Annotated in this window: 49 protein-coding genes and 3 pseudogenes; 25 read left to right on the top strand and 27 right to left on the bottom strand. The window is 69.3% G+C overall.

The annotated features are described in order from the left end of the window. Positions 1-448 precede the first annotated feature (448 nt). Together QMO56_RS22080 and QMO56_RS22075 are read left to right on the top strand one after the other, a co-directional pair. Entirely contained in the window at positions 449-1,249 is an 801-nt protein-coding gene (locus tag QMO56_RS22080; RefSeq protein ID WP_283529399.1) for a DUF4396 domain-containing protein, read from the top strand. 2 nt (positions 1,250-1,251) lie between these two features. Then, a complete protein-coding gene (locus QMO56_RS22075) occupies positions 1,252-1,917 on the top strand; it encodes a hypothetical protein (protein WP_283529398.1) in 666 nt (221 codons plus the stop codon). Between the two features lie 480 nt (positions 1,918-2,397). Here the strand turns inward: QMO56_RS22075 and QMO56_RS22070 are convergent, their stop codons facing one another. The 4 genes from QMO56_RS22070 to QMO56_RS22055 all read right to left on the bottom strand — a co-directional run bounded on the left by QMO56_RS22070 (position 2,398) and on the right by QMO56_RS22055 (position 7,518). Further along, the gene (locus QMO56_RS22070; protein ID WP_283529397.1) at positions 2,398-2,802 is read right to left on the bottom strand and encodes a four-helix bundle copper-binding protein; all 405 of its coding nucleotides are present in this window, start codon (positions 2,800-2,802) and stop codon (positions 2,398-2,400) included. Between the two features lie 500 nt (positions 2,803-3,302). Next, entirely contained in the window at positions 3,303-4,271 is a 969-nt protein-coding gene (locus tag QMO56_RS22065; RefSeq protein ID WP_283529396.1) for a tripartite tricarboxylate transporter substrate binding protein, read from the bottom strand. Positions 4,272-4,306: 35 nt separating this feature from the next. Then, on the bottom strand, positions 4,307-6,730 hold the full coding sequence (locus QMO56_RS22060) for a CoA transferase (RefSeq protein WP_283529395.1): 2,424 nt from the start codon (positions 6,728-6,730) through the stop codon (positions 4,307-4,309). Positions 6,731-6,792: 62 nt separating this feature from the next. Then, positions 6,793-7,518 (bottom strand): GntR family transcriptional regulator, encoded by a 726-nt coding sequence (locus tag QMO56_RS22055; protein ID WP_283529394.1) that lies wholly within the window; start codon positions 7,516-7,518, stop codon positions 6,793-6,795. Positions 7,519-7,614: 96 nt separating this feature from the next. Here QMO56_RS22055 and QMO56_RS22050 point away from each other — a divergent pair, with 96 nt between their 5' ends. The 7 genes from QMO56_RS22050 to QMO56_RS22020 all read left to right on the top strand — a co-directional run bounded on the left by QMO56_RS22050 (position 7,615) and on the right by QMO56_RS22020 (position 15,868). Beyond that, complete coding sequence (locus QMO56_RS22050) at positions 7,615-7,836, top strand: biotin/lipoyl-binding carrier protein (RefSeq protein WP_283529393.1); 222 nt, start codon at positions 7,615-7,617, stop codon at positions 7,834-7,836. Positions 7,837-7,838: 2 nt separating this feature from the next. After that, entirely contained in the window at positions 7,839-9,218 is a 1,380-nt protein-coding gene (locus QMO56_RS22045; RefSeq protein ID WP_283529391.1) for an acetyl/propionyl/methylcrotonyl-CoA carboxylase subunit alpha, read from the top strand. A 23-nt stretch (positions 9,219-9,241) separates the two neighbouring features. Next, on the top strand, positions 9,242-10,828 hold the full coding sequence (locus QMO56_RS22040; protein ID WP_283529390.1) for an acyl-CoA carboxylase subunit beta: 1,587 nt from the start codon (positions 9,242-9,244) through the stop codon (positions 10,826-10,828). Between the two features lie 78 nt (positions 10,829-10,906). Further along, positions 10,907-11,869, top strand: a complete 963-nt coding sequence (locus QMO56_RS22035) for a tripartite tricarboxylate transporter substrate binding protein (RefSeq protein ID WP_283529389.1) — start codon at positions 10,907-10,909, stop codon at positions 11,867-11,869. A 30-nt stretch (positions 11,870-11,899) separates the two neighbouring features. Next, positions 11,900-12,865, top strand: coding sequence for a tripartite tricarboxylate transporter substrate binding protein (locus tag QMO56_RS22030; protein ID WP_283529388.1), 966 nt, complete (start codon positions 11,900-11,902; stop codon positions 12,863-12,865). 146 nt (positions 12,866-13,011) lie between these two features. After that, complete coding sequence (locus QMO56_RS22025) at positions 13,012-14,124, top strand: tripartite tricarboxylate transporter substrate binding protein (protein WP_283529387.1); 1,113 nt, start codon at positions 13,012-13,014, stop codon at positions 14,122-14,124. 58 nt (positions 14,125-14,182) lie between these two features. Continuing rightward, complete coding sequence (locus tag QMO56_RS22020) at positions 14,183-15,868, top strand: thiamine pyrophosphate-binding protein (RefSeq protein ID WP_283529386.1); 1,686 nt, start codon at positions 14,183-14,185, stop codon at positions 15,866-15,868. Between the two features lie 208 nt (positions 15,869-16,076). Here QMO56_RS22020 and QMO56_RS27020 read toward each other — a convergent pair. Beyond that, positions 16,077-16,247 (bottom strand): annotated as a pseudogene (locus QMO56_RS27020) (FCD domain-containing protein); the annotation flags it as partial. Between QMO56_RS27020 and QMO56_RS22015 the strand changes: the two are divergent. Then, positions 16,164-16,691, top strand: a complete 528-nt coding sequence (locus QMO56_RS22015) for an aldehyde dehydrogenase family protein (RefSeq protein WP_408906544.1) — start codon at positions 16,164-16,166, stop codon at positions 16,689-16,691. The pseudogene QMO56_RS27020 and the gene QMO56_RS22015 sit on opposite strands and share 84 nt — an antisense overlap. A 5-nt stretch (positions 16,692-16,696) precedes the next feature. Then, entirely contained in the window at positions 16,697-17,728 is a 1,032-nt protein-coding gene (locus QMO56_RS22010) for an NAD(P)-dependent oxidoreductase (protein ID WP_283529383.1), read from the top strand. Between the two features lie 20 nt (positions 17,729-17,748). On the opposite strand, the gene QMO56_RS22005 is transcribed toward QMO56_RS22010, so the two are convergent. The 8 genes from QMO56_RS22005 to QMO56_RS21970 all read right to left on the bottom strand — a co-directional run bounded on the left by QMO56_RS22005 (position 17,749) and on the right by QMO56_RS21970 (position 26,137). Beyond that, positions 17,749-18,534: an SDR family NAD(P)-dependent oxidoreductase gene (locus QMO56_RS22005; protein ID WP_283529382.1), complete on the bottom strand. Its 786-nt coding sequence runs from the start codon at positions 18,532-18,534 to the stop codon at positions 17,749-17,751. 13 nt (positions 18,535-18,547) lie between these two features. Then, positions 18,548-19,261: an ABC transporter ATP-binding protein gene (locus QMO56_RS22000; protein WP_283529381.1), complete on the bottom strand. Its 714-nt coding sequence runs from the start codon at positions 19,259-19,261 to the stop codon at positions 18,548-18,550. A 2-nt stretch (positions 19,262-19,263) separates the two neighbouring features. Beyond that, complete coding sequence (locus QMO56_RS21995; RefSeq protein ID WP_283529380.1) at positions 19,264-20,028, bottom strand: ABC transporter ATP-binding protein; 765 nt, start codon at positions 20,026-20,028, stop codon at positions 19,264-19,266. A gap of 4 nt (positions 20,029-20,032) precedes the next feature. Next, on the bottom strand, positions 20,033-21,022 hold the full coding sequence (locus QMO56_RS21990) for a branched-chain amino acid ABC transporter permease (protein ID WP_283529379.1): 990 nt from the start codon (positions 21,020-21,022) through the stop codon (positions 20,033-20,035). A 16-nt stretch (positions 21,023-21,038) separates the two neighbouring features. Beyond that, positions 21,039-21,941 (bottom strand): branched-chain amino acid ABC transporter permease, encoded by a 903-nt coding sequence (locus QMO56_RS21985; RefSeq protein WP_283529378.1) that lies wholly within the window; start codon positions 21,939-21,941, stop codon positions 21,039-21,041. Positions 21,942-21,968: 27 nt separating this feature from the next. Continuing rightward, entirely contained in the window at positions 21,969-23,243 is a 1,275-nt protein-coding gene (locus QMO56_RS21980) for an ABC transporter substrate-binding protein (RefSeq protein ID WP_283529377.1), read from the bottom strand. 233 nt (positions 23,244-23,476) lie between these two features. Further along, the gene (locus QMO56_RS21975; RefSeq protein ID WP_283529375.1) at positions 23,477-24,415 is read right to left on the bottom strand and encodes an alpha/beta hydrolase; all 939 of its coding nucleotides are present in this window, start codon (positions 24,413-24,415) and stop codon (positions 23,477-23,479) included. Between the two features lie 75 nt (positions 24,416-24,490). Further along, entirely contained in the window at positions 24,491-26,137 is a 1,647-nt protein-coding gene (locus QMO56_RS21970) for an NAD(P)/FAD-dependent oxidoreductase (RefSeq protein WP_283529374.1), read from the bottom strand. A 184-nt stretch (positions 26,138-26,321) separates the two neighbouring features. Here QMO56_RS21970 and QMO56_RS21965 point away from each other — a divergent pair, with 184 nt between their 5' ends. Further along, a complete protein-coding gene (locus tag QMO56_RS21965) occupies positions 26,322-27,200 on the top strand; it encodes a LysR family transcriptional regulator (RefSeq protein WP_283529373.1) in 879 nt (292 codons plus the stop codon). Between the two features lie 98 nt (positions 27,201-27,298). On the opposite strand, the gene QMO56_RS21960 is transcribed toward QMO56_RS21965, so the two are convergent. The 3 genes from QMO56_RS21960 to QMO56_RS21950 all read right to left on the bottom strand — a co-directional run bounded on the left by QMO56_RS21960 (position 27,299) and on the right by QMO56_RS21950 (position 30,069). After that, positions 27,299-28,171 (bottom strand): oxaloacetate decarboxylase, encoded by an 873-nt coding sequence (locus QMO56_RS21960; RefSeq protein ID WP_283529372.1) that lies wholly within the window; start codon positions 28,169-28,171, stop codon positions 27,299-27,301. A 33-nt stretch (positions 28,172-28,204) separates the two neighbouring features. Continuing rightward, the gene (locus tag QMO56_RS21955) at positions 28,205-29,305 is read right to left on the bottom strand and encodes an alpha-hydroxy acid oxidase (RefSeq protein ID WP_283529371.1); all 1,101 of its coding nucleotides are present in this window, start codon (positions 29,303-29,305) and stop codon (positions 28,205-28,207) included. A gap of 617 nt (positions 29,306-29,922) precedes the next feature. Further along, positions 29,923-30,069, bottom strand: coding sequence for a hypothetical protein (locus QMO56_RS21950; protein WP_283529370.1), 147 nt, complete (start codon positions 30,067-30,069; stop codon positions 29,923-29,925). A gap of 116 nt (positions 30,070-30,185) precedes the next feature. On the opposite strand from QMO56_RS21950, the gene QMO56_RS21945 reads away from it, so the two are divergent. The 3 genes from QMO56_RS21945 to QMO56_RS21935 all read left to right on the top strand — a co-directional run bounded on the left by QMO56_RS21945 (position 30,186) and on the right by QMO56_RS21935 (position 33,313). Beyond that, the gene (locus QMO56_RS21945; protein WP_283529369.1) at positions 30,186-31,205 is read left to right on the top strand and encodes an alpha/beta fold hydrolase; all 1,020 of its coding nucleotides are present in this window, start codon (positions 30,186-30,188) and stop codon (positions 31,203-31,205) included. Between the two features lie 487 nt (positions 31,206-31,692). Then, positions 31,693-32,061: a DUF6481 family protein gene (locus tag QMO56_RS21940; protein ID WP_283529367.1), complete on the top strand. Its 369-nt coding sequence runs from the start codon at positions 31,693-31,695 to the stop codon at positions 32,059-32,061. A gap of 787 nt (positions 32,062-32,848) precedes the next feature. After that, positions 32,849-33,313 carry an aldo/keto reductase gene (locus QMO56_RS21935; protein WP_283529366.1) on the top strand — a complete coding sequence of 155 codons (465 nt, stop codon included), beginning with the start codon at positions 32,849-32,851 and terminating at the stop codon, positions 33,311-33,313. Positions 33,314-33,426: 113 nt separating this feature from the next. Here QMO56_RS21935 and QMO56_RS21930 read toward each other — a convergent pair whose 3' ends face one another. The 3 genes from QMO56_RS21930 to QMO56_RS21920 all read right to left on the bottom strand — a co-directional run bounded on the left by QMO56_RS21930 (position 33,427) and on the right by QMO56_RS21920 (position 37,157). Continuing rightward, positions 33,427-34,449 (bottom strand): LLM class flavin-dependent oxidoreductase, encoded by a 1,023-nt coding sequence (locus QMO56_RS21930; protein WP_283529365.1) that lies wholly within the window; start codon positions 34,447-34,449, stop codon positions 33,427-33,429. Between the two features lie 341 nt (positions 34,450-34,790). Continuing rightward, positions 34,791-35,945 carry a hypothetical protein gene (locus tag QMO56_RS21925; protein ID WP_283529364.1) on the bottom strand — a complete coding sequence of 385 codons (1,155 nt, stop codon included), beginning with the start codon at positions 35,943-35,945 and terminating at the stop codon, positions 34,791-34,793. Positions 35,946-36,182: 237 nt separating this feature from the next. Next, positions 36,183-37,157 (bottom strand): AraC family transcriptional regulator, encoded by a 975-nt coding sequence (locus tag QMO56_RS21920; protein WP_283529363.1) that lies wholly within the window; start codon positions 37,155-37,157, stop codon positions 36,183-36,185. A 43-nt stretch (positions 37,158-37,200) separates the two neighbouring features. Here QMO56_RS21920 and QMO56_RS21915 point away from each other — a divergent pair, with 43 nt between their 5' ends. Both QMO56_RS21915 and QMO56_RS21910 read left to right on the top strand, forming a co-directional pair. After that, positions 37,201-37,932, top strand: coding sequence for an SDR family oxidoreductase (locus QMO56_RS21915; protein WP_283529362.1), 732 nt, complete (start codon positions 37,201-37,203; stop codon positions 37,930-37,932). Positions 37,933-38,167: 235 nt separating this feature from the next. Further along, positions 38,168-38,833 carry an MBL fold metallo-hydrolase gene (locus QMO56_RS21910; RefSeq protein WP_283529361.1) on the top strand — a complete coding sequence of 222 codons (666 nt, stop codon included), beginning with the start codon at positions 38,168-38,170 and terminating at the stop codon, positions 38,831-38,833. Positions 38,834-39,048: 215 nt separating this feature from the next. Here the strand turns inward: QMO56_RS21910 and QMO56_RS21905 are convergent, their stop codons facing one another. The 7 genes from QMO56_RS21905 to QMO56_RS21875 form a co-directional block, all read right to left on the bottom strand. Further along, positions 39,049-40,008 (bottom strand): alpha/beta fold hydrolase, encoded by a 960-nt coding sequence (locus QMO56_RS21905; protein ID WP_283529360.1) that lies wholly within the window; start codon positions 40,006-40,008, stop codon positions 39,049-39,051. 447 nt (positions 40,009-40,455) lie between these two features. Beyond that, positions 40,456-41,181, bottom strand: coding sequence for a DUF2270 domain-containing protein (locus QMO56_RS21900; RefSeq protein ID WP_283529358.1), 726 nt, complete (start codon positions 41,179-41,181; stop codon positions 40,456-40,458). 304 nt (positions 41,182-41,485) lie between these two features. Beyond that, entirely contained in the window at positions 41,486-42,418 is a 933-nt protein-coding gene (locus QMO56_RS21895) for a cation diffusion facilitator family transporter (RefSeq protein WP_283529357.1), read from the bottom strand. A 742-nt stretch (positions 42,419-43,160) separates the two neighbouring features. Continuing rightward, positions 43,161-44,297: a c-type cytochrome gene (locus QMO56_RS21890; RefSeq protein WP_283529356.1), complete on the bottom strand. Its 1,137-nt coding sequence runs from the start codon at positions 44,295-44,297 to the stop codon at positions 43,161-43,163. A gap of 51 nt (positions 44,298-44,348) precedes the next feature. Beyond that, a complete protein-coding gene (locus QMO56_RS21885; RefSeq protein ID WP_283529355.1) occupies positions 44,349-45,152 on the bottom strand; it encodes a sulfite exporter TauE/SafE family protein in 804 nt (267 codons plus the stop codon). A gap of 127 nt (positions 45,153-45,279) precedes the next feature. Further along, positions 45,280-45,654 carry a helix-turn-helix transcriptional regulator gene (locus tag QMO56_RS21880; protein WP_283529354.1) on the bottom strand — a complete coding sequence of 125 codons (375 nt, stop codon included), beginning with the start codon at positions 45,652-45,654 and terminating at the stop codon, positions 45,280-45,282. Continuing rightward, positions 45,651-46,319 carry a peroxiredoxin gene (locus tag QMO56_RS21875; protein WP_283529353.1) on the bottom strand — a complete coding sequence of 223 codons (669 nt, stop codon included), beginning with the start codon at positions 46,317-46,319 and terminating at the stop codon, positions 45,651-45,653. Before QMO56_RS21875 ends, QMO56_RS21880 begins: the two co-directional genes overlap by 4 nt. Before the next feature lie 242 nt (positions 46,320-46,561). Here QMO56_RS21875 and QMO56_RS21870 point away from each other — a divergent pair, with 242 nt between their 5' ends. After that, positions 46,562-47,866: an FAD/NAD(P)-binding oxidoreductase gene (locus tag QMO56_RS21870; RefSeq protein ID WP_283529352.1), complete on the top strand. Its 1,305-nt coding sequence runs from the start codon at positions 46,562-46,564 to the stop codon at positions 47,864-47,866. Positions 47,867-47,941: 75 nt separating this feature from the next. Here QMO56_RS21870 and QMO56_RS21865 read toward each other — a convergent pair whose 3' ends face one another. Continuing rightward, positions 47,942-48,424: a beta-lactamase hydrolase domain-containing protein gene (locus QMO56_RS21865; protein ID WP_283529350.1), complete on the bottom strand. Its 483-nt coding sequence runs from the start codon at positions 48,422-48,424 to the stop codon at positions 47,942-47,944. On the opposite strand from QMO56_RS21865, the pseudogene QMO56_RS21860 reads away from it, so the two are divergent. The 7 genes and pseudogenes from QMO56_RS21860 to QMO56_RS21830 all read left to right on the top strand — a co-directional run. Further along, positions 48,390-50,052, top strand: a pseudogene (locus tag QMO56_RS21860) (ISL3 family transposase). The gene QMO56_RS21865 and the pseudogene QMO56_RS21860 sit on opposite strands and share 35 nt — an antisense overlap. A gap of 99 nt (positions 50,053-50,151) precedes the next feature. Further along, complete coding sequence (phnE, locus tag QMO56_RS21855) at positions 50,152-50,889, top strand: phosphonate ABC transporter, permease protein PhnE (protein WP_283529349.1); 738 nt, start codon at positions 50,152-50,154, stop codon at positions 50,887-50,889. A 49-nt stretch (positions 50,890-50,938) separates the two neighbouring features. Next, positions 50,939-51,799 (top strand): metalloregulator ArsR/SmtB family transcription factor, encoded by an 861-nt coding sequence (locus QMO56_RS21850; protein ID WP_283529348.1) that lies wholly within the window; start codon positions 50,939-50,941, stop codon positions 51,797-51,799. A gap of 1 nt (position 51,800) precedes the next feature. Then, on the top strand, positions 51,801-52,850 hold the full coding sequence (locus QMO56_RS21845; protein ID WP_283529347.1) for an ArsJ-associated glyceraldehyde-3-phosphate dehydrogenase: 1,050 nt from the start codon (positions 51,801-51,803) through the stop codon (positions 52,848-52,850). Further along, positions 52,850-54,076, top strand: coding sequence for an organoarsenical effux MFS transporter ArsJ (gene arsJ / locus QMO56_RS21840; protein ID WP_283529346.1), 1,227 nt, complete (start codon positions 52,850-52,852; stop codon positions 54,074-54,076). The genes QMO56_RS21845 and arsJ overlap by 1 nt, the downstream gene beginning before the upstream one ends. 214 nt (positions 54,077-54,290) lie before the next feature. After that, on the top strand, positions 54,291-54,716 hold the full coding sequence (locus QMO56_RS21835; protein ID WP_283529344.1) for an OsmC family protein: 426 nt from the start codon (positions 54,291-54,293) through the stop codon (positions 54,714-54,716). 381 nt (positions 54,717-55,097) lie between these two features. Continuing rightward, positions 55,098-55,790, top strand: a pseudogene (locus tag QMO56_RS21830) (ISL3 family transposase); the annotation flags it as partial. Positions 55,791-55,870 lie beyond the last annotated feature (80 nt).

Raw genomic sequence — 55,870 nt, 5'->3', positions numbered from 1 at the left:
CCGTCTCCCGTGGTGGTCCGCCTCGGCGGATTGGCTCTGGCCCGAAGCGACCAAATGGGGGGCTTCCATGGTGGGAAGGTCAAGCAGGGCGCTCGCCCGCGGCGCACTGACATAATTTGCCGCAAATACGAACGAAACCCCACTTGCTGGAGCAGGTTTAGCCAAAGGCGGGAGTGCTGACGCGGCTGCACGGAAGCTTGGCGGCCATTCGACAGACGCCAGGCGGGCATCCGACCCGCCGAAGCAGTCACAGGCACGGAAAGCACCAAGTTGTAGAAGCGCCACCGCGCAGACGGCGGGGATAGCAAGTGAGCAGCAAGCGGGAGCAGCTCGAAGGCTGCGGGGCCCACATCGCCTGCCTGCGGAAATGGTTGCGGGAGGATGTGCCGGCGGAGGTCAGCCCAGTGCAACCACACGACAACGGAGGCGGCGACCGCCGGATCCAGGCATGAGCATCCTCGACGTCATCGCGAACGCGCTCCCCTTCATGGCGGAGCCCTGGTTCGCCCTTACTTGGTACGCCATCGGCGCGCTGGGCGCCGCCTGGATGATCTACGATTCCTTCACGGCGAACACTGCCCTGAACCCGCCGCTGAAGGCCTGCTGGCCCATCATCATCATCTTCTTCTCGGTCGTCGGCATCGCGCTCTATTTCCTTACCTCGCGCCCGCCTGGCATCGGCAGGGTGCAGGGCCGCATGGAGAAGATGCGCCGCTTCACCGAGTTCTCGCAGCCACGCTGGCGCAAGGTGATGGCCTCGGCCACCCATTGCGTCGCGGGCGACGGCCTTGGCATCATGACGGCAATGGTGGGCGCCCGCCTGATGGGCTTCTTCTTCTGGGAAGAGTTCTGGTTCGAGTACGCGGTCGGCTACGCCTTCGGCTGGTTCATCTTCCAGACCTGGGCGATGCGCCTGCACGGCAATGGCTGGCTGGCCGCGATCTGGAAGGGTGGCCGTGCCGAGTTCTTCTCCATGATCACCGTCATGGTCGGCATGGGCCTGATCATGCGCCTTGTCACTCCGGCGGTGGTCGGCATGCAGCCGATGCCCACCACCTATGCCTTCTGGACCTTCGGGGCGCTCGGCCTGATGGTCGGCTTCGTCTTCACCTACCCGATGAACTGGTGGCTGGTCTCGATGGGCTGGAAGCACGGACAGGGGATGGAGCACATGCTGAAGCAGATGCAGGGCAACGAGGGCAAGGGCCGGAAGGCCCAGCAGGGCCAAGCGGCGCCGCAGGGGGCGTGATGATGAGGCCGCCGCGGACTTTGCATGCCCTGCTGGGTGCAGCCTGGATCGCGGCTGCCCTGCCGTTGGGCCCTGCCGCGATGGCGCAGGCGCCCAGTGCCCCGACCCCGCCCAAGGCGGAAGCGCCTGCGAGGTTCGACGCCGCCCGGCAGGCCCTCGCCACCGCCATGTCCCAGAGCGCCGGTGCCCTGCGCGCAGGGCACCGGCACGAGGCGACCCGCGCGCTGGACCGGGCGCGCCGCCTGGCGCGCTTCGGAGATACCGCCTGGATGCTGGGCGAGCCCGGGCGGAAGGCTTTCCGGGATGCCCGCCACGGCGTCGAGGAAGGGCGCAAGGCGCTGCAAAACGGCGCCCCTCATAAGGCCGCGGACATCTTGCAGTCGGCCTCCCAGGCGCTGGCCCAGACGCCGCTGGGCGAGGCGGAGCCGCGCAGGCTGGACGCGCAGGCAGTGTCCGAGGCGGAGGGTCGCACCGTCCTCAACGCCCAGGGCGAGGAAGCCGGAACGCTGGAAGGCTACGCGGCTGAGGGGGATGCGATCCTCGTCTCCCAAGGCGGTTTCCTGGGCATCGGCGCACGCACGATCCGGCTGCCCGCCGACCAGGTACTGCTGGGCCAGGACTACGCCCTGACGCTGGCGGAGCCCGCCGGGGCCGGTGGCGACGGGTGAACGCCAGGCCTCCGGCCGGGAATCCCGGCGCTTTACGGCTGGAGACCCGCTTTGCTGGCGCCGGAGCGGCAGCACCGAAGTGGAGGCCAGGCTTGCGGGTCAGGCCGTCAGGCGCTCGCTTATCCAGTCTGTGCTGCGGAGGGCGCGGTCCAAGTGCCGGTAGTGGCTACCTTGCTCTCCATGGCGGCTTCGCGCTGCAAGGCTGATCCTGAGCTGCGGGGCGCGGGTCCACCCTGCGCAGTCGGCGGTCACGTCCCTGGTGCCGCCGCCGCAGGCCCTGTCCGGGGCTTGAAGCGCGGCATGGATGCCTCCTTCGCATGACCTTTGCAGAGGTGGAGCCCCCCGCTGCGGGAAGGTCAAGCCCATTGCTGAAGGGGCTGGGCGGAGGCAACCAGGGCCGTATCCGCCGGCAATATCCTTTGCGGCTGAAACAGCCGGAAGCGCCGGCAGGCTTGAGCGCTACCGGCGCGGCGCCATTTCTCAGGCGGTGATGCTGGCCGCCGCCTCCTGGCAGGCCTTCTCGCAACCGCGGCAGGCGTCGGCGCAGATGCGGCAGTGCTCGTGCATGCTGGCATGGCGGTCGCACTCTTCGGCACAGGTGCGGCAGGCCGTCTCGCAGACGGTCAGCATCTGCCGGAGGAGGGCCTCGTTCGAGCCGGTCCTCCGGCTGGCAAGCGCCCCTGTGGCGAGGCAGACATCGGCGCAGTCCAGGTCGAGGCGAATGCACTGCGCAAGCTGCTGGACCATTTGCTCACCGAGGCAGGCGTCGGCGCAGGCGATGCATGTCTGGGCGCAGGAGTAGCATTCCTCGATGCACCGGATCAGCGCGTCGTTGACATCGCCCTTCACCTGCGGGTGCGTGCGGATCATCTCTTGTGCGCGCATGGAATGCCTTTCAGATCTGGAGGAACGGCGGAGGCCCATCCGTGGAACGCGGGAAGCCGCGGCAGGGCGAGCCGGTGTGTTCTCAACAAGCGCTGCGAGGAAGCGGTTTCCTGTCACATGACGACAAAACAGCTCTGGTCGCCGGCCTCAGCTTCCAAACCCACCCGACGCCCGCGCCCTCGTGCGGAACCCGGTAGCGCCTGCTTGCAAGGTCGGGCAACGGGCCTCTCACCGCCACTCCTCTGCACCGCGGCAGATAACATCTGGCTGATCGACGCCCGTGTTGTCCTGGGCAGCCAGGCGGCCGGCTGTCTCGTCTCTACCGTGGCAGCGGGATTTATCGCGACGCTCATGGCGCAGCGCTTCGGCGGCATGCCGCCGGGCTGAAGCGGGCTTCGCTCAAATCCAGGGCTACTTCCCGGCTCGTTGCCGGACGGAGGGCAGCAGTGTGGAGCGGTCACCGAGGTTCGCTTCGGGCTTCGCCCCTGCTCGTCCCCGGGTCAGGTTATACTGATATGCCGTTCCCGGATCAGGCGTCCGTAGAAGTCGTTGTCCTGCGTGATCACGGCGGCGAAGTCGCCGAGGCTCACCGGATCCAGCGCCATGTCCGGCGTGGCGCGGGCCTGCACGAGCTTGCTACGCACCGCCTTCTCCAGTGCTCCTGCCAGAATGCGTTGCACTCCGGGCGGCGTGCCGGCCGGGGCGCAGATTCCGTGCCAATAGCGCACCACCAGGTCGGGATGGCCCAGTTCAGCGAAGGTCGGCACCTCCGGCGCTGCGCCAAGCCGCTCTGGCGCCGAAAGCGCCAGTACGCGGAAACGCCGTCCCTCCCTATGCGGCAGCAAGGTGTTCAGCGAACCGGCATAGAAAGGGATGCGCCCGGTGATCAGGTCTGACAGCGCCGCCTGCTCGCCGCGATAGGCCACGTTGACCATCCGCACCTCTGTGCGGCTTTGCAGCAGTTCCATCACCAGGTGTGGCGTACTGCCGTTGCCGACACTGCCGAAGGGCTGGCCAGGATGGGCTCGCAGGTAGTCCAGTACGCCGGCGAAGCCCTCGCCCGGCACGTCGGCGGCTGCGGCGAAGGCCACGGGGGCGCGATAGACCAGGGTGAGCGGCGCGAAGTCTCTCGGCTGGTAGGGAATGTCGGGATAGAAATGCGGGTTCAGGGCCAGGGTGCTGGTGGCCACCCAGCCCAGGGTATAGCCGTCCTTCGGCGCGCGCGCGGCGGCCTCGGCACCGATCATCGTGTTGGCGCCGGGCTTGTTCTCGACCACGATGGGCTGCCCAAGCCATTCGCGCGCGGCCTCGGCGACGCTGCGCGCCAGCCCGTCCCCCACGCCGGGCGCAAAGGGATAGATCAGCCGGATCGGCCGGGCGGGAAACGAGGCTTCCTCGGCGGCGGCGGCGCCGGCGAGGAGGCCAAGGGCCGAGGCGAGCGCGGTCCGCCGCGGCAGCATGATGGACATGGTTCCTCCTCCTGCGGCCCTCTGCGGGGCCGTGCTCAGATGATCGGCGTGCGGGCCTTGCGCTGCGCGACCGGCACCGCATCGCAGCCGATGATGCCGTCGGCCTCCAGCCGTCGCAGTTCGTCCTCCCTCAGGTCCAGCAGGCCCCCCAGCACCGCGGTGTTGTCCTGCCCCAGGGTCGGCGCCGGGCGGCGCACCGCATAGGGGCCCTTGCCCGCCTCGCGGAACGGGGCCGACGGCTGGTCGTGCCGGCCGATGAAGGGCCGCTCGACGCGTTGCCAGAACCCGCGTGCGGCGAGATGGGGGTCGCGCTTCAGGGCGCTCGGCCAGAGCACGGCGCCGGCCGCGACGCCCAGCGCCTGCAGCGCTACCATCGCGACCTCCGCCTCACGCTCCCCTGTCCAGGCGGCCACCGCCGCCTCCAGCGCCGCCTCGCGAGCGCGGCGGCCGGCGGCGGTGGTCAGCGCGGGGTCCTCCGCCAGGTCCGGCCGGTTGATGCCGCGCGCCAGCCTTGCCCAGGCCGCGTCGTCCTGCGCCGCGACCACCACCCAGCCCGCATCCCGGCAGGGGAAGGCGCCATGCGGCACCATCTCCGGATGACGGTTGCCGAGGCGCGGCCCGGGGTCGCCCGTGGCGGAGGCCGCGATGATCCAGGGCGCCGCCAGCGGGAACATGCATTCCACCTGCGCCAGGTCGATCTGCTGCCCCTCGCCGGTAAAGCGGCGGTGTAGCAGGGCCACCATCAGCGCGGCGGCGGCGTTCAGCCCGCCGATCGGGTCGCCATAGGCGAGCTGGTTGGTGGTGGGCGGCCAGTCCGCCGCGCCGGAGACGGTGGGCAGGCCGGAGGCGTGCTCCAGCGTCGAGCCATAGGCGCGCGCGTCGCGCCAGGGTCCTTCCAGCCCGAAGGCCGGCATGGAGAGCATGACCAGGTCCGGCCGCTCGGCGGCCAGGGCGGCGTAGTCGAGACCGAGCTTCGGCAGCACCTCGCGGGCATAGTTCTCGACCACCGCATCGGCGTCGCGCACCAGCCGCTTCAGCAGCGCCTTGCCTTCCGGCGTGGTGAGGTCGAGCGTGATGCCGACCTTGTTGCGATTGAGCACGGCGAAGCGGACATCCTGCTCGTAGCGCCGCTCGGCGAAGAAGGCGGGGCGCGGATCGACGCCACGCCACCAGTCCGGGTACTGGCAGGCCTCCACCTTGATCACCTCGGCGCCGAGATCGGCAAGCTGACGGGTGCAGAGCGGTCCGGCCCAACCCATCGAGAGGTCCACGATGCGCAGCCCCGCCAGCGGCAGCGGCACCGGGCGCGGGGCGGCGGGCTCGCGGGCCGGTGGCACCGCCATCCCGTCATGCTCGCCGGCGCGCGGCGCCCGGCCGCCCGGCAAGGGCGGCGTGCGGGTCAGCCGTTGCGGCAGGGCCGGCCCCTCGAAGCGCGCCCCACCCCGCTCCACCGTCGCGAAGGCATCGCGGGCGCGGTGGGTCGGTGTCCGCAGCAGCGTCGCCATGTCCGGCACCACGGCGAAGGGAAGGCGGCGGCGGATCGCCTCGAGGAACCATTCCTCGGCGCTGCGCTCGGCCAGGCGCGGGACGAACAGCGCCTCAAGCTCCTCCACATGGCGCAGCCGGTCCAGCCCGACGACGAAGCGCGGATCATGCCCGACCTCGGGAATGCCGATCATCTCGCAGAAGCCGCGGAACTGCGCCGGCGTCACCACCGAGACGCCGAGCCATCCCTCCCTGCAGCGATAGACGCCGAGCGGACAGGTGGGGGCGAAGCGGTTGACGCCGTAGCGCCGCTCCACCTCCGGGTTGGTGACGCTCTGCGCCGCCTGGTACTCGGCCACGGCGACATTGGCCTCATGCAGGCTGATCTCCAGCCGGCGCCCGGCACCCGACCAGAGCGCGGCGGCCACGGCGTTGAACGCGGCGAGCGCCGCCGTCACCGCCCCGGCGATGCCGCCGAGCAGCGAGGGCGGCCCCTCCGCCGGACCGGTGCAGGCGAAGACCCCCGCCAGGGCGCGCAGCACCGTGTCGGTCGCGGTGAAGTCGCGATAGGGGCCGCTGTCGCCGAAATCCGACAGCTCGGCGGCCACCAGATGCGGCAGTTCCATCCCGAGCGGCCTTGCCTGGCGCTCGGCGCGTGGCCGCGCATCGAGCAGCACGTCACAGCCGGGGAGCAGTTGCCGTGCGCGCTCAAGCCCGGGCGCGGCGGCGATATCGGCGGTGAGGCTGCGCTTGCTGGTGCTGAGCCAGGCGAAAAGGGCGGATTCCCGGCCTTCGCCCGTCTCGACCAGCGGCGGCTGGCGGCGCAGCGGATCGCCGCCCGGCGGCTCCAGCTTCAGCACCTCGGCGCCGAAATCGGCGAACAGCTTGCCGATGTAGGAGAGGGCAACGCCGCCGCCCACCTCCAGCACGCGGAGGGCGGTAAGCGGCAGGGCGGCATGGGGCGGCCGGGGCATGGGCATCCTCCCTCTGACCGCGGGCGCGGCCTATTTTGTGATTTGTGACAACTAAACCGCCCTCATTCCGCCGCGTCAACCATCAGGCGCCGCCGCCCGGTCAATGCGCCGATGTTGATCTCCGGCAGGCGCCGCAGCAGCACCTCGGCATAGACGCTGATGTCACGCTGGACCGCCAGCCGCGCCAGGGCACCATCCTGCTCCCGCAAGGCTCGGATGACCTCGTGATGCGGATGCGCGTCCGGATGGTGCAGGAAGCGCACCTGGCGCAGCCCGGCATGCAAGGGGCCGCATTGCAGCCACAGCCCCTCGATGATCCGCGTCAGCACCGGCATCCCGGAAAGGGCGCAGATCTCCATGTGGAAGCGCTCATTCTCCTCCAGCATGGGAATGCCGTCGCCGGCCAGCCGCGCCGCCGTCATGCGCGCGTGGATCTCGGCCAGCCGGTCCGCGTCGGCCGGCCGGGCGCGCTCGGCGGCACGCGCGGCGGCCTTGCCCTCCAGTTCGGCACGGAGTTCGACGATCTCGCGGAAGCGCTCGTCGGAGAGCACGGGCACCCGCACCGAGCGGTGGTCGAACTGCTCCAGCGCGCCTTCGCTGACCAGCCGGGCGAGCGCGTCCCGCACCGGCGTCGAGCTGACCCCAAGCTCCTGCGCCAGGTCGCGCAGTTTCAGCTTCTCGCCCGGGCGGAAGCGGCTGCGCATCAGGTCGAGGCGCAACCGCTGGTACACTTTCGCGCCGACGCTCTCGGTGGTGATCGGCGGCGATGCTGCCGCAGGTCCACTCATGCTCCCCTCCGTTTCGGATTCCACACGGTCGCTTGACACTCCCGTCCGCCTGCTATGATCTGTGACAACAAATTACAACGCCGGGGGGAGACTATCATGGCCGAGGTGAAAATCGCCGCAGAGATCACCGCATCCGTCTGGCAGATTCAGGCCCGTCCCGGCGACCAGCTCGCCGAGGGCGATACGGTGATGCTGCTGGAGTCCATGAAGATGGAAATCCCCGTCACCGCCCCGCAAGCCGGCCGCATCGCCGCCGTGCTGGTGGCCGAGGGCGACCAGGTCGAGGAAGGCCAGGCTGTCGCTCTGCTGGAGGCCTGAGGGTGCGGGGCCCGGTCCTTATCGCCAATCGCGGCGAGATCGCCTGCCGCATCGCCGCCACCTGCCGCCGCATGGGCCTGCCCAGCATCGCCGTCTTTTCCGAGGCCGATGCCGAAGCCCTGCATGTGGCGGCGGCCGACAGGGCCGAACCGATCGGCCCTGCCCATCCCAGCCAGTCCTATCTCTCCGTCCCCGCACTGCTGGAGGCTGCGCGCCGCAGCGGCGCCCGCATGGTGCATCCCGGCTACGGCTTCCTCAGCGAGAATGCCGAATTCGCCGAAGCCTGCGCCGATGCGGGTCTGACCTTCATCGGTCCACCGCCGGCGGCAATCCGTGCCATGGGGAGCAAGGCCGCGGCCAAGGCGGTGGCACGCCGCGCCGGCGTGGCGGCGGTGCCGGGCTATGACGGCGAGGACCAGTCGGACACGCGCCTGCTTGCGGCGGCGCAGGAGATCGGCTTCCCCATGCTGATCAAGGCCGTCGCGGGTGGTGGCGGGCGCGGCATGCGCAGCGTCGCCAGCGCGGAGGAATTCCCCGCATCTCTCGCCGCCGCCCGGCGGGAGGCGATGAGCTTCGGCGACAGCCGCGTGCTGGTGGAAAAGCTGATTCCACGGGCGCGGCATATCGAGGTGCAGATCCTGGCCGATACGGGGGGCAAGGTGCTGCATCTGGGCGAGCGCGACTGCACCCTGCAGCGCCGCCACCAGAAGCTGGTCGAGGAATCCCCCGCCCCGGGCCTGGATGCGGCGCTGCGGGCGGAACTCGGCCGCCGCGCCATCGCCCTCGCGGAGGCGGTTGGCTATGTCGGTGCCGGCACGGTGGAGTTCGTAGCGGAGGCCGGGGATGCGCCAACGGCGGAGCGCATCTGGTTCATCGAGATGAACACCCGCCTGCAGGTCGAGCACCCCGTCACCGAGATGGTCACGGGGCTGGACCTGGTGGAGTGGCAGATCCGCGTTGCCGGCGGCGAGGCGCTCCCCTGGGCGCAGGACGCGGTTCGGCTGGAGGGGCATGCCGTCGAGGCGCGGCTCTGCGCCGAGGACCCGGCCCGCAACTTCCTGCCCTCGCCGGGGCGGCTGCAGGCCCTGGCCCTTCCCGAGGCGAGGCCGGGCCTGCGCATCGATACCGGCGTGCGCGAGGGCGACACGCTGACCCCCTTCTACGACCCGATGATCGCCAAGGTCATCGCCCATGCCCCCACCCGCGCCGAGGCCCTGACGAAGCTGGCGGCGGCGCTCGACCGCTGCTCGGCCAGTGGGGTGCGGCTGAACGCCGGCTTCCTCGCCGCTGCCCTGCGCAGCCCCGAAATGGCGGCGGGGCAGGTGGACACGCATTTCCTCGACCGCGCCCGCGCCGGGCTGCTGGCCGCGACCGCCGCCTGAGCCCGATGGACAGGAAGGTTCCGATGCCCGACACGATCCCCAACCCCGTCACCGACTGGCAGCCGGAGCTCGACGAACTGCGCCGGCGCGAGGCAATGGCGCAGGAAATGGGCGGCCCCGACAAGGTGCGCCGCCAGCACGACGCCGGCCGGCTCACCGTGCGCGAGCGAGTGGCCAAGCTGGCCGATCCCGGCAGCTTCCACGAGATCGGCGCCATTGCCGGCAGGGCCGAGTATGACGAAACAGCCAATCTGAGGCGGCTGACCCCCTCCAACTGTGTCTTCGGCCGGGCCACGCTCGGTGGGCGGCCGGTGGTGCTGGTGGGCGACGACTTCACCGTTCGCGGCGGCTCGGCCGATGCCACCATCCGCGAGAAGCCGCTGATGGCGGAGCGCATGGCCAACGAGTTCCGCCTGCCGATCATCCGCATCATCGAGGGCTCGGGCGGCGGCGGCTCGGTCAAGACCATCGAGACGACGGGACGTGCCAACCTGCCGGGCGGCGTCGGCGGCACCGGCCTGTTCAACTACACGACGCTCAACCTCAGCGCGGTGCCGGTGGTGGGGCTGGGGCTCGGCTCGGTGGCCGGGCTGGGCGCGGCGCGCCTCGCCTCGACCCACTACTCGGTGATGACCAAGGAGACCGCCGCGATGTTCGTCGCCGGGCCGCCCGTCGTCGCCCGGCTCGGCCAGAACCTCGACAAGAAGGCGCTGGGCGGCTGGGAAATCCAGACCAGGAGCGGCGCCGTTGATCACGCGGTGGACAGCGAGGATGAGGCCTTCGAATGCGCCCGCCGCTTTCTCTCCTATCTGCCCGCCTCGGTCCATGACCTGCCGCCGGACCTGCCTTGCGATGACGATCCCGGGCGACGCGAGGACTCCCTCTTCTCCATCGTCCCGCGCGACCGGCGCCGGGTCTACCAGATGCGGCGGATCATCGAGGCGGTGGTCGACCGCGGCAGCTTCTTCGAGCAGGGCCGGATGTTCGGCCGTTCGCTGATCACCGGCTTCGCCCGTTTCGGCGGCCGCGCCGTGGCGCTGATGGCCAGCGACCCGTATTTCTACGGTGGCTCCTGGACCGCCGACACCTGCCAGAAGGTGGTGCGCTTCCTCGACATGGCCGAGACCTTCCATCTGCCGGTCGTCTATCTGGTGGATTGCCCGGGCTTCATGATCGGGCTGGAGGCGGAGCGCGCCGCCACCATCCGCCACGGCGTGCGCGCCATGGCGGCGATGAACCAGACCACCATGCCCTGGTGCAGCATCATCATCCGCAATGCCTTCGGGGTCGCAGGCGCCGCGCACCAGCCGGCGGGGCGGCTCTCCCTGCGCTATGCCTGGCTTTCCGCGCGCTGGGGCTCGCTGCCGCTCGAAGGCGGCATCGAGGCCGCCTACCGGGCCGAGATCGAGGCGGCGCCCGATCCGGCGCAGAAGCTGCGCGAGATCGAGGACCTGCTGAACCAGCTCCGCTCGCCCTTCCGCACCGCCGAAACCTTCTGGGTGGAGGAGATCATCGATCCGCGCGAGACGCGGCGGCTGCTCTGCGACTTCGCGCAGCTCGCCGCGCCGTTGCGGATGCCGCAGCCGGGGCGCCTGCAAATGCGGCCCTGATCCGCCGGCCCGTCGCGCCGGGCCGGCCGCACAAGAAACAGGGGACCGCCCACGGAAGGGCGGCCCGGGGAGGATATCATGAGGAAGATCCTGGCTGCCGCGGCCGTGCTGGCCGCGGCGCTCTGCCCGCCCGCAGCGCATGCCTTTCCGGACCACCCGCCGCGCATCATCGGCGGCTTCGCGCCGGGCGGCACCAGCGACATCGTCGCGCGGCTGATCGCCGAGGCGGTCGCGCCCGCCTTCGGCCAGCGGCCGGTGGTGGAGAACCGCACCGGCGCCAACGGCGCCATTGCGGCCGAGGCCGTGGCCCGTTCCGCCCCCGATGGCTACACCGTGCTGCAATGCGCGACCGGGCTGCTGACCATCAGCCCGCAACTCCCCGGCGCGCATCTGCCGCTCGATCCGCGGCAGGAGCTGATCCCGATCGTGAATGTGGCGCATTCCACCCAGGCCATGGTGGTGGCCGCCAACGCACCCTACCGCGACGTGGCGGGCTTTGTCGCCGCGGCGCGCGAGAAGCCGGAACGGCTGACCTATGCCAGCGCCGGCATCGGCTCGGTGTCGCATCTCTCCGGTGCGCGGCTCGCCCAGCAGGCGGGATTGAAGCTGGTGCACGTGCCCTATCGTGGGGCGGCGCTCGGGGTCCTGGACGTGGTGGCCGGGCGCACCGACACCATCATCACCAATCTCGGCGACGTGGTCTCGCAGGTGCAGGGCGGGCAGCTGCGGCTGCTTGCCTTCGCGGACGGCATCGGTTCGCCCGTCTTTCCGCAGGCCGGGCAGGTCTCGGACGTCGTGCCCGCCTATGCCGTCAGCGGCTGGTTCGGCCTCTGCGGGCCGCGCGGCATGCCGCCCGAGCTGGTGTCGCGCTGGGCCGAGGCGGTGCGCCAGGGAATGGGCAGCCCCGCCATGCGCCAGCGCCTGCTGGAGCAGGGCCTGGCACCCCGGCTGGAGGGCCCCGATGACTTCGCGGCCACGGTCGCCCAGGACTGGAAGCAATGGGGCGAGGTCATCCGCGCCGGAGGAATCCGCGTCGAATAGGAAAGCCCGGTTGGGCAGGGAGGAATCAAGATGTTGAAACGTGTGCTCGCCATGGCCCTGGTGGCTTGCGCGGCCATTGTTCCGCCGGCCCGGGCGCAGCTTCCCGACCGGACGCTGCGCATCATCGGCGGCTTCGCGCCAGGTGGCACATCGGACCTCGTGGCACGGTTGATCGCCAATGCCGTCGCGCCCCTCCTCGACCGCAACGTGGTGGTGGAGAACCGCACGGGCGCCAACGGATTCATCGCGGCGGAGGCGGTCGTGCGCGGCGATGCTGACGGCTCGGTGCTGTTCCAATGCCCGATGGGCACCATGACGATCAGCCCCGAGCTGCCTGGGCTGCCGATGCCGATCGACCCGCGCAAGGATCTGATTCCGGTCGCCAATGTCGCACTCTCCAGCTACGGCGCCGTGGTGCGTGCGGGCGGCCCCTACAGCAGCATGGAGGCCTTCCTGGCCGCGGCACAGGCAAAACCGGGTGGGCTGAGCTATGCCAGCGCCGGCATCGGCACGGCGCAGCACCTCTCGGGCGAGCGGCTGCAGCGGATGGCGGGGATCAAGCTGCTGCATGTCCCCTACCGGGGCGCGGCTCCCGCAGCGCTCGACATCATGGCCGGGCGCGCCGACTTCATGGTCACCAATCTCGGCGACGTCATCTCCCAGGTGCAGGGCGGCAAGCTGCGCCTCGTCGCGCTGGGCGACGCATCCATGAAGTCCACCTTCCCCGAAGTCCCGCTGCTCTCGGACTCCGTGCCGGGGCTGGAGATCGCCGGCTGGTTCGGGCTCTGCGGCCCGCGCGGCATGCCGGATGCGGCCGTCAGCGCCTGGGCCGATGCCACCAAGCGGGCCTTGCAGGATGCCGCTCTGCAGAAGCAGCTGCGCGACAATGGTCTGACACCGCTGTTCGAGGGGCCGGAGGCCTTTGGCGCCCGGATGGCGCAGGACCGAAAGGCCTGGGGGGAGGTAATCGCCGCCGCCGGCGTGCGCGTGGATTAGACCAGAGTTCACCCGAGGTGGGTTACCCCGCCTCGGGCCATGCAGGACGGGCGAGAATTGCACTCGGGATTGCCGACTCAATGAGGGCAGCAGATACACTCGGCAACGGCTCATCCGACCCGCTCTCAGCAGAGCCACAAAGCGAGATGACCAACCAGCCTTCCAAGTCGGTCCAATCGCGGCGGCAGGCCTCAAACGGACTGGCCAGAGGCGGCTTCGCAGCGCAGTCTGCGCTAAAAGAAACAGGAGGAAGGGACATCATGACGGCGGATCCGCGAATCTTGCAGCACGCCATGCCGAGGCGCCGTGCCTGGCTCACCGGCATGGCGGCAGCATTGCTGGCGCGCGGTGCCAGCGCGGCCACGGCCGGCTGGCCCTCGCGCCCGATAAGGATGATCTGCCCTTTCCCGGCAGGCGGCACAAGCGACATCCTGGCCCGGGTCGCCGCTGATCTCCTGACAGAGGCGCTGGGCCAGCCGGTGGTGGTGGACAACCGCTCCGGCGCGGGCGGCAATATCGGCGCAGCGCAGGCCGCCCGCGCCGAGCCCGACGGCTACACGCTGCTGCTGAGCTCACCAGGGCCGCTGGCCATCAACGGCTTCCTCTACAGCGAGCCGGGCTTTGACGGGCTGCGCGATTTCGCCCCCGTCACGCAGATCGCGGAAGTGCCCAATCTCATCGCTGCGCATCCCGGCCTTGGCGTGAAGACCACGGCAGAGCTGATCGCCTTGGCGAAGCAACGGCGGCTGGCCTATGGCGAGACGAGCATTGGCGGCACCACGCATCTCGCCGCCGAGTTGTTCCGCATCCAGGCGGGCATCGAGGCCGACCACGTCTCCTACCGCGGTTCATCGGCCATGATGCCCGATCTGCTCGCGGGCCGGCTCAGCTATGGGGTTGATAACCTGCCTTCCATCCTGCCGCATGTGCGGTCCGGCGCACTTGCCGGCATCGGCGTGACCGGCGCCAGGCGCTGGGGCGGCGCTCCGGACATCCCGGCTATTGCGGAGACTCTTCCGGGCTATGAGGTGACTGCCTGGTTCGGCGTGGTGGCGCCGAGGAATACGCCGGATGCAGTGATCCAACGTGTGCATGCCGCTCTCGCCGCCGGGCTGGCACAGCCGGCAACGATGCGGAAACTGGATGACCTGGGTGCCACCCCGATCGGCGATGCGCCCGAGGCGTTTGGCGCCCGCATCAATGCAGAACATGCGAAGTGGGGCGCGGTGATCCGGGAGGCCGGCATCAAGCTCCAATGACGATGCGGTCCTGCGCCCACGTGAATTTCCCAACGCAGCAACATGGACGGCTTGCCTGATGTCGGACGCCTACACGGTCAGCGACCTGATTGCGGAGTTCCTTGATGCCTGCGGCGTGTCCACAGCCTTCGGCATCGTATCGGTGCACAACATCCCCATGCTGGATGCGATCTCACGGCGCAACGCCGTGCGTTTCGTGATGGCGCGCGGCGAGGCAGGGGCGGGGCACATGGCCGATGGCTACGCCCGCGCTTCAGGCGGACTGGGCTGTGTCTTCACCAGCACGGGGCCGGGCGCAGCCAATGCGGTGGCAGGGCTGGTGGAAGCGCGTTTCGCCGGCACGCCGCTGCTGCACATCACCGGGCAGACGGCGACCTGCTTCGCCGACCGCGGTATGGGCACGGTGCACGACGTCCCGGACCAGCTCGGCATGCTGCGGGCCACGGGGAAATCGGCCTACCGCATCCGAACGGCGGGCGAGGCCCTGGGCGTCCTGACCCGCGCCGCGACCGATGCGCTGACGCCGCCCATGGGCCCCGTGAGCGTCGAGGTGCCCACCGACATACAGCGGGCGACGCTGCCACGGCCGGCGACGCTCGATGGCTTCATGCTGCCCTTGCCGCCGCCGCTCCCGCCGGCCGAGGCCGCCCTGGAGCAGCTCGTCGCGCGCGTGCTGCAGGCCAGGCGGCCCATGCTGTGGCTCGGCCGCGGCGCGGCGGGCGCGGCCAGACCCGCGATGGCCCTGCTCGAGATGGGCTTCGGGATGGTGACCAGCTGGGCCGGCCGGGGCATTGTGCCGGAAGACCATCCGATGAATCTCGGCGCGTTGAACGGCCAGGGCCTGGGCGGCGTCGAGGCTTTCTACGGCAGCGTCGATCTGATGATCGTTGCCGGCTCGCGGCTGCGCGGGCATGAGACCGGCGACTTCTCGGTGCCGCTGCCAAGAAACCTGGTGCAGATCGATATCGACCCGCTGGCAGATGGCCGCACCTATCCGAACGTGCTGTTTCTGCGCGGCGATGCCGCGCTTACACTGGAGGCATTGGCGGCGCGGCTGGCGGGCCGGTACCGCGCCGAACCCGCCTTCGGCGAGGAATTCCGCTGCCTGAAGCGCGATACCCGGGCAGCCTTCAAGGCGTCTCTTGGTCCCTATGCCGGGTTCGCCGAGCAACTGCGCATGGTGGTGCCGCGCGATGCGGTCTGGGCACGCGACATCACCATCAACAACAGCACATGGGGCAACAAGCTTTTCGCCTTGAGTGACCCGAGGACGAACATCTACCCGGTTGGTGCCGGCATCGGACAGGGATTGTGCCTGGGCATCGGCGCCGCCCTGGCTGCGGGGCACCCGAAAACCGTGGTGATGACCGGGGATGGCGGCTTCTTCCTCAACATGAGTGAGCTGTGGACGGCCGTGCAGGAACAGCTGGACATGGTGATCCTGGTGATGAACGACCGAGGCTACGGCGTCATCCGCCATATCCAGGATGCCGTGGCGAGCGGCCGTCGGCGGTTCGATACCTTGCTCGCGCCGGATCTGGCTGGCGTCGCGGCACTCGCCGGGCTACCCTTCTGGCGGGTCAGCGATCCCGCGGCTTTCGGCGCCACGGTGTCGGAGGCCCTGGCGGTGCGCGGGCCGACCCTGGTCGAGGTAGACATGACTGCCATCGGCGATCATCCCCCTTATTTCCCCTACGGGCCCAAGATCGCCGCGCCCGCCGCAGGTGGAAGTGCTGTGCGCTGAAGCGGAGAAAACGCCTGATCAGAAGATCATGCACCTCCCCGCCTCTGTGCCGCGCGCATCGCCACCCGCCGATCCGGGAAGGGCGCTGCAACGCTGGCGGGAGAGGACATGCCCCGTCAGGAATCTCTGCACGTAGAGCTGGCGCTCGTTCCGTATGGGTGACCGAGAGGTGAGCCAATATTTCCCGGTTGCGCTGGCGCGGGGCTCTCACCATCTCCGCATGCTCTTCGCAGGCCTGGGCGAGCGCGCTCGGATCGGCCGCACCAGAGGCATGGACGGGAAAGCTCAGCCGGTCATGCAGGTGGATCGATTCCGTCAGACAGGGATTGCCGCAGAGGCCGAACAGGGCGCGGTGAAATGCCCTGTTCTCACAATGGATGCGGGTCGGGTCTCTGCTGCGTGCGGCGGCGCGATTCCGGAAGGGCCGAGCTCTGCCAGCGGGGCCTGTTACCTGCCCATGGCGATTGGCAGCCTGCCCATGGAATCCCTGCCCTGCCCGGCGGATGCGCCCGGACCCGTCCTGGTGGCGCTGCCCTTCAAGGAGGAGCCCGACCTCATCACCCCGGCCAACGGCACCGCCTTCGGGCGGGCCTGCGGCATCTGGGCCGGAAGCTTCAAGCGGGCCTGGCGCATCGGCCGTGCGCTTGAGGCAGGCTCGGTCCGGATCAACGCCCACAGGCAGTCCGTCACCACCACGCCCTTCGGTGGCTTCAAGAACAGCGGCATCGGGCATGAGAAGGGCATCAGTGGCCCCTGCCTCTACGCACAGGTGAAAAGCATGGATTCCGGTCTGCACGAACAGCCCATGTCAGTGGCGCGGTGACCGCCATGGCCAGGAAGGACACCGCCGCTGTCCCGGTGAAGGGCAGCCGGATCATGGTCATCGGCGGCGCGAGCCTCGTCGGCTCCGCCACGGCCGAGGCGCTGCTGGCCCGCGGCGCCGCCGAGGTCACCATCTTCGACAATCTCTCCTTCGGTGGAGAGGGCAACATCGCGCATCTGCGCGGCGATCCGCGCGTGAAGGTGGTGCAGGGCGACATCGTCAAGCTGCACGAACTTCTGCGGGCCACCGGGGGGCTGGACGGCATCGTCCATCTCGCCGCCTACATGACGCTGAACTTCGACCGCGATCCCTGGGGCGGTATCGACGTCAACATCCGTGGCGTGCAGAACGTGCTGGAGGCCTGCCGCGCCAACAGGGTGCGCAAGCTGATCTTCTCCTCCTCGAATGCCGTCTACGGCTATGGACCGGGCGTCAAGGGCGGGCTGGTGGAGGAGACGCCCTTCCATGCCGCCGGCGCGCCGCCCGCTGCCATCCTTTATGGCGCCTCCAAGATCATCGGCGAGCAGCTCTGCCGCGACGCGCATCGCAAGCATGGACAGGACTACATCGTGCTGCGCTACTCCACCGTCTATGGCGAGCGGCAGCACTACCGTGCGGCCAATGCGCTCTACATCGTGGAGACGCATGATGCGATCAGGCGCGGCGAACGGCCGAAGGTCATCGGCGACGGCAGCGAGACCAAGCATTTCGTCTATGTCGGCGACCTCGCCCGGGCGAACTGCATGGCGCTGGAATCGACCAGCACCGACATCGCCGTGAACACCTCCGGCCCCAGGCCGGTGACGACGCTGGAACTGGTGACGATGGTGGCCGAGCTCTCCGGCCGGCCCGACCTGAAGCCCGAAATGGTGGAGCCCGACCCCGGCAAGGTGCGGCTGACCTCCGGCGGCGCCTTCGAGATCGTGCACCGTGCCGCAAAGGAGGCGATCGGCTGGGAGCCCGAGGTGGAGATGCGCGAGGGCCTGCGCCGTCTGCTCGCCTGGCGCGACGCGGCGGCGCCAAAGCCCGCCGGGTAGCACTGCCAGACGCCGGGCGGCTACCGGGCCGGAGGAATCCCGCCATAGGTGGTCAGGTGCGCGCCGGCCAGCCAACCCGCATCGATCGGCAGATTGATGCCGGTGATGGCGGAAGCGTCGTCCGAGAGCAGGAAGGCCACGCCGGCGCCGATTTCCTCCGGCTCCACCAGCCGGCCGAGCGGCGCGGCCTCGGCCAGCAGGCGCGGGTCGCGCAATCCGCGCTCGATCGCGGCGCGCAGGGGAGGCGTGGCCACGTAACCCGGCGAGACCGCGTTGACCCGCACGCCCGAACGGCCCCATTCCGCAGCCAGGCAGGCCGCCATGTGCACCACCGCCGCCTTGGAGGGCGCATAGGCGTGCAGCGGTGCCGTGCGCGTGGCGGTCACGGAGCCGGTGACGACGATGCCGCCCTTGCCGCGCGGCGCCATGCGCCGGCCGGCCGCGACACAGGAGACATAGACGCCGCGCAGATTGACGGCGATCACGCGGTCGAACTCCTGTAGCGGCAGCCTCTCCGGGGGCGCGCCCGGCTGGATCAGGCCGGCATTCGCCACCAGCGCCTCCACCGGGCCGAGCCTGGCCTCGATGTCCTCGAAGGCCGCCTCGGTGGCACGTTCGTCCGTCACGTCGAGGGCGATGGCTTCGGCGCCGATCCGCGCTGCGGCCTCCCGCGCCGGAGCCTCGTTGATGTCGGCGATGACGACGCGCCAGCCGCGCTCTGCCAACACTCCGGCCGTGGCGAGCCCGATGCCGCTCGCCCCGCCCGTCACCAGCGCGATGCGGCCGCGCCCTTCATCCCGTGCCATTGCGATCCCTCCCTCAGACGGCCAGATAGCGCTGCATGACGGCATCATTGCCGCGCAGCGCGTCGATGGTGTCGCTGTAGACGACCTGCCCCTTGTCGATCACCGTCGCATGCGTGGCGATGCCCAGGCAGAAATGCATGTTCTGCTCGGCCAGCAGGATGGTCACGCCCATGCCGCGCAGGGTGCGGATGAGATCGCCGATGGCGCGCACGACGATGGGCGCCAGCCCCTCGCTGGGCTCATCCAGCAGCAGGATGTCGGGGTTCCCCATCAGCGTGCGGGCGATGGTGAGCATCTGCTGCTCGCCGCCCGAGAGGCGGCCGGCCATGCGGTGCCGCATGCCCGCGAGAACGGGGAAGAGCTCGTAGATCCGCGCCGCCGTCCAGTGGCGGTCGCCACGCGGGCCGGGCTTGGCGCCGACGATGAGATTGTCCTCCACCGTGTGCTCGGGAAAGACCTGCCGGTCCTCGGGCACGTAGCCGATCCCGGCGCGGGCGACGAGATAGGGCGGTTTGCCGGAGAGGGTCTGGCCGGAGAGGGCGATATGCCCGCGCCGCGGCGGGGCGATACCGGCGATCGCCTTGAAGGTCGTGCTCTTGCCGGCGCCGTTGCGGCCGAGCAGCGCCAGGGTCTGCCCGCGCTCGACCGCCAGGTCGATGCCGAACAGGATCTGGCTGGCGCCGTAGAAGACGTCCGTGTCGTGGATCTGCAGGATGGGCGCGGCCATGCTCACGCCTCCTCCGCCAGGGCCAGATGGTGGTCGGTGCCGAGATAGGCGTCGATCACCTCCTGGTTGCGCCGGATCTCCTCCGGCGTGCCCTGGGCGAGCACGGCGCCATATTTCAGCACCTGCACGACCTGGGCGTATTTGAAGACGATGTCCATGTCATGCTCGATGAAGATCATGGTGAGGCGCTTCGCCTGCCAGAGGTGGTGCACCTTTTCGATCATGCGCCAGCGCTCGTCCGGACCCATGCCGGCGGTGGGCTCGTCCAGCAGCAGCACCTTCGGTTCCATGGCCAGCGCCAGGCCGATGTCGAGCAGCTTCTGATCGCCATGCGAGAGGCTGCTGGACATCACATCGGCCTTGCCGGCGAGGCCCAGCAGTTCGAGCAGTTCCTCGGCCTTCGCGCGGCTGCCATCCAGCGGAAACCGCCGGAGCAGCGACCAGGAACGGCGCTGATGGGCCGTGACGGCGGCGATCATCGCCTCCCGCGCCGTCAGGCTCGGGAAGAGCGAGGCGACCTGGAAGGCGCGTGCCATGCCGCGGCGCGCGATCTCCAGGCTGGACAGGCCCACCACATCCCGCCCCTCGAAGACGACGCGCCCCGAATCCGGCCGCAGATGGCCTGAAACCAGGTTGAAGAACGTGGTCTTGCCCGCGCCGTTCGGACCGATGATCGCGGTCAGGGAGCCGGCGGGGAAGCCGAGGGAGACGTCGCGTGTGGCCGCGACACCGCCGAAGGATTTGCAGAGATGCTCGATCTGCAACATCGCCTCACCCCGCCGCCTTGGTCTTGACCGGCTCGGGCGTGGCTGGCGCAGGCGGCACGGTGGCCCGGCGCTCGGCCAGCCATGCCGCGGCGAAATCGGCGACGCCACGCCGCAGCCCCAGCACGATGAGCAGGATGACGACGCCCAGCACCAGCCCGTGGTGATGCGTGTAGATGGTGACGTAATGGTTCAGCAGTTGCAGCAGGAAGGCGCCGGCGACCGGGCCGAGGAACACCTGCGTGCCGCCGAGCATGATCATGAAGATCGCCTCGCCGGAGGTGGTCCAGAAGCCGAACTCGGGAAAGGCGCCGGAGACGAAGAGCGCCATGATGATGCCGGCCATGCTGGCCATGGCCCCGGCCAGCACGAAGATGCCGAGCTTCATCCGCACCACGTTCACGCCGAGGAAGTTGGCGCGGGCCGGGTTGTCGCGGATCATGCGCAGCGTATAGCCGAAGGGCGACTGCCAGACCTGCCGCATGACCAGCAGGCAGAGGACGAAGATCACCGCGGCGAAAGCATAGAGCGTGTGCGCCTCGCCGAGATCGATGCCCAGGAAGGGCGGGCGCGGAATGCCGCCGCGCAGCCCCTGGTCGCCGCCGGTCAGGTCCACCCAGGTCAGGATGATGCTGTGGATGAACATCTGGAAGGCCAGCGTGATGAAGGAGAAGTAGATCTCCTTCAGCCGCACGCAGATGGCGCCGATCACCAGCGCCAGCAATGCCGTGCCGCCCACCGCCGCCAGCATGGCGAGCGGGATCGACACTGCGCCCGACTGCATCAGCAGCCCGAAGACATAGGCCCCGGAGGCGAAATAGGCGGCATGGCCGAAGGAGACGAGGCCGGTCAGCCCGACCAGCAGGTTCAGCGACATCGCCAGGAGACCGTAGGCGATGACGTAGATCAGGAAGTCCCGCAGCGAGGGCTGCGGAAAGACCATGGGCAGCGCCAGGAGCAGCAGCAGGCCCAGCATGGCGACCAGGAGGTCGCGCATCAGCCCGGCGCGCATCTCAGGTGGCCCTCGCGCCGAACAGGCCAGAGGGCCGCAGGACCAGCACCAGCCCCATCAGGGCGAACATCAGCCCGTCCACGAAGAGCGGGAAGCCGATGGCGCCGAAGGCCCGCGTCAGCCCGATCAGGAGCGCCGCCGCCAGTGCGCCGGGGATCGAGCCCATGCCGCCGATGACGGTGACGATGAAGCTCTCGATCAGCACCGAGAGCCCCATGCCGGGCGTCAGCGAGCGCACGGGCGCGGCCAGCGCACCGGCGGTACCTGCCAGCATGCAGCCCAGGCCGAACACGCCTGCATAGAGCAGGGTGGTGTTGATGCCGAGGGCGCCGACCATCTGCGGGTTGATGGCCAGCGCACGGATGACCTTGCCCAGCCGCGTCCGGTTGATGCCGAGCCAGAGCAGCAGGCCGATGCCGAGCGACATGCCGAGCATGAAGATGTAGTAGCCGGGGATGAACCCGCCCGCGATCTCGACCGGCGCCGTGGCGAAGCTCTCGGGCATGCCCATCAGCTTGTACTCGGCGCCGAAGAGGATCTTCACCAGGTCATCGAAGATCAGGATGGCGGCGTAGCAGACCAGCAGCTGCATCAGCAGGTCCCGGCCATAGACCTTGCTCATGAAGAAGCGTTCGAACAGGACCCCGATGATGCCGGCGCCCGCCGCGCCGGCAACCAGCGCCGCCAGGAAGCTGCCCGTCTGCTCGAAGCACAGGAAGGCGAAGTAGGCGCCCAGCATGTAGAAGGCGCCATGGGCGAAGTTGATCACGCCCAGAACGCCGAAGATGAGTGACAGGCCGGAGGCGACGAGGAAGAGCAGCATGCCCACGATCAGCCCGGTCGAGACCTGGGTGACGGCGCAGGAGGCGGTCGCGAAGCAGCTGGCGAGGACGTCGAGATTCATGGCGGATATCCCCTTGCGGCGTCCGGCTCAGGCGTAGCCCTTCTGCTTCTTCCACTGCGCCTCCATCTCCAGCACCTGGCTCCACTCCACCGGCACGAAGCCCTCGACGAAAGGCGCCTTGGGCACGGTGCGCCCCCAGGCGGTGGGATAGCCGATCAGCGTGTGGTCGCTGTCGCGCAGCGTCAGCCTGCCGCTGACCGCGAGAGGGGATTCGATCTCCATGCCCTTCAGCTCGGCCGCCAGCGCCGCGCCCTCGGTGCGCCCGTTGGTGCGCTTCAGCGCCTCCGCGATGAACTGGGCGGCAACGTAGTTCTGCCAGGCCCAGTTGGTGGGCTCGTGCTTCGCCAGGTTGGCGAAGCCATCAGCGAAGGCCGTGTTGGAGGCCTTGTCCGGGTAGTTGCGGTTGTAGCGGTAGGCCGTATGCAGCCCGGGCGGCAGCTGCTTGATCGCCGTCAGCACCGGCGGATCGCCCAGCGAGGAGGAGAACAGCGTGATGTTGCCGAAGATGCGGTAGAGGTTGCTCTGCTCGATGAAGCTCACCAGGTCGCCGCCCCAGAGGGCCGAGTACATGGCCTGCGGCCGCACCTGCAGCGCCTTGGTGATGTTCTCGGTGTAGTCGGGCGCGAAGAGCCGCGGCCAGACCTGGTCCACCACCTCGATGGAGGGATCGAACATCTTCGCGAATTCGAGGAATTCGGCGGTGTTGTCGCGCCCATAGGCATAGTCGGGCGAGCAGGTCATCCAGCGCTTCAGGCCGCGCTGCTTCGAGATGGCGGAGGCATAGACCCCGCCGGCCACCGCGTCATGGACGCCCTGCCGGGCGCAGCGGAAGGCGGTCTTCACATGCAGCTTCGGGTCCGCCGTCAGCGAGGAGGTTTCCGAATTGGTGTGAATGCACAGCACCGGCAGGTCGCGGATCACCTCGTGCACCGCAAAGCCGCCGGACGAGGCCTCGCCATCGATGATGATCTCGCAACCATCATTGTTGATCAGGTCGCGCGTGACCTTGGCGGCCTCGTCGGGGCGGCCCTTGGAATCGCGCTCCACCAGTTCCAGCCTGCGCCCCCCCAGGCCGCCCGCCTCGTTGATGCGGCTGAAGGCGTATTGCACGGCGGTGCGGCTGGAGGTGCCGAGAATGGCGACGCGGCCCGACAGGATCGTCGGCATGCCGACGCGGATCACCTTGGCCTGCGCGCCCGCGACATGCGGCCGGGCCAGCATGGCCACGCCCGCCGCGGCAGCGCCCAGCACGGTGCGGCGCTGCAGCGTCATGGGCCGCCCGGCCTGTGTGTTCTCGGTCATGCGTCCTTACCTCCCCTTCGGGCGCGGGCGGAATGCCACCCGCGCCGGAGCAGCCCTGTTTTCCCAGGGCCATTACTCGAAGTTGGGCAAGTTCGTGACAATAAGTCAACGAGCAATCCTGTAAAAATGAAATAGAACTTTGGTTATTTCTTTAACGGCAAAATAGAAAGCGCTCCCATCCGGCTTGGCCCGGACGGGGGGAGGACAGGCTCGGGGAGATGCGACGCTGGATGCTACCAGGCGCCGCGCAGCGTCTCCGCGGCAAGCGCCAGCACGCCGGGCACCGGCCCGATGGCCTTGTCCATGGTCAGGATGCCGTGGAACTGATCCGCCAAGTGCAGAGCCGTGACACGGACATTCTCGCGCTCCAGCCGGGCGGCGTAGAGCTGGCCCTCGCTGCACAGCGGGTCATGCCCGCAGGTCAGCACGAAGGCCGGCGCCACGCCGGCCAGGCTCTGCGCCCGCAGCGGCGAAGCCTGCCAGGCCGTGCGGTCCATGGGCGGTGGCATGTAATGGTCGATGAACCAGCGCATGGTCGCCGCCGTGAGCGGCAGGCCCTGGGTGATGCGCTCGTAGCTCTCCCCCGTCATGGCGAGGTCCACGGCGGGGTAGAGCAGCATCTGGAAGGCAACCGGCGGCACCGCGCCGTCACGCGCCATCAGCGCGAGCACGGCGGCGAGATTGCCGCCGGCGCTGTCACCGCCCACAGCCAGCCGCGCGGGATCGATGCCGAGCGCCATGGCTTCCGCCCGCAGCCAGCGCAGCGCCGCCGCGCAGTCCTCCAGCGCGGCGGGGTAGCGGTGCTCCGGCGCCAGGCGATAATCCACCGCGACGACGCAGGCGCCCAGCAGCCGCGCCAACCGGCGACAGACCCAGTCATGCGTCTCCAGGCTGCCCAGGACCCAGCCGCCGCCATGCAGGTAGAGCAGGCAGGGCAGGCCCTCGCGAGGCACCTCCGCGCCGCGGTAGAGGCGCAGCGGCACGGCGCCCGCCAGCCCTGGCGCCTCTAGCGGCCGTACCTCCGGCAGGAGATCGCCCGGGGTCTGCAATGCGCGGGCGCGCGCCGCATGGGCCTGCCGGGCTTCCGCCGGACTCAGGGCTTCGAAAGGCTGGCTGCCGGCTTCCTGCGCCTGGCGCAGCAGATTCAGCACGTGCGGATGGATCGCGGGCAAGGAGGAACTCCCCTCGTCGGCAAGGATGGCGCCCGGTGGCCGCACCGGGCGGGATCGGGCGAAGGCCGGCGCGCCTCAGGGGCTGCGCCGGAAGCCCTCATACCCCTTGTCCGCCACCTCGCGGCAGATGCGCGCGTAGTTGGCCATGCCGCCGGCATAGGGCATGAAGACGCGCGGCTTGCCCGGAACATTGGCGCCCAGATACCAGGAGGAGCTGGCCATCGGCAGCAATGTGGCATTGGCTGCGTCATTCACATGGGCCACCCAGCTTTCCGCCGCCGCCGGATCGGCCTCGATCCGTGCCAGTCCCTGCGCCCGCATCGTCCGGATGCACTCCGTGATCCATTCCACATGCTGCTCGATGGCAACGGGCATGTTGGTCAGCACGGAAGGGCTGCCGGGACCGGTGATGGTGAACAGGTTGGGGAAGCCCGCCACCTGCAGGCCGAGATAGCTGCGTGGCCCCGCGGCCCAACTGTCCTTCAGCGTCTGCCCCTCCCGCCCGCGGATGTCCAGGGCCAGCAGCGGGCCGGTCATCGCGTCGAAGCCCGTGGCGAAGACGATGATGTCCAACGGATACTCGGCATCCTGCGTGCGGATGCCGTTCGAGGTGATCTTGACGATCGGCGAGGCCTTGATGTCCACCAGCGTGACGTTGCTGCGGTTGAAGGTCTCGAAATAGTCCGTGTCGATCGGCGGGCGCTTGGTGGCGAAGGGATGATCCTTCGGTGTCAGCATCTCCGCCACCGCCGGGTCCTTGACGATGCTGCGGATCTTGGCACGGATGAAGTCGGAGGCCGTGTCATTGGCCGCCTTGTCCGTCAGCAGGTCGCGGAAGGTGGCGCGGAAGCGCAGCCCTCCGCGCTCCCAGGCGGCTTCGTAGCGGGCGAGCCGCTCCTCCGGCGCCAGGTCGAGCGCCGAATGCTCGGAAATATCGAAGGGATGGCCGTTGATGGAAGACCGCCCCTTCTCGCGGATGGCAGCATAATCGGACTTGATGGCCTTCAGTTCCTCCGCGCTCATCGGACCGTTGCGCGCGGGAATGCTGTAGTTGGCGGTGCGCTGGAACACCGTCAGATGGGCGGCCTTCCCGGCGATCACCGGCGCGGCCTGGATGCCGGTCGAGCCGGTGCCGATCAGGCCCACGCGCTGGCCGGTGAAATCGACATCCTCATGCGGCCAGCGGCCGGTATGGTACCAGCGGCCCCGGAAGCTCTCCAGGCCGGGGATTTTGGGAATGTTCGCCGCCGAGAGGCAGCCCACCGCCGTGATCAGGAAGCGCGCCGAGAAGCGCTCCCCGCCTTCGGTGGTGACATGCCAGAGATTGGCGGCCTCGTCGTATGCGGCCGCTGCGACGCGCGTGTTGAACCGGATGTCGCGCCGCAGATCGAACCGGTCGGCGACATGGCCGAGATAGCGGCGGATCTCGCCATGCTGCGGATAGCGCTCGGTCCAGTTCCACTCCTGCTGCAGCTCGTCCGAAAAGGAATAGCTGTAGTAGTAGCTTTCGGAATCGCAGCGCGCGCCGGGATAGCGGTTCCAGTACCAGGTGCCGCCGACATCCTCGCCGGCCTCCAGCACCCGGACCGACAGGCCGAGCCGATCGCGCAGGCACAGGAGCTGGTAAAGGCCGGCAAAGCCCGCCCCGATGACCAGGGCATCGAATTCCGCGCCCGCAGGCTGCGCCGCTTCATTGGCCTTGGTGTGCATGCTGGCAGTCATGAGACGCCGCTCTCCCCATCCTGTTCTGTTTTCATGGACGCGTGGCGCCATGCGGAGCCCGTTTCCCGGGGCTTGGCCGATGTTTCGGAAAGGCTATGGGCTTGCCCTGGCCCATTCAATTTCCAAAGATGCCAAGCTGGTGTGAACGCATGTCACAGGTACGGATATGGACCGCCTGGGGGAAATGCTCGTTTTCGTGCGCGCCGTGGAGGATGGCAGCTTCTCCGCGGCCGGGCGCAGCCTCTCGCTCAGTCCCTCGGCGGTGAGCAAGATGATCGCACGGGTAGAGAACAGGCTCGGCGTGGTGCTGTTCAACCGCTCGCTCCGCAACCTGACGCTGACACCGGAGGGCGAGGCCTTCTACCCCGCGGCCCGCCAGGCCATCGAGGCGGTGGAAGAGGCCGAGGCCGCGGCCTTCGGCGGTGTTGCACTGCGGGATGTGCTTCGGGTGCGCTCCATGCCCACCTTCGCCATCCATCAGCTGGCGCCGCTGGTGCCGGCCTTCCGCCGCCAGCACCCGGGGCTGCGGCTGGAGTTCATCCTCGGCAACGAGGCCGGCAATCTGCTGGAAGGCGGTGTCGACGTCGCGCTCTACATCGGCGAGCTGCCCGATTCATCGCTCATCGCGCGCCGCATCACGATCATGCGCTGGATCATCTGCGCCGCTCCGGCCTACCTGGCCGAGCATGGCGCGCCATCCAGCCCGGCGGACCTCGCGGATCATGAATGCCTCAACTTCAACAAGCGCATGCCCTGGAGCACCTGGACCTTCCGCGACAGCGAGCATTCGGTGCGCCGCATCCGCGCCAGCGGCAGCGTGACGGCGAACCAGGGGCAGATGCTGATGGCGCTGGCCCTCGCCGGCGTCGGCATCGCCCGGCTGGCGGAGTTTCAGATCGCCGGGGACCTGGCCGCGGGACGTCTGGTCCGCCTCTTCCCCGAGCATGAGAGCAAGATGGAGGAAAGCATCTACGCCGTGCACCAGAGCAAGCGGCATGTCAGCCAGCGCGTGCGCGTGTTCCTCGATTTCCTGGAGACCTCCTTCTCCCGCCCGGCGACCTGAGGCGAGATCGGTCCTCAGGCCGCGTTTGCCCGCTGCGCCAGAGCAGATCCCGTTCCGATGGCATCATCGGAACGGGTGAAGATGCTCGTCAAAATGCTCTAGCGCGGCGGGAGGCCGAGGAAGGCCGACTGCATGCGTTGGATGCGCGATTTTCCGGTCAGACGGTCCAGCAATTCCTCCGGGGCGAGCATTCCGGCCAGGGATTGCGGCGAGGCGCCTTCCTGCAGCCGCCGCATCGTCTCCCAGGCCGCCTGGATCGCCGCCATGACGGGCTGGTGCCCGCGCAGTGCGACCCGCACGCCGCGCGCGGCAAGATAATCGGCATCGGCCAGTTCCGGCGGCAGGCCGCCGAGAATCAGCGGGACCCGCGCGGCGGCGCTGATGGCGTCCAGCTGCTCATGGCTATGGATGCCGGTGAAGAACATGGCGTCGATGCCGGTCTCCTGATAGGCGGTCAGGCGCGCGATGGCATTGTCCAGCCCGGTCACGGCGGGAGCGCTGGTGCGGCCGATCACCGCCAGTCCCGCGTCCTGGCGCGCATCCAGCGCGGCGCGCAGCTTGCCAATGCCCTCCTCGACGGAAATCAGGCGGGTTTCCGATGCGCCGAAGGGTTGCGGCAGCAGCGTGTCCTCGATGGTCAGCGCGGCGACGCCGGCGGTCTCCAGTTCCTCCACGGTGCGCCGCACGTTCAGGGCATTGCCATAGCCGTGGTCGGCATCGACCAGCAGCGGCAGGGCGCCGGCGCGGCAGATGCGGTGTGCCTGCCCGGCGAACTCGGAAAGCGTCAGCAGCACGATGTCCGGCGCGCCGAGCACCACGAGCGCGGCGACGGAGCCCGCGAACATGCCGAGTTCGCAGCCCAGCTCCTCCGCCATGCAGGCGGAGAGCGGGTCATAGACCGAGGCGGGGTGCACGCAACGGTCGCCGGCAAGAATGGCGCGGAAGGCCGCGCGGCGGCCGGTGCAGTTCATGAGGCGACTCCCTGCTGAACGGAAGGCTGAGGATCAGTATTCGTCGGCGAAGGGGCTCATCAGCGGGAAGGCGCTGTGGGTGCGCGCCGGATAGACCGGATCGGCCTTGCAGACGTGGCTGCGGTTGATCTCCTTCAGCGTCCGAGCGCCCAGCAGGCCGAGGCACTCCACGAGCTCGGTCTCCAGCAGCTCCAGCACGCCGGTGATGCCGGCGGCACCCGCGGCCGCCAGGCCATAGCAGTAAGCCCGCCCGATGCCCACCATGTCAGCCCCGAGGGCCAGTGCCTTGACGATGTCGGTGCCACGGCTGAAGCCGCCGTCGATGACGACGGTGGCACGGCCGTTCACCGCCTCCACCACCTCCGGCAGGACCTCGATCGCGCCGAGCGCATGGTCGAGCTGCCGCCCGCCGTGGTTGGACACATAGACCACCTGGACGCCTTCCTCGACGCAGAGCGCCGCATCCTCGGCCGTGCCGATGCCCTTCAGGACCAACGGCACGTCGAACCTGTCACGGAGGCGGCGGACGTCGTTCCAGTTGAAGGCTGCCTGATAGCGCATCGTGTCCAGGCCGCCCTTGGCGCGCCAGGGCTTGGCGAAGCGCCTGGCGATGTCGCGCTCGCGCCGGCTGTAGACCGCGCTGTCCACGGTGAGGCAGAAGGCGTCATAGCCGCAATCCATCGCCTTGCGAACCTGCTCGTCCACCCAGCTCGCATCGCCGCGCGCATAGAGCTGGAAGATCTTGATGCCCTTTGCCGCCTCGGCGACGTCCTGCATGCTGCTGTCCGCGACCGAGCTGAGCATGAACGGCACCCCGAAGGCGCCGGCCGCCCGGGCCACCATCATCCCGCCGCCGGGGCAGAGTGACTCCAGCCCTCCGACCGGCGCGAGCAGCAGTGGCAGGCGCGCCGGCTTGCCGAGCAGGCTGCGCGAGGGATCGATCGTGGACATGTCGCGCAGCACCCGTGGCCGCAGGGCCAGCTTGTCCAGGCCGAGGCGGTTGCGCAGCAGCGTGGTCTCCGTGGCGGTGCCGCCGACCACATAATCCCACATGTTGCCGTCGAGCTTCTGGTGCGCGGCCCTGACGTATTCGTGCAGCGTCAGGTATTCACCCTCGGTCTGGCTCACGGCCATGGCGGCGGTCTCCTCTCTCTGTCCGCGTGGCGTCCCTGGCGGTCAGGCTTTCGGCCACGGCCCGGTGCTGCGCCATTGCCACGCAGCCGGGATTGGGGACGCGCTGCAGGCCGCGTGGTGGAGCATGCCGGTTCGTCCTCCCTGTCCCGCGGTTCGAGCGAGCCTTGCATGGTCTCGAGCTTGTTCCCGCTCGCCTTGCTTCCATTGAACGGAAGCGACTTTCCGGACAAACCCGGCCGTCGTCAATCGGGGAGCGCATGGGGAGGATGGCGTGACCGGGCCGTCACGGCATGCGGCAGCGCAGCATGCCGTGACGCCGCCGCATGGCGCGTGCCCGGCACGAAAGGGCGTGCGGCGGCGTCCTCAGATCGGAAGCTGCCTGCCTGCCGGCCTTCGCCGGCCTGCCTTCAGAGCTTCATGATCCGGCCATGGTACAGGCTTCCGAAAGATCCTCCCGGCAAGGCCGAGGCTGTCGGCTGGCTTTGGCGTCAGCCGAGCACCGGCGCCTTCCTGATCCGACCGATGACCTCCTCGAAGAAGCCGATCCTGCCTTCCCAGACGAGGTCGCTCAGGTTGCGGTTTATCATTGCCCATGCCGGCAGCGCTTGAAACTCCTTCTACGGCAGGCGGCCGCTGGCCTGCATGGTCAGCGGCTCCGGCATCAGCACGGCCATCCGCTCCGCCTCAAACCGCGTGCCGGCCGTCACGCCGATCACCGGCGGCACGTTGCCCAGCCCGCGCCGCAGCCAGGCCTCTCCCGGCAAGCCCGTCAGGTGCAGTGCCGCTGGAAGGCACGAATGGCGGGCCAGGCCTCGTCATCCGGTCGGAAACCCCGGCTCAGGCGGCCCGTTGAGTTTGCGTCTGCACTGAAGGAACTTCTATGGCCGCTTCACGAACCATGACCGCCGTCGCAGTTTCGGCTGCTGCCCTGAGTGCGGTCGCTCTCCAGGTTCGTGCAAATGCCAAGCGGGCTGAGCGGGAACACCCACCGACTGGCAAATTCGTCGAGGCAGGGGGTGTTCGGCTTCATTACCTGGAGGCGGGTCTGGGTGGGCCGCCGGTCGTGCTGCTGCACGGGAACGCCGTCCAGGCCGAGGACTACGTCGCCAGCGGTGTGCTCGGCCGCGCCGCACAGCGGCACCGGGTCGTTGCCTTTGACCGGCCGGGTTACGGGTACAGCGACCGGCCACGCGACCGGCCGTGGACGGCCGAGGCCCAGGCTGCCGTCTTTGTGGAAGCCTTCGCCCGCCTCGGGATCAAGCGTCCGATCGTGGTTGGTCACTCCTGGGGCACGCTGGTGGCCATGGCCTTGGCGCTCAATCATCCGGAGGCCGTGGGCGGCCTCGTCCTGCTGTCAGGCTACTACTTCCCGACTGCGCGGGCAGACGTTCCGCTGTTCTCGCCGCCGGCGATCCCGGTGCTCGGCGACGCCATTCGCTACACGGTCGGGCCGCTGGTCGGGCGTCTCATCGCGCCGAAAATGATCCGGACGATGTTTGCGCCTGCCCCCGTACCGCCAGCCTTCACCGAGGCGGTGCCGATCCCGATGATGCTGCGGCCGTGGCAGGTCAAGGCAAGCGCCGAGGACGCTGCGGCGATGATACCGGGGGCGGCGGGCTTCCAGCGGCGATATGGCGCGTTGAGCCATCTGCCGATCGCCATCCTGGCCGGTGCGGAGGATATGATCGTGGATGTCGGGCGGCAGTCAGCGCGTCTGCATCAAGCACTGCCCGGAAGCCAGCTGCAGGTGCTTCCGGGCCTGGGGCATATGATCCACCATGGTGCGCCGGACCTGGTCGTGGGGGCCATCGAAAGCGTCGCGGCGCCAGGAAGGCCGCGTCCTGCTTCTGAATCGGCCTCGGATGTTCCCGCAGCCAAAGCGATGCCTGGGCAGGTTTGAAGGAGCGGCTCGTCTTGGCTGAGCGGGGCGACGGCCGGGAGCGCCAGGGCTCATTCCCCTCCTTGTCGCCCGTGGCGCCTTTCCATGGCTGCTGTCGAGCAGCAGTTCGGCAGGAACCATCGTGCTGGGTAGCCTCCAGGCCTCCGGCTGAGCCAATCCTCGGCTTTCGTGGGTCTGGTCGAGTGGCCGCGGAACAGAGCCATGCCGCCCGACTGCTGGATACCGCGCGGCAAGCGGCAGCCGATTGAGGGCGGATTGCGGGATGGTGGACCCAACGCGGGCGCTGACCGGAGAGGGGAAACTGATCCCCGCTGAGATTTGGCGGAAGGGAACTCTGCGAAGTCCGTGGTGAGTCCGCCTTTCTGCCGCCCGAGGGCCTGCTGCTAAAGAGCCGCCCCATGAGAGGCTCTCAACGGAACAGCCCTCACATCCGGGTCGGTCGCACAGCTTACTAGGCGCCATGGCATATTCGGCGTAGTGTGGCGCCATGACTCCCCACAAGAACGATACCTTCAACGACCGGCTTGCCACGGCAGCCAAGGCGAAGGAGGCCATGCTGGAGCGCTTTCGCGCTCGTCCGGGGCCGAACGATCCGGTTCTGCTGGAGCAACAGGCCGCTCGGAAGGCGACCGCCGAGGCCCGCGACGCGCGCAACGCGGCGCGCAGGATCGTCCGTGAAGCGGAGGCGGCACAGTTGGCGGCGGAGAAGGTTGCCGCAGCCGAGCAGCAGAAGGCCTTGGCCGCTGCACAGGCCGCAGAGGCAGAGGCTGCCGCCCAACGCGCTGCTGCCCTGCCAGCTCAGCAGAAGGCCGCGCGTGACGCCCGTTACGCTGCCCGCCAGGCCCGCCGCCGCTAAGCGTTGCCCGCACCGTTGAACCGGACGGTGCGACACAAGCTGCACACGGGCCGGCCTGTTTTGCAGAGCCGGCTCAGCTTGCCGGCCCCCTGCCCGCTCAGCAGAAGCCCCAGCTGCCGCCGTGTCCGTGAGGACAGCCGGCGTGCTTCCTGTCCTGTCGACTTGGAGGCATTGGCAGCGCGGATCAAGGCAATCATCTCCGATCCCCCAGGCAGCTGAAGGTCTGCAACCCATCCGATGCGGCGGAGGCTTCCGCCGCGCGGCATGTCCGCTTTTGAGAGCACGCACTGAGCAGCGCGCTGGGCGCTTTCCCTCCCTGCCGCGGTGGCTTTCCCCCGCACGCGCCCGATCCGGCGACCGCCGCTGCCCGACACCATGGCAGCGGTGTCTATTTTGCCCCTTTCGTGACGAGCTGAACGCCCCTGGCCGCGACGGCGGCCAGATGGTCCCGCACCCCGGCCAGTTCGGGACGGCGGCTGCGGTGTCCTCGTCCATGGAGAGGCCGCGGTTCATCTCGATCTGCAGGCTGTGGATGCCCTGATCGGGCGCCCCCGGCAGCCGCTTTGAGGTTGTCCGGCCCGCGTGATGGTTCCATGGTGGCAATCCTTAAAGCTGGGCTTGGCTGCCGATCACCGCCGTGGCGAGGCTGGCAAGATGGCGGCCTACAACCCGCTGCCCTTCAAGCAGGCGAGCCGGAGACCGCGGGCGGTGACCCTGCCCGGGCTGATCCTGACCATCACGGCGCAGCGGCAGATCGCGGCCGGACTGACGGCCGGGACGATGAAAGATGGCCGAACCCGCATCCCACCTGCCGCCCCGCCCGCTCGGGCGCACCGGTATCCCGGTCTCCTGCATCGGCTTCGGCACCGCGCCGCTGGGAGACTTGTACGCCCGGCTGGATGATCGCACGGCGATCGATGCCGTGGCCACCGCCATCACCCCGGGCGTGACGCTGCTGGACACCTCCCCACTCTACGGCCATGGGCTGTCGGAGCATCGCTGCGGCACGGCGCTGCGCATCGCCGGGCGGGAGGGGGTGGTGCTGCCCACCAAGGTCGGGCGCTGGATGGAGCCACGCCAGGGCCGTGGCGACGGCTCGAACTTTGCCGGCGGCCTGCCGCACCGGGCGGTGGTGGACTATTCCCGTGGCGGCACGCTGCGCAGCGTCGAGCAGTCCCTGCTGCGCCTGGGCACCGACCGGATCGATGTGCTGCTGATCATGACGTGGACCGCTGCACCCACGGCGACCTGATGGAGCAGCGCTTCCGCGAGGCGATGGAGGGGGCCTATCCCGCCCTGCACCGCCTGCGAAGGGGTGAAGGCCATCGTTCCCGCAAGCGCCGCTGGACGCCAGAGCGCACAGGGTCAGCGCCACCCCAGTGCCGGGGCGACGTGCTTCAGGATGCCCTCGATGACGTGGGCGCAGTAGTCGACGCCGAGCTGGTTCGGGACGGTCAGGAGGAGGGTGTCCGCCTCGGCGATCGCCTCGTCGGCGCGGAGCTGCCCGACCAGCGCCTCAGGCTCGGCGGCATAGCCGCGGCCGAAGATGGCGCGGGTCTTCTCGTCGAGGAAGCCGACCTGGTCCTGCTCCTTGCCGCCCCGGCCGAAATAGGTGCGGTCGCGCTCGTCGAGCAGGGGGAAGATGCTGCGGCTGACCGAGACGCGGGGGGAGCGGGCATGGCCGGCTTCCTGCCAGGCCGCGCGGTAGGCGCGGATCTGGGCGGCCTGCTGGATGTGGAAGGGCTCGCCGGTCTCGTCGTCCTTCAGGGTGGAACTCTGCAGGTTCATGCCTTGCTGCGCCGCCCAGACCGCGGTGGCATTGGAGCCGGAGCCCCACCAGATGCGCTCGCGCAGGCCCTCCGAATGGGGTTCGAGGCGCAGCAGGCCCGGCGGGTTGGGGAACATCGGGCGCGGGTTCGGCTGGGCGAAGCCATGGCCGCGCAGCACCTCCAGAAAGACCCTGGCGTGGCGGCGGCCCATCTCCGCGTCGGTCTCACCCTCGGCCGGGGCGTAGCCGAAATGGCGCCAGCCATCGATCACCTGCTCGGGCGAGCCACGGCTGAGACCAAGCTGGAGGCGGCCGCCGCTGATGAGGTCGGCGGCGCTGGCATCCTCGGCCATGTAGAGCGGATTCTCGTAGCGCATGTCGATGACCGCCGTACCGAGTTCGATGCGGCGGGTCTTCGCACCCATGGCGGCGAGGAGGGGGAAGGGGGAGGCGAGCTGGCGGGCGAAGTGGTGGACACGGACATAGGCGCCGTCCGCGCCCAGTTCCTCCGCCGCGACGGCAAGGTCGATGGATTGCCGCAGGGCGTCGGCGGCGGAGCGGGTGCTGGAACCGGGTGAAGGCGTCCAGTGGCCGAAGGAGAGGAAGCCAATTTTCTTCATGGTGGGCGTGTTCCAGAGGGGCGGGATGCGACCCGCCGGGAAGAGTGGGGCGGCCCCGGCTGTGACCCACGGGACCTTTGCACAAGAAAATGGGGCCTGCCTCGCACCACTTCCTATCACCGGAGCCAATGATGGTCATATCCAGGGCCCGCGAACTCGCCCTGCGCGCCCCCTCTGGCCCACAACCCCATGCTCCCCGCCCAAGCCGCATGAGCCTCTCAACAGAGCAAGAGCCCGTCGTAAGCTCGCCCGCGGCAAGCCCAAGGGACAGCCGGGCCAGACGATCTCTCCCAAGCCCGTCTCATCGCCGAGCGTGCAAAGGAGGTCTCACAACCGGACAGTTAGTCCGCCAGTGCCTCCAGCACGGTCGAGCGATCGACAAGACGGGCCTGAAGGCTCAGCAAAGGAATGTCTCCCTGGCGGATCCGGGCGACTTCCGTATGCGGCAGCGAAGGCACGCCTGGGATCTTGTCGAAGCGGGCGCAGCGGGTCCGGTCATCCCAATCCGGCTCCAGGATAGTCCAGGATACGCAGTGGCCGGGGCAGCAGACGACGGCGCCGGGAAGCGGGACGAGCCCGCCCGCCGTGAAGGCCCCCAGTGACCAGCTGCTGCCGAAGAGCCCGTCGAGGGCTTCCACGACCTCCTGGCAGGCCATGTCGGGGAGCAGCCGCAGGTACCCTCGGGGCGCCGCATCCCTCTTCCGGGCTGCGGCACCGAGCAGCAATTCGGCGGCGGTGGCAGCCAAAAGGGGCGGATAGCGGCCCGGCGCGCCGTCCAGGTCCTCCGGAATCAGGCATGGCTTGGTGCGCTTCCCCATTCCAAGCGCGCGCTTGAAGCCCCTGATCTTTTCCATGGAGGGCGCCACCGGAAAGCCCATTCCCGGCTTCTCGGGTACGCCCGCCTGGGCGGCGTCGGCGTCGAGTTGCAGTTCTGCCTGGCCGACGGGACGCCAACCATCCGCGATCTGGTTCAGGATGACCTCATCGATGGTGTCGAGATCAAGGGTCGGGCCCTCGGCGTGCCAGACCCGCTCCACTGGCGGCGCATCTGCGCCCATCCCCTCCAGCAGCCTGGCCTGGCAAAAAAGGACCCAGTCGCCCTCTGGGCCAATGATCAGCCGCCGTTCACCGGACGGATCCCGCAGGGGCAGGAGGGCGACCTGCCGCAGCGGGGCGCCGAGCAAGAGGCGTAGACCAGACGCCATATCGTAGAGAGAGGCATCGCGCCGGAAGGGAGTATGGCTGGGCAGCTCGTGGTAGGCCTGCCACCGGATGCGACCTTCGCCCTGTCGCCTGAGAGACGCCTTCCAGGCTTGCGCCCATGCCTCCGCCGATCTCTCGGGTAAGCTGCGATAGCCGTGGCCGAAATGCTCGACCTGGGCCAGATTGAGACCGGCCTCCTGCAAGCTTGGATCGGCCTTGAGCCGATGCATTGCCAACCAGGCCAGGAAGCGTTCCCCGCGGACCGGGCTGGCCCGGTTCACATCCCCCACCATGCGCCATCCCCCGATGCGCTTTGGGCCACCCTACCTGGGGCAGATTGGCTTTGGGAATGTTGCAGGAGCTCCGTTCACGCACCCTTGGCCCGGCTTCCGGCAGAGAGGACGTGGATGCCGCACCGCTGAGCGGACCTTGCGGGCCGGCAGCCGAGATCAGCGACACTGCGCCCTCCTCCAGCCCTCGCTTGCCATTCACGATACCCCCGCATGCCGAAAAAGCTTCCCGCTCCGGCGTCAGTCAGGAGTTGTGGGCAGCATGGCCCGAGCCATCCGTTCGCCTCGTCGGGGCGAATGACCGAAGGTACGCTTGAAGGCATGGCCGAAGGCACTTTGGGAGGCGTAACCAACCCGGGCCGCCACGCCTGCAGCATCTGCTCCTTGCCGGTCCAACAGGCGGCGCGCCAGCGCCATACGCCAATGGGTCAGGTAATCGAGCGGCGGGCGGCCAACCCGGCGTGTGAAGAGGGACGCAAAGGCCGAACGCGACATGCCGATCCGCGCTGCCAACGCCTCGACCGTCCAAGGAAAGGCGATGTCGCTGTGCATCAGGCGGAGAGCCTGCCCGATCCGACGATCTGCCAGCGCGCCGATCCAGCCGCTGCTCGCCTCGCCATGATCGGCAACATAGGCGCGGATCGCTTCCACGAGCAGAATGTCAGCGAGCCGCATCGTAACGAGTGCGCTGCCAAGCCCTGGCTGCCCTGCCTCGGCGTCCAAGAGATCCAGCGTCCGTGTGACAGCAGACGCGGACGGCGCTCCTCTGGCAGCATGCATGAAGCGGGGCAGCGCATCGAGCAGGAAACCGGCTTCCTCGCCCGCGAAGGCGATACCCCCGCCAAGCATGACGGTTTCATCTCCTCCCAGGCGGACGGTGTCCTGGTCGGGCGTCGAATAAGTGGCCATGCCGTCGGCCGCCGTGACCTCCGGGTCGCTCGCCACCGTGTAGGCCGTGTCGCCAACCAGGAAGACATCGCCTGCGGCCAGCGCCCGCGGCGGCTGGCCTGGCAGCAGGATCCAGCATCCTCCGCGCAGAACCGCCACGAACTTCAGCCGCGCCTGTGCCGGAAAGGCCAGCGCCCAGTCGCCCGCGGCCTCTAGTCGTGTGCGGCGGATGCTCCGGGCGCCCAGCACGGTCAGCACCTCGGACAGGAGATCGGGGGCATTCCTGGACGGTGACGACAAGATCATGGCGCCTGGAGCATAGATCATCCTGCGGTCGGTCCATAACCTGACTGCCAGAGGAGGCCGCGGCATGAACATTGAAAAGGTCATCGTGATCACGGGCGCGGGCAGCGGCATCGGCCGGGCCACCGCGAAGTTGTTGGCCTCGCGCGGAGCCAGGGTCGTGCTGGGCGGCCGGCGTGAGGCCCCGCTTGCGGCTGTGGCCCGCGAGGTCGAGCAGGCAGGGAGCCAGGCCCTCTACAAGCCGACCGATGTCACGCGGCGCGGGGACCTGGAGGCGCTGATAGGGTTGGCCTGCGACCGCCTCGGCCGCCTCGATGTCCTCGTCAACAATGCGGGCATCGGCCCCATCTCGCGTTTCGACGCGCTGAAGGTCGCCGACTGGGACGCGATGATCGATGTCAACATCAAGGGCGTCCTCTACGGCATTGCCGCCGCACTTCCCGTCTTCCAGCGGCAGGGAAGCGGTCACATTGTCAATGTCATCTCGACGGCTGGGCTGAAGATCGTGCCGACCATGGGCGTCTATGCCGCCACCAAGAACGCAGTCCGGACGATCACGGAGGCCCTGCGGCAGGAGGCAGGGCCGGGCCTGCGTGTCACCGAGATCTCGCCCGGCATGGTTTCCACCGACTTCGCGGCGTCCATGACCGATGCGGCGGTGAAGGCGGCCATCCAGAAGCGGTCATCCGCCATCGCGATCCCGCCCGAGGCCATCGCGCGCGGCATCGCCTTCGCGCTTGAGCAGCCTCCCGAGGTGGACGTCGGCAGCATCGTGATCCGCCCGACGGCGCAGGATTGAGAAGCATGGATGGCTGCACGTCGGGACTGAGATTTGCCGTCGCTCGATAATCGCCCGAAGGCAGCACTTCCGCTTCTGGCCGGCTTCTGCCGTTCCGCTTCGCGTCCATGTTGGTCATCTGTTCTCCGTGTCCGACTCTCCGAAAGTGGCTTCGGCTCGCAGGCCTTCAAACGGTCGAGACTGGTGGAAAGGCGCGGCCGTTGACCCCTGCGGCGTGGCATGGCAGGCAGAACCCATGCCCCAGCTCCAGGCCGCCCAGATCCCGGTCACGCCCTTCCAGCAGAACTGCGCCCTGATCTGGGACGCGGAAACCGGACGCGGCACGGTGATCGACCCGGGCGGCGACGTGCCGCGCATCCTTGCCGCGCTGGACAAGGCGGGCTTCAAGGTGGACCGCATCCTTCTCACCCACGGCCACCTGGACCATGCCGGCGGCGCCGCCGCGCTGAAGCGCGAGCTGGAAGCCCGGCAGGGCGATGCCGTGCCGATCGAGGGGCCGGACCGCCGCGACGCCTTCCTCCTGCAAGGCCTGGCCGATCAGGGCGCGCGCTTCGGCATCGAGGGGCTGGAGAACGTGACCCCTGACCGCTGGCTGGCGGAGGGCGAGACAGTCTCCGTCGCCGGGCAGGACTTCGCGGTGCTGCACTGCCCCGGCCACACGCCCGGCCACCTGGCCTTCGTCTCCACCGCCCTGAGGGTCGCGCTGGTGGGGGACGTGATCTTCCGCGGCTCGGTCGGGCGCACCGACTTCCCCTATGGCGACCACGCGGCGCTGATCGCGGCCATCAAGGACAAGCTGCTGCCATTGGGCGACGAGATCCGCTTCCTCTGCGGCCACGGTCCGGGCTCCACCTTCGGTGAGGAGCGCCGGTCCAATCCCTTCCTCAACGGCCAGGGCTGAGATGCGGCTTCAGCGCCCACCGCGAGCCATGGCGGAAGCGCCCTCAGATCTCTGAAGCAGACTTCGGCGGTGCACGGCCTCGGCGGGCAGAACTCTGCGCATGCCAGAGCGGCCCCCGGCTTGGTGGCCGAGGAAGCGGCCCGGCACAAGCCGGACCGCAGCCCTCAACCAATGGTGGCCGATCCACGCGGCGTGGACGCCGCGCCGAGGCGCCGCTACCGCGTTGCCTGGGCCTGCCGGACGAATTCAGCCAGTTCCCGGTTGTAGCGCTCCGGTTCCTCCCAGAAAGGCGAATGGCCGCTGTTGGAGTAGAGAGAAAGCCTGGCGCCTGGCACGGTAGCTGCGGTGAAGCGGGCAATCGGCGTGGCGAGGATGCGGTCCTTCTCGCCGTGAGTGACCAGAACAGGCAGGCGTAGCGCCTTCAGCAACTCTGCGTAATTGGCGGGACGGCCCGAGAGGCCAGCGCGCACGTAATGCGGCGCCAGCATGTTGAAGGCGAGCATCGCCTGGAAGTCCGCCGGTTCGGGCTGGATGGCGAAGCAGGCGCGCAGGAACCGGATCGTGCCCTCGATGAAGCCCTCCACGCCTGGCGCCAGCATGGCCTGCGGGCCGAGCAGCCCGACATCGGGGCCCAGGAAGGCAGGGTCCCCCAGCGAGCTGCTGGCATCGACATAATTGATTCCCGCCAGGGCGTCCGTGCCATAGGCGGTGAGGTAGTCACCGACCACCCGCCCGGCATAGGACCAGCCGACCAGCACGGGCCGTTGCAGCCCCAGTCCGGTGATGACGCTCCGCACGTCGTCGGCCCAGACCTGGCCCGGCTTGTAGAAGGCGTCGCCCTCCGGCTTGGCGCTCATCCCATGGCCCCGCAGGTCGATCGCCACCATGCGGAACTCGCGGGACAGTTCAGGATTGCGCAGCTGCCGGTCCCAGGACAGCGCGGCTTGGGCGAAGCCGTGCAGGAACAGGATTGCAGGCCCCTGGGGATTGCCGAACTCGTAAGTCGCGAGGCGCACGCCATCGGGCGAGGTGATGAAGCGTGGGGTATAGGCCGCCCTTTCCGCCGGCGCCGGCGCCTGCTGCGCATGGGCCTTCGCCATAGGGAGCAGCTCGAGGCCGATGGCCGCGGCTCCCAATCCCATCACCTGCCGCCGACCCGCCGAATACCGGTCCATTTCCTTCCCTCCCCTTTTGCAATCGATCCGGGCAGCCCGCATGGGCCTGTCCCGCCATGGCCCAGCTTGGCACTGCGGAAAGCGTGATGAAAGCGAGGGAAGGAACGGGAACAAGGACGGCCCGCGCCCCTCCCCCCAACGCGCTCGCCTGTCGGGCCTTGGCGGGACGGGACGTCTGGCCGCAAAGAAAACGGCGATCCGGAGGTGGTTCGAAGCCGTCGTCCCTCAGTGCGCCGGGTCGGCATCCGGTTCTTTCGGAGCGGGTCCGGAAAGCCGCCATCCCGCTTCCAGCCGGAGCCTGGAGGTGCTCCTGCCCGGCGGGAGGGGCTGGATGCCCGCTTCAGGAGGGCGTGCCGCCATCTTCGCGAATGTGCGGCCGCTTTCCATCCAGCCCCGCTGCTCCTTGATCGGGCTTTCACAACAAGCCGTGCCGGTGATCCCGCCGCTTCAGACGTGGACGTCGCCGTGGGCCAGCTCGCCCGACTTCTTGCGTGGGCGGAAGGTGGCATAGGTTAGCCAGCAGTAGAAGGCGCCCACCGCGATGAGCACGGCCCAGCCCGGGACAGGGCCGAGCGCAAGGTTCTGGATCGCACCCCGCATGGGTTTCGCGGGGTCCACCGGGGCTGCGTCCTGCAGCAGCCATGCGGACGAGACCTTCAGGATCCAGGCGGCCAGCAGCACCAGGAACATCCAGAAGTAGTTCCGGCGGAGCCTGCGCGACATCGCGGTCCGCCGCGAGATCAGGAACCGTGGCGCGCGCAGGTCCGCGCCGAGGCGCTCCGTCCAGTCCTCCACGTCGCCCGGCCGCGGCGCGAAGACCTGGGCATAGTAGTTCCGCTCGAGGGCCCGCACCCGCGCCCGGTAGACGTCGAAGAAGCGGTAGCGCCGCGCCTCGATGGTGAGCAGGAGCATGACCAGCACCATGGCGAAGAGCAGCACGCCGTGGTGGGCGGCGGGCGTCGAGAGCGAAACGGAGAGCATTCCCGCGACCACCGTGATGGCCCAGTTGCTCGTCAGGTCGATCCGGTCCCGCCAGCCGGTCATCCGCGCGATCTCCGCCCGGTGGAAGTGGGCCAGGACGGTGATGGTCTCTCCGGGGGTGGCGGGAAGCGGCAGATCGCGGGGACGCCCGGACCCCTCGCCGCCTGGTTGTTTGCCTTGAACGGTATGCATGGCGGCCTCCCCGTGAATGCGGCGAGGTTAGCGGGCGTCAAACCGCCCCGGTAGGAGCACCCTGCCCGCAGCGGAGCTGAGTGGCCGTGCGGGCGCAGAGGTTTCGAGCGGCTGCAGGGCCTGCACGGCGGCGGCATCCTTGAGGGCAGCACGGCCGAGGAGCGGGAAGCCGATCATGGCGCCGTCACTCCAGAAACGCTTCGCGGCGCCTGGGCGCCGCGGAGGGGGGCCGGCGCCATGCGGGCCTGATGCGGGTCCGGACGCTCACATGGCGATGCAGCTGTCGCACCTGCCGGTCCGATGCTCACACGACGTGATCGGGGCGAAGCGCGCAGGCCTGCGCGGCGTCGGGGGTCTCCAGTTGCACCGTGGGGTGCGCGATCCCGAACCGCTCCCTGGCCTCGTGCTGGATGCGGCGCAGCAGGTCGCGGTCCGCCCGGCCGTCCTCGCGGACGAGGTGCGCCGTCAGCGCCGTCTCCGTCGTGCCCATGGCCCAGATATGCAGGTCGTGGACCTCGGTCACGCCGGGCAGGCTGGCAAGCCACGCCTTCGCCTCGTCCGGGTCGATGCCGGGCGGGACGGCAGCCATCGCCAGGTTCACCGAATCCCTCAGCAATCCCCAGGTGCCGACCAGGATCACCGCGGCGATGGCGAGGCTGACCGCCGGGTCCAGCCAGAGCCAACCGGTCCAGCCCATGAGCAGCGCGGCGACGATGACGCCGACGGTCAAGCCGGCGTCCGCCGCCATGTGCAGGAAGGCGCCCCGGATGTTGATGTCGCCCTTGCGGCCCGACATGAAGAGCCACGCCGTCCCGGCGTTCACCACAACTCCGACCGTGGCCACCCAGAGCACCGTCCCGCTGGCGACCGGCTCGGGCTCGGCAAGGCGCCTGACCGCCTCCCAGCCGATGGCGCCGACCGCGACCAGCAGCAGGACCGCGTTCGCCAGCGCTGCCAGGGTGGAGCTTGCCTTGTAGCCGTAGGTCCTGCGGCGGCTCGGACCCTGCCTGGACAGCCAGTTCGCCCCCCAGGCCAGCAGGAGGCCCAGCACGTCGGAAAGGTTGTGCCCGGCATCGGCCAGCAGGGCCAGCGAGCCGGAGAGGATGCCGAACACCCCCTCCAGGATGACATAGCCGAGGTTCAGGGCGATGCCGATGGCGAAGGCGCGCCCGAAATCGCCGGGCGCGTGGGAATGCCCGCTCCCGTGGCCCTCTTCATGCTTGTGGCCGCACGGCATCGCTGACCTTCTCCCTTCCCTGGCGCCGCTCTGCTGCCGCTCGGCCTCTCACCCAAGCACTCCAACGGCGCTTCCCCGCCGCGGGTTTGCATCCCCTCGGGCGCTGGCCTGCGTCGGCACCCGGCCGCCCGCATCGCCGCCGCGGAACCCATCGGGCGCCTTCGCCGCGGGCTGGAAGGCCGCATGGTCCACTTGCCCAGAGTCCGGCGCCGACAGGCCGGCGCCCGCGGCCGTCCGGCGTTGCACCGGCGGCCCGTCAGCATCCATCGCCCTCAGGCCGCCTTCGTTGCCCCATGCGTCCGGACCGGCAGGGGAACCCTCCCGCCCGATCGACCAGGAGTATCCGATCAACGGGAGCGCCCAGATGACGGCTCAGCATCCAGCCTTCGCCAGGCCCGGCGGCACGGCCGGGCGCTTCGCCGGGTCCCAGCCAGGGCATGCACTCCGCCTTGCCCAGCGAATCCTTCGGCAGTGGGCCGCCCTGCTTGCTACTGCCGTCCTTCAGCACGGTCTCCACACACGAGGAGGTGCGCCCGCTGGCCAATTTCCTTACCGCCCGCTTCACCGTCACGCTGCTGGACTGGCCCGGTTCCGGCAAGTCCGGCCGCGCCGCCCTGGACTCCGGCAGTTCCCGTCGCCTGGGCGGCGGTTCGCAAAGAGGTCAGGGTATATGCGACGCCATCACTTGCGCCGTGTCCCGCCCGAGGTGTCTGCATCCACGCTCCGGGGCGGCAGGAGGCCGTCAGGGCCCGGCCGCCCGCACCTTGTCCGCGTTCGCCTTCAGCCAGTCCTGGATCGGCTTCCACGGTCCGTAGCGATGCTGCTCGGGCGTGAAGGGGCCGACAAAAGGCGCATAACCCGCATCGACCGGCTTCCTGGAGCGGTCCGGATAGTCCGCTTCGAGGTTCTCGCGGTGCGGCCGTGGCTGTGAGTTCACGAAGGCCATGACGTCGTAGGCGTCCTCGGCCGAGATCTGCGGCTGCTCCCAGGTGGTGCCGAGGGGCATGTTGGCGTGCACGAAGCGCGCCGCCGTCATGGTGCGCCCCATGCCGGCGCCGTCGTTGTAGCTGTCCGGTCCCCAGAGCGGCGGGAACTGGTAGCGCCTGCCCTGTTCCGCGGCGTCGGCCGCCTCCAGCCGCTGGCCCTGTCCGTCGGCACCGTGGCAGGCGGCGCAGGTCTCGGCGAAGACCTTGCGGCCATGCTCCGGGTCGGCGGCGCGGTCCAGCAGCGGCAGGGAAGGCGCGCCGCGCCCCTGCAAGGACTTACCGACCTGCTGCGGCCCGCTGATGTAGCGGATGTAGGTGATGATCGCCTTCATCTCCGGCCCGTCCACCGGCAGCGCATGGCCGTTCATGCTGCGCTCCATGCAGCCGTTGACGCGCTCCTCCAGGGTGCGGACCTCGTTCTCGCGGCCGATATACTGCGGGAAGACGCCCCAGACCCCGGCCAGCGGCAGCCCGTACTGCTGCGTGCCCGCCTGCAGGTGGCAGGACTGGCAGGTGAGTCCGTTCCCGGCGAAGCGCATCGCCGGGTCCGGCGCATCCGGCCCGATGAGGGACGAGGTCTTCGCGATCAGGTCACGGCCGCGGCGCACCGTCTGGGCGAAGATGTCGTCGGCGGGCAACGTGTCCGGATCGGGGATCGTCCAGGCGGACGCCGCGGGCGGGGTGACCGGAGTGGCGGGCCGGGCTGCCGTCTGGGCGCGCGGCTGGGCCTGGGGGGGCGGCGCAGCCGGGGTTGCCGCCGGGGAGGGCACCCCCTGGCGCAGGGCGCTCGGCACCTCGATGTGCCGCCCGGGCGTCGGCGGGCGAACGGCCAGCACGGCCGCGCCAGCGACGATGGCGCCGACAGAGATCGTGATGAGGGAGGGCGTGCGCATCGGGTGTTTCCTCGGCTTCTGAGTCCGTGCGGGCGGATGCCCGATTGCGCCTCAGGGGGCGAACCCGAAGGCGGAGGCGTTGCGGTAGAGCATGTAGGCGGCGACGACGAAGACCAGTGCGGCGAAGATCCGGTTCAGCGCGGCCTTCCGGGAGCCGAGACGGCAGGCCAGTTGCATGCCGAGATAGCCGCCCGCGAGGCCCCCGGCGATGTACTCCGCCGCGACGACCCAATCGACCAGCCCGGAGAAGGCGTAGCTGACCGCCGTGGTCAGGCCGAAGGCGCCAACCGCGAGCAGGGAGGAGCCGACGGCGGAGAGCATCGGCATGCCCGTCGAGAACAGCAGGCCCGGCACGATCAGGAAGCCGCCGCCGATGCCGAAGAAGCCGGAGAGCAGGCCGACGCCGAGCGCGCTGGCCACGACAAGCGCCGCCCGGCGCCCCGCGCCCTGGTCTCCCTGGTCTTCCTGCGCGCCGGATGAGGCGGGCCTCCCGCGCCCACTGCGGAGCATCAGGACGCCGACGGCGACCATCAGCACGGCAAACAGAAAAAGCAGCCGCTGGCCGTCGAAGCTCTTGCCGAACCAGGCGCCGACCGCGGCCCCTGCCACGCCGACGGCGGCGAACAGGACGGCATCGCGCCAGCGGACATTGCCGGCGCGCGCATGGCCCGCGAAATTGATGAAGGCGTTGGCCGACACCGCGAGCGCGCCGGTGCCGATGGCCATGTGGGGCTGCAACCCGACCACATAGAGCAGCAGCGGCGTCGCCATGATGGAGCCGCCGCCGCCGATCAGGCCGAGGGTGAAGCCCACCAGGCTGCCGGAGAGCACGGCCAGGACGGATTGCAGCAGCATGATCAGGCTCCAGTGGCCGCCCGGGGCGCGGCTGGCTCTATGAGGATACGCGGCCGATCCCCCGCACCCGCCGCGGCGCCAGGCGAGGGCGCGGCCAGCGGCCCAGGGAAGCGGGTGGACCGGGCGCTCATCGCGCCACCCGGACCACGGCGAAGCTGGCCGCCGCCACGGGGCGGCGGGGCGGCCGCGGCGCCGGGGGCACAGGCGCAGAGGCGGCGCCGCCCAGACCGTGCAGGAGGCTCGCCAGCAGGTGCCGCGGCCGCCCCGGCGCGACCTGGTAGAACACCGCGCGGGATTCCCGGCGCGCGACAAGCAGCCCGGCATCCCGCAATTCGCCAAGATGCTGCGAGAGGTTGGGCTGCTTGAGCGCCAGATCCTCCTCGAGTTGCCCGACCGAGCGCTCGCCCCCGAGCAGGTGGAGGGCGATGCGCAGACGGGCCGGGTTGGCGAGCACCCGCAGCAGGGCGGCACCCTCGGCGATGCCGGTGGTGTCGGGGATCATCGGCTTCGCCCCCTCGCCTTCTTCGGCAGCGGCCCCGTCCTGAAGTACCAGTCGCCCCCCTGGTCCTGGGGGCCGAAGGCTGCCTCGGGGGTCAGCTCTGGAGGCAGGATGACGTCGTCGCCCGGCTGCCAGCCCTCGGGCGTCGAGACGTCATGCGCGTCCGTGGTCTGCAGCGCCGCCAGCAGGCGCAGAAGCTCCTCCACGTTCCGCCCCGTGGTCATCGGATACCAGCTGATGGCGCGGATGGTGCCCGCGGGGTCGATCACGAAGGCGGCGCGCACCATCGAGGCGTCGGGCGCCTGCGGGGCGATCATGCCGTAGGCGCGGGCGATCGCCATCGAGGGGTCCTCGACGATCGGGAACGGCACCTTGACGCCGAACTGCGCATGGATGCTGCGGATCCAGGCGAAATGGGAGAACAGGCTGTCGACGGACAGGGCCAGCAGCGCGCAGCCCAGCGCCTCGAAGCGGCCGGCGGCGCGGGAGAAGGCGATGAACTCGCTGGTGCAGACCGGCGTGAAGTCGGCCGGATGGGAGAACAGCAGCAGCCAGCCGCCGCGATAATCGGCCAGGCTGCGGTCGCCCATGGTGGTGCGCGCACGGAAGTCCGGCGCGGGGTCGTGGAGCAGCGGCGGCCCGGCATGCTGTGGAATTGACTCGCTCATTTCCTGTCCTTGGCCTGGAGGAAGGCGGGAGCGACCGGCAGCCCGCCGCACCCCAGACACAACCTTTCCCCGCGCACCTCAAGCCCGGCGACCTCGGCCGCCGCGGCAGCGTACCGGGGCGTCGCACCGTCAGAGACGCCACCAGATAATAAGTCGATTAAGATATATAACAAGTATTGAACTCCTAACTATGGCCTCCAGGTAAGCGCCTGGCATTGCCCGCAACGGACCAGGAGGACGGCATGGACACCATCCAGCGGCTGGAAGCCCGCTCCGGCGCGAGTGGAAGCCCGTCAGGGGCGACGGAGAGGGCCGCTGCCGTGCTGATCGTCGGCGGCGGCGCTGCCGGGATCACCGTGGCCGCCGCGTTGCGCCGCCACCGGCCCGAATTGCCGGTGACGCTCGTCGAGCCCTCCGACACCCATGCCTATCAGCCGGGCTGGACCCTGGTGGGCGCGGGTGTGTTCAGCCTGGCCCAGACGCTCCGGCGCGAGGAAACGCTGATCCCGAAGGGCGTCACCTGGATCAGGGCGGCCGTGGCCGCCTTCCATCCGGACGAGAACCAGGTGGAGTTGGCGGACGGGCGCCGCCTCGTCTACCGCCATCTCGTGGTCTGTCCGGGCCTTCAACTCGACTGGAACAAGGTCGACGGGCTGCGCGAGACGCTCGGCCGCCACGGCGTGTGCAGCAACTATTCCGCCGCCCCGGCCGAATACACCTGGAAGTGCCTCCAGGAGTTCCGCGGCGGGACTGCCCTGTTCACGCAGCCGCCCATGCCCATCAAGTGCGCGGGCGCGCCGCAGAAGATCATGTACCTCGCCGCCGACCGCTGGCGCCGCCACGGCCTCCCGCGCCCGGCCGAGATCGAGTTCTGCCTGGCGGGGGATGCCCTGTTCGGCGTGCCGTTCTTCGTGCCGCCCCTGCAGCGGGCGGTCGACGACTACGGCATCGGGCTTCGCTACCGCCACACGCTCAAGGCGGTGCACGGCCCCAGCCGGACGGCCCATTTCACGGTGACCGACGCCGAAGGGAGGACGCGCGAGGTCGAGAAGCGCTTCGACCTGATGCACGTGACCCCGCCGCAGAGCGCGCCGGACTTCGTCAAGGCGAGCCCGCTGGCGAACGGCGCCGGCTGGGTCGAGGTGGACCCGGCGACGCTGCGGCACGCGCGCTACGCGAACGTGTTCTCCCTCGGCGACGCGGCCGGAACCTCCAACGCCAAGACGGCCGCCGCGGTGCGGCTGCAGGCGCCCGTCGTCGTGCGGAACCTGCTCGCGGCCATCGACGGCAGGCCGCTGGAGGCGTCCTATGACGGCTACGGCTCCTGCCCCCTCACCACGGCCTATGGCCGCGTGGTGCTGGCGGAGTTCACCTATGGCGGCAGGGTCACGCCGAGCTTCCCGCTCGATCCGCGCAAGCCACGTCGCAGCGCATGGCTGCTGAAGACGAAGTTCCTGCCCTTCCTGTACTGGAAGATGATGCTGCGCGGCAGCGAACGCGACGTGAGGCACCGTGAGCGGCGCTTCGCGGAGGCGCGGACCGCATGAGCGCGGCAGCCACGCGACAGACGGACAGCCCTGGTCGGGGGCCGCCCTCTGAGGTCCGGCTTTATGGCCGCGCGTCTAGGCGCGGCGGTCCAGGTGGCGCCGCACGAAGCTCTCGAGTTCGGGGCTCTGCCAGTCGAAGCCCAGCGCCCGCGCCTTGGCGAGCGCGTCCTCCCCCGACAACCCTTGCTCCCTGGCGGCGTGCAGGACTGCGAAGACGCCGGAGCGCTTGCCGGAGGCGCAGTGGACGAGCACCGGCCCCGGCAGCGCGGGCAGCGTCTCCCGGAAGGCCTCCACCTGCTCGGATTGCGGACCCGTGGGAGCGACCGGGATGTGGGCGTAGTCCAGGCCCGCCGCGCGGGCGACCTCGCCTTCAGCCTCGGGCGACAGGGGTTGGTTCTGCTCCCCGGCCGTCCGCAGGTTGACCACCGCCCTGAACTGATCCTCCTTCGAATTGATGGTTCTCCCGCACTTTGTGTGGAACGGTCGCGGTGACGAGGTTAGGGCAGGCTGCTTCACGAGGCGGATGATCCTGTCCTCACCCTTGCCTGACTGCGCCATTGAACGCGTCATCCGGACCAACGGTCGCCTCGTCGTCGTCGCGCATGCGCGCCGTGTCCATGGTCGGTGTCCGGCCTGTGGCACGTCCAGCTCTGCCGTTCACAGCCGCTACGATCGCCGACCGGCCGACTTGCCGAGCCTTGGCCAGCCCGTGACGCTGCGCCTGTGTATCCGACGCTTCTACTGCCATCATCCCGCCTGCCGCCGCCGCACGTTTGCCGAGCCTCTCCCGCGGCTGATGCCGCCGCGAGCGCGCCGGACCCGCCGCCTCGCGCAGGCTCAGACCCGGATCGGGCTTACAGTGGGCGGCGAGGCCGGCGCTCGCCTGACCGGCCATCTGGGGATGCAAACCAGCCCTGATACGATCCTGCGCCTCGTGCATCGCCTCCCGCTGCCGAGATCGGATCCGCCGCGAGCCGTGGGCATCGACGACTGGGCCATCCGCAAGGGCCGAACCTACGGCACGCTCCTCGTCGATCTCGAACGACGATGCCCGATCGACCTGTTGCCTGACCGGTCGGGGGGAACCGTCGCCGCGTGGCTACGTCGTCATCCCGGCGTCCAGATCGTCGTTCGTGGCCGCTCGACCGAGTACGCCCGAGCGGCGAGCGGCGGCGCGCCGGCCGCGCTCCAGGTCGCCGATCGATGGCATCTCCTCCTCAATATGCGCCAAGCTCTCGAGCGCTGGCTCGGCCGCGTTCACGGCCGGCTGAGACAGCTGCCCGCTCTGCCCGATGGTGACGGACGACAGCCTGGAGAACGCCTGCGTGCCTACCGCCGCAGCGCGGCCGAGATCGCCATCAGCCTCGACAGCCGCGCTCGCCGGCTGGTGTCCTACGAGGACGTGCGCCGACGTCATCTTGCAGGCGAGCCCCTCCTGGCGATCGCCCGTGCCACGGGCCTGGCGCGCGCAACCGTGCGTCAGTACGCCCAGGCCGAGAGCTTCCCGGAGCGGGCCATTCGCCGACCCAATCCGTCTCGCCTCGACCCCTACCTCGCTCATCTGGAGCACCGCATGGCCGAGGGCTGCGAGAACGCCATGGCGTTCTGGCGCGAGATCCGCAACCAGGGCTTCGCGGGGACTCACCGGCAGGTGCACCGCTTCGTCGCTGACCGACGCACGAAACCGGCGCCGCGCACGGCCCGCAAATGGCTGCCGCTGACCGGGGCGCCGAGCGCCGAGCGCCGAGCTCGCCAGAGCAGCACCGATCCCTTCTCCGAAGCGGCTGGCCTGGATCTTGGTGCAGCCCGCCGCGACGCGGCCGCCCCGCGCCACGGCCGACCTCGCCCGCATCCGGCAGGATGCCGAGGCAGCACGGGTCGCCGATTTGGCGCGGCGGTTCACGATGCTGATCCGCGCCTGCGGTTTGGATGGTGAGCGGCCGGCGGATGCTGCCGGCGAACTCGACAGATGGCTCCTGGAGACCCGGAGCTGCGGTGTTGCGGCGCTGGAGACCTTCGCGGCCGGCTTGGCGCAGGACGGGGCGGCGGTTCGGGCGGCGCTGACGACGCCCTGGAGCAACGCGCAAGCGGAAGGGCAGATCAGTCGGCTGAAGATGCTAAAACGCACCATGTATGGCCGCGCCAGCTTCGCGCTGCTCCGTCGCCGCGTCCTCATCGCTGCCTGATCCACGCAAAGTGCGGGAGAACCATCAAATCAGGGGAAGATCACAGGACGTAATCTGGCGTCGGCGGACACCGATGGGTGACCTGCTGGCCTGGGGTGCATGGCTTGCCATCGTGGTGGCGACGGTCCTCTCGTTCCGGCAGATCTCGGACGCGACCATCTGGGATTTCGTCTGGGACGCTCCCCAGCAGGGCGCCGACCTGCTCTCCGCGCGGTGCCACCCCGCTGGGACTATGCCAGCGTGCTGTGGAAGCCTCTGTGGGACACGGTCAACATGGCCACCCTGGGAACCTTGCTGGCCGTCATCCTCGGCATTCCCGTGGCCGTGCTGGCGGCGCGCAACACCACGCCCAGCGTCCTCCTCATCCGGCCGGTGGCGCTGTTCGTCATCGTGGCCAGCCGATCCATCAACAGCCTGATCTGGGCGCTGGTCCTGGTGGTCATCATCGGCCCCGGGCCGCTGGCGGGCACCTTGGCCATCGCGCTGCGCTCCATCGGCTTCATCGGCAAGTTGCTCCACGAGGCTATCGAGGAAATCGACCCAGTTCAGGTTGAAGCGATGGAGGCCACCGGCGCTGCCAGCGCCCAGGTGCTGGCCTGGGGAATCGCGCCCCAGGTGGCGCCCGCCATCGCAGGCATCAGGGTGTTCCGCTGGGACATCAACATCCGCGAGGCCACGGTGCTGGGCTTGGTCGGGGCGGGCGGCATCGGTCTTCAACTGGAGGCGTCCGTGGCAACGCTCGCTTGGCCCCAGGTCAGCGTCATCCTCCTGCTCATCCTGACAACTGTGGTGATCAGCGATTGGGTCAGTGCCAGGGTCCGGCAAGCCATCACCTAGGCTGCAATTGTCACACGACAACACACTTCATTTCGAATACAGCGGAAATATGGAAACTTCTGACGCCTCTGCCGTCTTCGCTGCCTTGGGGCAGGAGTCCCGCCTCGACCTCCTCCGGACCCTTCTGGAGGCGGGACCGACCGGCTTGTCCGCAGGCGCGATTGGGGCGGCCCTCGGCATCGTCCCTTCGACCCTTTCCTTCCACCTGCGCGCCCTGGAGCAGGTCGGGCTGGTCCGCCCGACCCGGCAGGGCCGCAGCCTGATCTACGCTGCGCAGATTGATCGCCTGCGCCACCTGGTCACCTTCCTGTCGCAGGACTGCTGCGGCGGACGCCCTGAGCTTTGTGGTGACCTGATGCGGGCATGGCCCGCCAGCCCTTCGGAGAACGGCCCCATGACACCGGCCTTCAACGTCCTCTTCCTGTGCACGCGCAACTCCGCCCGTTCGCTGATGGCCGAGGCCATCCTGAACAAGCTGGGCGGGGAGCGCTTCAGGGCCTACTCGGCAGGGTCGGATCCGGCGCCACAGCCGATGCCCGAGGTCGTCGAGAAGCTGGTGAGCCTTGGGCATGACGTCTCGAACGTCCGCAGCAAGTCGCACCGGGAGTTCCAGAAGCCCGATGCGCCCCGGATGGACTTCGTCATCACGCTCTGCGATGAGCTCCAGGGCCAGCACTGCCCGGACTTCGGCGGGCAGGCCATCACCGCCTCCTGGCCGCTGCCTGGGCCGGGCCAGTTCGCGGCGGGTTCGCACGAGCGCATCCTGATGCTCAACGAGCTCTACGCCAGCCTGTTCCGGCGCCTCGGCATCTTCACCAGCCTCAAGATGGAGGCCCTGGACCGCATGTCGCTGCGGCACCGGCTGGACGACCTGAGCGAGGCTCCTCTCACCGTTGCCAAGGAGCACTGACATGCGCGTCGGCATCAACGGCATGGGCCGCATCGGCAGACTGGCGTTCCGGGCCGCCCTGGGTGGCGTGTTCCGGGAGGCGAGAGACCCGCGTAGCGCGAACCGCCTCGATATCGTCCACGTCAACGAGCTCAAGGGTGGCGCCGCCGCGACGGCCCACCTCCTCGAATTCGACAGCATCCATGGCCGCTGGCGTGAGCGGATCGCGGCCGAAGGCGAAGAGGCCATTGTCGTCGGTGACCGGCGCATCGGCTTCGGCGCAGCCGCTGCCCCTGCCGACGTGCCCTGGGGTGACCTGGGCTGTGACGTCGTCCTGGAATGTACCGGCAAGTTCCTGAAGCAGGAGCAGTTGCAGGGCTACTTCGACCGCGGCGTGAAGCGGGTCATCGTCGCCGCGCCAGTCAAGGACCCGGCGGCCGCGGCCCTGAACATCGTGGTCGGGGTCAATGACGACCGCTACGACCCGGCGCAGCACCGGCTGCTGACCGCAGCCTCCTGCACCACCAACTGTCTGGCGCCGGTGGTCAAGGTCGTCCACGAGGCCATCGGCATCCGGCATGGCCAGATCACCACCATCCACGATCCGACCAACACCAACGTGGTCGTGGATGCCCCGCACAAGGACCTCCGGCGCGCCCGGTCGGCCCTGCTGTCCCTTCAGCCGACCACGACGGGCAGCGCCACCGCCATCTCGCTCATCTACCCGGAACTCCAGGGCCGCCTGAACGGCCACGCCGTCCGGGCGCCGGTGCTGAATGCCTCGCTGACGGACGCCGTCTTCGAGATGCAGCGCGAGACCACCGTGACTGAGGTTAACGAGCTGTTCCGCTCGGCCGCCGCCGGGCCGCTGACGGGCATCCTGGGCTACGAGGAGCGGCCGCTGGTCTCGGCCGACTACGCCAACGACACCCGCAGCGCCATCGTCGACGCGGCCAGCACCATGGTGACCGACGGGACGATGCTGAAGGTCTATGCCTGGTACGACAACGAGATGGGCTATGCCTGCCGGATGGTGGACCTGGCCAACATCGTCCGGGAGCGGGGCGTCTGATGTCCGCCATCCGCAACTACCTCATCGTGACCGGCGCCTATTGGGGCTTCACGCTCACCGATGGCGCGTTGCGGATGCTGGTGCTGCTGCACTTCTATCAGCTTGGCTACACGCCCTTCACCCTGGCCTTCCTGTTCCTGCTCTACGAGGCGGCAGGCATCTTCGCCAATCTGGGCGGCGGCTGGCTCGCGGTGCGCTTCGGCATCCCCCGCATGCTGGCGATCGGCCTGACGCTCCAGATCGGCGGCCTGCTGATGCTGTCGGCGCTCGACCCCTCCTGGAACGCCGCGGTTTCGGTGGCCTGGGTCGTCTGTGCCCAGGGCATCTCCGGCGTGGCCAAGGACCTGACCAAGACGGCCTCGAAGTCAGCCATCAAGGCGTCTTCGCAGCAGGGCACCGGTCAGTTGTTCCGCTGGGTGGCCTGGTTCACCGGCTCCAAGAACGCCATGAAGGGTTTCGGCTTCTTCCTCGGCGGCTTCCTGCTCCAGACCGCTGGCTTTCGACCGGCGCTCTGGCTGCTGGTTGCATTGCTCGCTCTTGCCCTTGTGGGCGTGCTGCTCTCGCTGCCCCGGGAGCTCGGCAAGGCCAAGGCATCGAAGAGCTTCAAGGAACTCTTCGCCAAGAACCGCGGCGTCAACCTGCTGGCGGGCGCCCGGGTCTTCATGTTCGGCTCCCGCGACGTCTGGTTCGTCGTGGGCCTGCCGGTCTTCCTGTACAGCCAGGGCTGGAACTACGTCGGCGTCTCGACCTTCCTGGCCGCCTGGACGATCGGCTACGGCGGCGTGCAGGCTCTGGCGCCACAGGTGGTCCGCCGCAGTCCGGATGGTCTGTCCCGCGAGGTGCCGGAGGCGCGCCTCTGGGGTGTGGCGCTGGCCATCATCCCCGTTGCCCTTGGTTTGATGCTGGCGACCGGCGCCGTTGGCCGCCCAGACCTGGTGGTGGTCGCCGGGTTGGCCATCTTCGGCTTCGCGTTTGCCGTGAACTCGTCACTCCACTCCTACCTCATCCTTGCCTATGCGGGCTCGGAGAAGGCGGCTGAGGATGTCGGCTTCTACTACGCGGCCAATGCGGCTGGGCGCTTGTTCGGCATCCTGCTCTCGGGCGTCCTGACGCAGGCGGCCGGCATCCAGGCGTGCCTGTGGGGCTCGGCCGCCATGCTGGCCGTCTGTCTAGCTCTCACTTTCCTGCTGCCGGCCGGGGCCGAGGCGCGGCGGGTGGCGGTCTGACCACCCCCGCTGAGGTGCTGCCGCCTCCGGATGGCGCTCCACTCGCTTCGAATGCTGGCCGGGGTGACGAACAGGGCTGACCGCGCCAGCTAAGGTCGCTGGCCGCCATCTCTGTGAAGTTCGTGCGGTAGTCCGTCAACTGCTATTTCTCTTGATCCAACGCAAGGATTCCCAGCGCGCACCCGGTGCAATTTCATACCGAAAGGCGTGAACCATGCAGACCTACACAGTGACGGCGACGAGGCTCGACAGCCACGGAACCCGCATGACCTGCAAGTCGGCTGAGTTGCTCGCCGACACCGGACCGTGCGGGCGCCAGGACGCATTCAACCCGGCGGAATTGCTCCTGGCGGCGCTCGCCGCCTGCATGGTCAAGGGCATCGAGCGTGTCACGCCGATGCTGCGCTTCTCGCTCCAAGGCGTCGAAATCCGCCTGCGCGCCGAGCGGCAGGACGTGCCGCCGCGCATTACCCAGATCGACTACGAGATTCTGGTGGATACGGACGAGGCCGACCATCGGCTCGAACTGCTGCACCAGAACGTCCGCAAGTACGGGACCATCTCCAACACTCTTGCGGCGGCCGTGCCGCTCGAGGGCGTCCTTCGGCGGGCAGGCGTCCGGGCCACCCTCGCAGGATGAGGCCAGCAGTGAGGACGAAATAGGGGAACTGTCATCATGGCACAGCGAGAGATCGTCCTCTGACCCCGGTACGAACTGCCATCGGCACCTTCGGCGACACCCTGAAGGACCTGCCCGCCACCGCCCTCGGCGCCACCGCGATCCGTGCGGCCGTGGAACGCGCGGGCCTCGGCTTCGCACACCGATGTTGTTCGCGCCAACTTTGTGGCGGTCGAGAGGGCTCTCGCCAACCTTTTCTGTCAATCGGCATGGAATAGGGGCTCTGGCGCATCTTTGGTGCAGTCAGGATGCTGACCGATATGTGGCGTTGGCCTACAGAGGGGGATCAATGCCGTGCAGCAGGCCTTTCGCGTTTCTGCTCTCGTGCCGCGCGGCTTTGTCATGGTTGAGGCGACGAGCGACGACGCCGGCGCGCTGATCACCGTCCGCTCCGCAGCCAGGGCGAGTGCCTGTCCTGGCTGCGGCTCACCTTCCGAGCGGGTGCACAGCCGCTACCGCCGAGGTTTAGCAGACCTGCCGGTCTCAGGGCGCCCGGTTCGGTTGATGGTCAACGCACGCCGGTTCTACTGCAATGCCCTGCTGTGCGGGCGACGGATCTTCGCTGAGCGCTTTGACGCCGGCGTGCTCGCGCCCTGGGCGCGCCGGACGCCGCGGCTCGAGCACATCGTCCACCACCTCGGCCTGGCACTTGGCGGCCGGCCGGCGGCAGATTTCGCGCGCAGGCTCATGGTGCCAGCGAGCCGCGACACCCTGCTGCGTGCCGTGCGGCGCCGGGGTAGCCCGTGCTTCGTCCCGCCCGTGGTGGTCGGGATCGACGAATGGGCTTGGCGGCGCAACCAGCGATACGGCACGCTGATCTGCGATCTCGAGCGGCGCAGGACCATCGCGCTCCTGCCTGACCGCGAGCCCGCGGCGGCCGAGGCTTGGCTTTCGGAGCAGGCGCAGATCACCGTCGTCGCCCGCGACCGCAGTGGCGGGTATGCCCTGGCTGTTGCCAGGGCTCTGCCCTACGCAACACAGGTCGCGGATCGGTGGCTGGAGTTGCCCCCATCAAACCGGACACGGGGCTGGTTGAGACTGGGCGCGGATGAACTCACGGGGTGAACACATCCGCAAGCCCTTGTGGGGGTGGACTTCGTTGTAGTCCTCGATCC

The organism is Roseomonas sp. E05, assembly GCF_030063475.1.
In the GTDB taxonomy this organism is placed as follows: domain Bacteria; phylum Pseudomonadota; class Alphaproteobacteria; order Acetobacterales; family Acetobacteraceae; genus Pseudoroseomonas.
The sequence above is the reverse complement of the archived record's forward strand: the minus strand, read 5'-3'. Positions and strand labels throughout refer to the sequence as shown.

Coding starts and splice junctions, on each gene's coding strand:
- QMO56_RS22080 (WP_283529399.1), top strand. CDS start 449: ATGAGCATCCTCGACGTCATCGCGAACGCGCTCCCCTTCATGGCGGAG.
- QMO56_RS22075 (WP_283529398.1), top strand. CDS start 1,252: ATGAGGCCGCCGCGGACTTTGCATGCCCTGCTGGGTGCAGCCTGGATC.
- QMO56_RS22070 (WP_283529397.1), bottom strand. CDS start 2,802: ATGCGCGCACAAGAGATGATCCGCACGCACCCGCAGGTGAAGGGCGAT.
- QMO56_RS22065 (WP_283529396.1), bottom strand. CDS start 4,271: ATGTCCATCATGCTGCCGCGGCGGACCGCGCTCGCCTCGGCCCTTGGC.
- QMO56_RS22060 (WP_283529395.1), bottom strand. CDS start 6,730: ATGCCCCGGCCGCCCCATGCCGCCCTGCCGCTTACCGCCCTCCGCGTG.
- QMO56_RS22055 (WP_283529394.1), bottom strand. CDS start 7,518: ATGAGTGGACCTGCGGCAGCATCGCCGCCGATCACCACCGAGAGCGTC.
- QMO56_RS22050 (WP_283529393.1), top strand. CDS start 7,615: ATGGCCGAGGTGAAAATCGCCGCAGAGATCACCGCATCCGTCTGGCAG.
- QMO56_RS22040 (WP_283529390.1), top strand. CDS start 9,242: ATGCCCGACACGATCCCCAACCCCGTCACCGACTGGCAGCCGGAGCTC.
- QMO56_RS22035 (WP_283529389.1), top strand. CDS start 10,907: ATGAGGAAGATCCTGGCTGCCGCGGCCGTGCTGGCCGCGGCGCTCTGC.
- QMO56_RS22030 (WP_283529388.1), top strand. CDS start 11,900: ATGTTGAAACGTGTGCTCGCCATGGCCCTGGTGGCTTGCGCGGCCATT.
- QMO56_RS22025 (WP_283529387.1), top strand. CDS start 13,012: ATGACCAACCAGCCTTCCAAGTCGGTCCAATCGCGGCGGCAGGCCTCA.
- QMO56_RS22020 (WP_283529386.1), top strand. CDS start 14,183: ATGTCGGACGCCTACACGGTCAGCGACCTGATTGCGGAGTTCCTTGAT.
- QMO56_RS22015 (WP_408906544.1), top strand. CDS start 16,164: ATGCAGGTGGATCGATTCCGTCAGACAGGGATTGCCGCAGAGGCCGAA.
- QMO56_RS22010 (WP_283529383.1), top strand. CDS start 16,697: ATGGCCAGGAAGGACACCGCCGCTGTCCCGGTGAAGGGCAGCCGGATC.
- QMO56_RS22005 (WP_283529382.1), bottom strand. CDS start 18,534: ATGGCACGGGATGAAGGGCGCGGCCGCATCGCGCTGGTGACGGGCGGG.
- QMO56_RS22000 (WP_283529381.1), bottom strand. CDS start 19,261: ATGGCCGCGCCCATCCTGCAGATCCACGACACGGACGTCTTCTACGGC.
- QMO56_RS21995 (WP_283529380.1), bottom strand. CDS start 20,028: ATGTTGCAGATCGAGCATCTCTGCAAATCCTTCGGCGGTGTCGCGGCC.
- QMO56_RS21990 (WP_283529379.1), bottom strand. CDS start 21,022: ATGCGCGACCTCCTGGTCGCCATGCTGGGCCTGCTGCTGCTCCTGGCG.
- QMO56_RS21985 (WP_283529378.1), bottom strand. CDS start 21,941: ATGAATCTCGACGTCCTCGCCAGCTGCTTCGCGACCGCCTCCTGCGCC.
- QMO56_RS21980 (WP_283529377.1), bottom strand. CDS start 23,243: ATGACCGAGAACACACAGGCCGGGCGGCCCATGACGCTGCAGCGCCGC.
- QMO56_RS21970 (WP_283529374.1), bottom strand. CDS start 26,137: ATGACTGCCAGCATGCACACCAAGGCCAATGAAGCGGCGCAGCCTGCG.
- QMO56_RS21965 (WP_283529373.1), top strand. CDS start 26,322: ATGCTCGTTTTCGTGCGCGCCGTGGAGGATGGCAGCTTCTCCGCGGCC.
- QMO56_RS21960 (WP_283529372.1), bottom strand. CDS start 28,171: ATGAACTGCACCGGCCGCCGCGCGGCCTTCCGCGCCATTCTTGCCGGC.
- QMO56_RS21955 (WP_283529371.1), bottom strand. CDS start 29,305: ATGGCCGTGAGCCAGACCGAGGGTGAATACCTGACGCTGCACGAATAC.
- QMO56_RS21945 (WP_283529369.1), top strand. CDS start 30,186: ATGGCCGCTTCACGAACCATGACCGCCGTCGCAGTTTCGGCTGCTGCC.
- QMO56_RS21940 (WP_283529367.1), top strand. CDS start 31,693: ATGACTCCCCACAAGAACGATACCTTCAACGACCGGCTTGCCACGGCA.
- QMO56_RS21935 (WP_283529366.1), top strand. CDS start 32,849: ATGGCCGAACCCGCATCCCACCTGCCGCCCCGCCCGCTCGGGCGCACC.
- QMO56_RS21930 (WP_283529365.1), bottom strand. CDS start 34,449: ATGAAGAAAATTGGCTTCCTCTCCTTCGGCCACTGGACGCCTTCACCC.
- QMO56_RS21925 (WP_283529364.1), bottom strand. CDS start 35,945: ATGGTGGGGGATGTGAACCGGGCCAGCCCGGTCCGCGGGGAACGCTTC.
- QMO56_RS21920 (WP_283529363.1), bottom strand. CDS start 37,157: ATGATCTATGCTCCAGGCGCCATGATCTTGTCGTCACCGTCCAGGAAT.
- QMO56_RS21915 (WP_283529362.1), top strand. CDS start 37,201: ATGAACATTGAAAAGGTCATCGTGATCACGGGCGCGGGCAGCGGCATC.
- QMO56_RS21910 (WP_283529361.1), top strand. CDS start 38,168: ATGCCCCAGCTCCAGGCCGCCCAGATCCCGGTCACGCCCTTCCAGCAG.
- QMO56_RS21905 (WP_283529360.1), bottom strand. CDS start 40,008: ATGGACCGGTATTCGGCGGGTCGGCGGCAGGTGATGGGATTGGGAGCC.
- QMO56_RS21900 (WP_283529358.1), bottom strand. CDS start 41,181: ATGCATACCGTTCAAGGCAAACAACCAGGCGGCGAGGGGTCCGGGCGT.
- QMO56_RS21895 (WP_283529357.1), bottom strand. CDS start 42,418: ATGCCGTGCGGCCACAAGCATGAAGAGGGCCACGGGAGCGGGCATTCC.
- QMO56_RS21890 (WP_283529356.1), bottom strand. CDS start 44,297: ATGCGCACGCCCTCCCTCATCACGATCTCTGTCGGCGCCATCGTCGCT.
- QMO56_RS21885 (WP_283529355.1), bottom strand. CDS start 45,152: ATGCTGCTGCAATCCGTCCTGGCCGTGCTCTCCGGCAGCCTGGTGGGC.
- QMO56_RS21880 (WP_283529354.1), bottom strand. CDS start 45,654: ATGATCCCCGACACCACCGGCATCGCCGAGGGTGCCGCCCTGCTGCGG.
- QMO56_RS21875 (WP_283529353.1), bottom strand. CDS start 46,319: ATGAGCGAGTCAATTCCACAGCATGCCGGGCCGCCGCTGCTCCACGAC.
- QMO56_RS21870 (WP_283529352.1), top strand. CDS start 46,562: ATGGACACCATCCAGCGGCTGGAAGCCCGCTCCGGCGCGAGTGGAAGC.
- QMO56_RS21865 (WP_283529350.1), bottom strand. CDS start 48,424: ATGGCGCAGTCAGGCAAGGGTGAGGACAGGATCATCCGCCTCGTGAAG.
- phnE (WP_283529349.1), top strand. CDS start 50,152: ATGGCTTGCCATCGTGGTGGCGACGGTCCTCTCGTTCCGGCAGATCTC.
- QMO56_RS21850 (WP_283529348.1), top strand. CDS start 50,939: ATGGAAACTTCTGACGCCTCTGCCGTCTTCGCTGCCTTGGGGCAGGAG.
- QMO56_RS21845 (WP_283529347.1), top strand. CDS start 51,801: ATGCGCGTCGGCATCAACGGCATGGGCCGCATCGGCAGACTGGCGTTC.
- arsJ (WP_283529346.1), top strand. CDS start 52,850: ATGTCCGCCATCCGCAACTACCTCATCGTGACCGGCGCCTATTGGGGC.
- QMO56_RS21835 (WP_283529344.1), top strand. CDS start 54,291: ATGCAGACCTACACAGTGACGGCGACGAGGCTCGACAGCCACGGAACC.